The organism is Arthrobacter sp. E1SS-5, assembly GCF_057073715.1.
This window is the reverse complement of sequence record NZ_CP172703.1, coordinates 2,440,521-2,498,030: the sequence shown is the minus strand read 5'-3', so window position 1 is coordinate 2,498,030 and position 57,510 is coordinate 2,440,521. Positions and strand designations below refer to the sequence as shown.

48 protein-coding genes, 5 tRNA genes and 1 riboswitch (1 of these 54 cut by a window edge) are annotated in these 57,510 nt (G+C 66.0%); of the genes, 39 read left to right on the top strand and 14 right to left on the bottom strand.

Annotated elements, in window-relative coordinates; all coding sequences use genetic code 11:
* Positions 1–37: 37 nt before the first annotated feature.
* The 3 genes from ACIGJD_RS11590 to ACIGJD_RS11580 are packed head-to-tail and all read left to right on the top strand — an operon-like array spanning position 38 to position 3,257.
* Positions 38–1,207, top strand: coding sequence for a Gfo/Idh/MocA family protein (locus ACIGJD_RS11590; RefSeq protein WP_286397550.1), 1,170 nt, complete (start codon positions 38–40; stop codon positions 1,205–1,207).
* A complete protein-coding gene (locus ACIGJD_RS11585; protein ID WP_483686324.1) occupies positions 1,207–2,421 on the top strand; it encodes a dihydrodipicolinate synthase family protein in 1,215 nt (404 codons plus the stop codon). The genes ACIGJD_RS11590 and ACIGJD_RS11585 overlap by 1 nt, the downstream gene beginning before the upstream one ends.
* Positions 2,418–3,257: a sugar phosphate isomerase/epimerase family protein gene (locus ACIGJD_RS11580; protein ID WP_483686323.1), complete on the top strand. Its 840-nt coding sequence runs from the start codon at positions 2,418–2,420 to the stop codon at positions 3,255–3,257. The genes ACIGJD_RS11585 and ACIGJD_RS11580 overlap by 4 nt, the downstream gene beginning before the upstream one ends.
* A gap of 125 nt (positions 3,258–3,382) precedes the next feature.
* Here the strand turns inward: ACIGJD_RS11580 and xylB are convergent, their stop codons facing one another.
* Positions 3,383–4,819: a xylulokinase gene (gene xylB, locus ACIGJD_RS11575; RefSeq protein ID WP_483686322.1), complete on the bottom strand. Its 1,437-nt coding sequence runs from the start codon at positions 4,817–4,819 to the stop codon at positions 3,383–3,385.
* Positions 4,820–4,916: 97 nt separating this feature from the next.
* Complete coding sequence (gene xylA, locus ACIGJD_RS11570; RefSeq protein WP_483686321.1) at positions 4,917–6,104, bottom strand: xylose isomerase; 1,188 nt, start codon at positions 6,102–6,104, stop codon at positions 4,917–4,919.
* Positions 6,105–6,250: 146 nt separating this feature from the next.
* Between xylA and ACIGJD_RS11565 the strand changes: the two genes are divergently transcribed.
* The gene (locus ACIGJD_RS11565) at positions 6,251–7,474 is read left to right on the top strand and encodes an ROK family protein (protein WP_483686320.1); all 1,224 of its coding nucleotides are present in this window, start codon (positions 6,251–6,253) and stop codon (positions 7,472–7,474) included.
* A 55-nt stretch (positions 7,475–7,529) separates the two neighbouring features.
* Here the strand turns inward: ACIGJD_RS11565 and ACIGJD_RS11560 are convergent, their stop codons facing one another.
* Positions 7,530–8,813, bottom strand: a complete 1,284-nt coding sequence (locus tag ACIGJD_RS11560) for a hypothetical protein (RefSeq protein ID WP_483686319.1) — start codon at positions 8,811–8,813, stop codon at positions 7,530–7,532.
* 189 nt (positions 8,814–9,002) lie between these two features.
* Positions 9,003–9,075 (bottom strand) — tRNA-Arg (locus ACIGJD_RS11555).
* Between the two features lie 206 nt (positions 9,076–9,281).
* On the opposite strand from ACIGJD_RS11555, the gene ACIGJD_RS11550 reads away from it, so the two are divergent.
* From ACIGJD_RS11550 to ettA, 3 genes are all read left to right on the top strand, one after another.
* Entirely contained in the window at positions 9,282–9,836 is a 555-nt protein-coding gene (locus tag ACIGJD_RS11550; RefSeq protein ID WP_483686318.1) for a single-stranded DNA-binding protein, read from the top strand.
* 205 nt (positions 9,837–10,041) lie between these two features.
* Entirely contained in the window at positions 10,042–10,602 is a 561-nt protein-coding gene (locus ACIGJD_RS11545) for a DUF6993 domain-containing protein (protein ID WP_483686317.1), read from the top strand.
* 61 nt (positions 10,603–10,663) lie between these two features.
* Complete coding sequence (ettA, locus tag ACIGJD_RS11540) at positions 10,664–12,346, top strand: energy-dependent translational throttle protein EttA (protein ID WP_483686316.1); 1,683 nt, start codon at positions 10,664–10,666, stop codon at positions 12,344–12,346.
* Between the two features lie 140 nt (positions 12,347–12,486).
* Here the strand turns inward: ettA and ACIGJD_RS11535 are convergent, their stop codons facing one another.
* Complete coding sequence (locus ACIGJD_RS11535; RefSeq protein ID WP_483686315.1) at positions 12,487–13,407, bottom strand: acyl-CoA thioesterase; 921 nt, start codon at positions 13,405–13,407, stop codon at positions 12,487–12,489.
* Between the two features lie 64 nt (positions 13,408–13,471).
* Here ACIGJD_RS11535 and ACIGJD_RS11530 point away from each other — a divergent pair, with 64 nt between their 5' ends.
* Positions 13,472–14,134, top strand: coding sequence for a DUF8185 domain-containing protein (locus ACIGJD_RS11530; protein WP_483686314.1), 663 nt, complete (start codon positions 13,472–13,474; stop codon positions 14,132–14,134).
* A 39-nt stretch (positions 14,135–14,173) separates the two neighbouring features.
* Here ACIGJD_RS11530 and ACIGJD_RS11525 read toward each other — a convergent pair whose 3' ends face one another.
* The 4 genes from ACIGJD_RS11525 to pepN all read right to left on the bottom strand — a co-directional run bounded on the left by ACIGJD_RS11525 (position 14,174) and on the right by pepN (position 18,464).
* Complete coding sequence (locus tag ACIGJD_RS11525) at positions 14,174–14,641, bottom strand: globin (RefSeq protein WP_142133610.1); 468 nt, start codon at positions 14,639–14,641, stop codon at positions 14,174–14,176.
* Position 14,642: 1 nt separating this feature from the next.
* Positions 14,643–15,326: a mechanosensitive ion channel family protein gene (locus ACIGJD_RS11520; RefSeq protein WP_483686313.1), complete on the bottom strand. Its 684-nt coding sequence runs from the start codon at positions 15,324–15,326 to the stop codon at positions 14,643–14,645.
* Positions 15,327–15,420: 94 nt separating this feature from the next.
* Complete coding sequence (locus ACIGJD_RS11515) at positions 15,421–15,894, bottom strand: OsmC family protein (protein ID WP_483686312.1); 474 nt, start codon at positions 15,892–15,894, stop codon at positions 15,421–15,423.
* Entirely contained in the window at positions 15,891–18,464 is a 2,574-nt protein-coding gene (gene pepN / locus ACIGJD_RS11510; RefSeq protein ID WP_483686311.1) for an aminopeptidase N, read from the bottom strand. Before pepN ends, ACIGJD_RS11515 begins: the two co-directional genes overlap by 4 nt.
* Positions 18,465–18,637: 173 nt before the next feature.
* Here pepN and ACIGJD_RS11505 point away from each other — a divergent pair, with 173 nt between their 5' ends.
* From ACIGJD_RS11505 to ACIGJD_RS11495, 3 genes are all read left to right on the top strand, one after another.
* Positions 18,638–19,657, top strand: a complete 1,020-nt coding sequence (locus ACIGJD_RS11505; protein WP_483686310.1) for a hypothetical protein — start codon at positions 18,638–18,640, stop codon at positions 19,655–19,657.
* Positions 19,658–19,744: 87 nt separating this feature from the next.
* On the top strand, positions 19,745–20,239 hold the full coding sequence (locus ACIGJD_RS11500) for a ribose-5-phosphate isomerase (protein ID WP_286397517.1): 495 nt from the start codon (positions 19,745–19,747) through the stop codon (positions 20,237–20,239).
* Positions 20,239–21,198, top strand: coding sequence for an Fpg/Nei family DNA glycosylase (locus tag ACIGJD_RS11495; protein WP_483686309.1), 960 nt, complete (start codon positions 20,239–20,241; stop codon positions 21,196–21,198). The genes ACIGJD_RS11500 and ACIGJD_RS11495 overlap by 1 nt, the downstream gene beginning before the upstream one ends.
* Positions 21,199–21,246: 48 nt before the next feature.
* Here ACIGJD_RS11495 and ACIGJD_RS11490 read toward each other — a convergent pair.
* Positions 21,247–21,320 (bottom strand) — tRNA-Gly (locus ACIGJD_RS11490).
* A gap of 131 nt (positions 21,321–21,451) precedes the next feature.
* Between ACIGJD_RS11490 and ACIGJD_RS11485 the strand changes: the two genes are divergently transcribed.
* From ACIGJD_RS11485 to ACIGJD_RS11460, 6 genes are all read left to right on the top strand, one after another.
* Positions 21,452–21,526 (top strand) — tRNA-Pro (locus tag ACIGJD_RS11485).
* 76 nt (positions 21,527–21,602) lie between these two features.
* Entirely contained in the window at positions 21,603–22,994 is a 1,392-nt protein-coding gene (tig, locus tag ACIGJD_RS11480; protein WP_483686308.1) for a trigger factor, read from the top strand.
* A gap of 232 nt (positions 22,995–23,226) precedes the next feature.
* Entirely contained in the window at positions 23,227–23,850 is a 624-nt protein-coding gene (locus tag ACIGJD_RS11475) for an ATP-dependent Clp protease proteolytic subunit (RefSeq protein ID WP_286404440.1), read from the top strand.
* Positions 23,851–23,887: 37 nt separating this feature from the next.
* Positions 23,888–24,547 carry an ATP-dependent Clp protease proteolytic subunit gene (locus ACIGJD_RS11470; RefSeq protein WP_142133618.1) on the top strand — a complete coding sequence of 220 codons (660 nt, stop codon included), beginning with the start codon at positions 23,888–23,890 and terminating at the stop codon, positions 24,545–24,547.
* Between the two features lie 174 nt (positions 24,548–24,721).
* The gene (gene clpX / locus ACIGJD_RS11465) at positions 24,722–26,002 is read left to right on the top strand and encodes an ATP-dependent Clp protease ATP-binding subunit ClpX (RefSeq protein ID WP_142133619.1); all 1,281 of its coding nucleotides are present in this window, start codon (positions 24,722–24,724) and stop codon (positions 26,000–26,002) included.
* Positions 26,003–26,016: 14 nt separating this feature from the next.
* Positions 26,017–26,631 (top strand): mycothiol-dependent nitroreductase Rv2466c family protein, encoded by a 615-nt coding sequence (locus ACIGJD_RS11460; RefSeq protein ID WP_483686307.1) that lies wholly within the window; start codon positions 26,017–26,019, stop codon positions 26,629–26,631.
* Between the two features lie 340 nt (positions 26,632–26,971).
* Here ACIGJD_RS11460 and valS read toward each other — a convergent pair whose 3' ends face one another.
* A complete protein-coding gene (gene valS, locus ACIGJD_RS11455; RefSeq protein WP_483686306.1) occupies positions 26,972–29,593 on the bottom strand; it encodes a valine--tRNA ligase in 2,622 nt (873 codons plus the stop codon).
* An 81-nt stretch (positions 29,594–29,674) separates the two neighbouring features.
* Between valS and ACIGJD_RS11450 the strand changes: the two genes are divergently transcribed.
* The gene (locus ACIGJD_RS11450; protein WP_483686305.1) at positions 29,675–30,046 is read left to right on the top strand and encodes a DUF488 domain-containing protein; all 372 of its coding nucleotides are present in this window, start codon (positions 29,675–29,677) and stop codon (positions 30,044–30,046) included.
* 18 nt (positions 30,047–30,064) lie between these two features.
* The gene (locus ACIGJD_RS11445; RefSeq protein ID WP_483686304.1) at positions 30,065–30,823 is read left to right on the top strand and encodes an SDR family oxidoreductase; all 759 of its coding nucleotides are present in this window, start codon (positions 30,065–30,067) and stop codon (positions 30,821–30,823) included.
* A 15-nt stretch (positions 30,824–30,838) separates the two neighbouring features.
* On the opposite strand, the gene ACIGJD_RS11440 is transcribed toward ACIGJD_RS11445, so the two are convergent.
* Complete coding sequence (locus ACIGJD_RS11440; RefSeq protein ID WP_483686303.1) at positions 30,839–31,837, bottom strand: endonuclease/exonuclease/phosphatase family protein; 999 nt, start codon at positions 31,835–31,837, stop codon at positions 30,839–30,841.
* A gap of 431 nt (positions 31,838–32,268) precedes the next feature.
* On the opposite strand from ACIGJD_RS11440, the gene ileS reads away from it, so the two are divergent.
* The 4 genes from ileS (at position 32,269) to ndk (ending at position 37,897) form a co-directional block, all read left to right on the top strand.
* Positions 32,269–35,586, top strand: a complete 3,318-nt coding sequence (gene ileS, locus ACIGJD_RS11435) for an isoleucine--tRNA ligase (RefSeq protein ID WP_483686302.1) — start codon at positions 32,269–32,271, stop codon at positions 35,584–35,586.
* 3 nt (positions 35,587–35,589) lie between these two features.
* The gene (locus tag ACIGJD_RS11430) at positions 35,590–36,948 is read left to right on the top strand and encodes a bifunctional folylpolyglutamate synthase/dihydrofolate synthase (RefSeq protein WP_483686301.1); all 1,359 of its coding nucleotides are present in this window, start codon (positions 35,590–35,592) and stop codon (positions 36,946–36,948) included.
* 2 nt (positions 36,949–36,950) lie between these two features.
* The gene (locus ACIGJD_RS11425) at positions 36,951–37,415 is read left to right on the top strand and encodes a DUF4233 domain-containing protein (RefSeq protein WP_483686300.1); all 465 of its coding nucleotides are present in this window, start codon (positions 36,951–36,953) and stop codon (positions 37,413–37,415) included.
* Positions 37,416–37,480: 65 nt separating this feature from the next.
* On the top strand, positions 37,481–37,897 hold the full coding sequence (gene ndk / locus ACIGJD_RS11420) for a nucleoside-diphosphate kinase (protein WP_142133628.1): 417 nt from the start codon (positions 37,481–37,483) through the stop codon (positions 37,895–37,897).
* Positions 37,898–38,000: 103 nt separating this feature from the next.
* Here ndk and ACIGJD_RS11415 read toward each other — a convergent pair whose 3' ends face one another.
* A complete protein-coding gene (locus ACIGJD_RS11415; RefSeq protein WP_483686299.1) occupies positions 38,001–38,669 on the bottom strand; it encodes a vitamin K epoxide reductase family protein in 669 nt (222 codons plus the stop codon).
* 438 nt (positions 38,670–39,107) lie between these two features.
* On the opposite strand from ACIGJD_RS11415, the gene ACIGJD_RS11410 reads away from it, so the two are divergent.
* From ACIGJD_RS11410 to mctP, 15 genes are all read left to right on the top strand, one after another.
* Positions 39,108–42,491 carry an Rne/Rng family ribonuclease gene (locus ACIGJD_RS11410; RefSeq protein WP_483686298.1) on the top strand — a complete coding sequence of 1,128 codons (3,384 nt, stop codon included), beginning with the start codon at positions 39,108–39,110 and terminating at the stop codon, positions 42,489–42,491.
* A gap of 174 nt (positions 42,492–42,665) precedes the next feature.
* A riboswitch (TPP riboswitch) is annotated at positions 42,666–42,763 on the top strand.
* Between the two features lie 7 nt (positions 42,764–42,770).
* Positions 42,771–44,291 (top strand): bifunctional hydroxymethylpyrimidine kinase/phosphomethylpyrimidine kinase, encoded by a 1,521-nt coding sequence (gene thiD / locus ACIGJD_RS11405; RefSeq protein ID WP_483689482.1) that lies wholly within the window; start codon positions 42,771–42,773, stop codon positions 44,289–44,291.
* A 336-nt stretch (positions 44,292–44,627) separates the two neighbouring features.
* Positions 44,628–44,936, top strand: a complete 309-nt coding sequence (gene rplU / locus ACIGJD_RS11400) for a 50S ribosomal protein L21 (protein WP_141946370.1) — start codon at positions 44,628–44,630, stop codon at positions 44,934–44,936.
* Between the two features lie 62 nt (positions 44,937–44,998).
* Positions 44,999–45,262, top strand: coding sequence for a 50S ribosomal protein L27 (rpmA, locus tag ACIGJD_RS11395; protein ID WP_009372867.1), 264 nt, complete (start codon positions 44,999–45,001; stop codon positions 45,260–45,262).
* Between the two features lie 116 nt (positions 45,263–45,378).
* Positions 45,379–46,968 carry a GTPase ObgE gene (gene obgE, locus ACIGJD_RS11390; protein ID WP_483686297.1) on the top strand — a complete coding sequence of 530 codons (1,590 nt, stop codon included), beginning with the start codon at positions 45,379–45,381 and terminating at the stop codon, positions 46,966–46,968.
* On the top strand, positions 46,958–48,109 hold the full coding sequence (gene proB, locus ACIGJD_RS11385; RefSeq protein ID WP_483686296.1) for a glutamate 5-kinase: 1,152 nt from the start codon (positions 46,958–46,960) through the stop codon (positions 48,107–48,109). The genes obgE and proB overlap by 11 nt, the downstream gene beginning before the upstream one ends.
* A gap of 26 nt (positions 48,110–48,135) precedes the next feature.
* A complete protein-coding gene (locus tag ACIGJD_RS11380) occupies positions 48,136–49,500 on the top strand; it encodes a glutamate-5-semialdehyde dehydrogenase (RefSeq protein ID WP_483686295.1) in 1,365 nt (454 codons plus the stop codon).
* Between the two features lie 78 nt (positions 49,501–49,578).
* Entirely contained in the window at positions 49,579–49,818 is a 240-nt protein-coding gene (locus ACIGJD_RS11375; protein WP_286397491.1) for a hypothetical protein, read from the top strand.
* 55 nt (positions 49,819–49,873) lie between these two features.
* Entirely contained in the window at positions 49,874–50,488 is a 615-nt protein-coding gene (nadD, locus tag ACIGJD_RS11370; protein WP_483686294.1) for a nicotinate-nucleotide adenylyltransferase, read from the top strand.
* 7 nt (positions 50,489–50,495) lie between these two features.
* Entirely contained in the window at positions 50,496–51,749 is a 1,254-nt protein-coding gene (locus ACIGJD_RS11365; protein WP_483686293.1) for a hypothetical protein, read from the top strand.
* A 42-nt stretch (positions 51,750–51,791) separates the two neighbouring features.
* A complete protein-coding gene (rsfS, locus tag ACIGJD_RS11360) occupies positions 51,792–52,193 on the top strand; it encodes a ribosome silencing factor (RefSeq protein WP_142133637.1) in 402 nt (133 codons plus the stop codon).
* A gap of 113 nt (positions 52,194–52,306) precedes the next feature.
* A tRNA-Ala gene (locus ACIGJD_RS11355) sits at positions 52,307–52,379 on the top strand.
* 242 nt (positions 52,380–52,621) lie between these two features.
* Positions 52,622–52,694 (top strand) — tRNA-Ala (locus ACIGJD_RS11350).
* A 197-nt stretch (positions 52,695–52,891) separates the two neighbouring features.
* Positions 52,892–53,269 (top strand): DUF3311 domain-containing protein, encoded by a 378-nt coding sequence (locus ACIGJD_RS11345; RefSeq protein ID WP_483686292.1) that lies wholly within the window; start codon positions 52,892–52,894, stop codon positions 53,267–53,269.
* Positions 53,266–54,942, top strand: a complete 1,677-nt coding sequence (gene mctP, locus ACIGJD_RS11340) for a monocarboxylate uptake permease MctP (RefSeq protein ID WP_286397481.1) — start codon at positions 53,266–53,268, stop codon at positions 54,940–54,942. Before ACIGJD_RS11345 ends, mctP begins: the two co-directional genes overlap by 4 nt.
* Before the next feature lie 172 nt (positions 54,943–55,114).
* Here mctP and ACIGJD_RS11335 read toward each other — a convergent pair whose 3' ends face one another.
* Positions 55,115–56,500: a class I SAM-dependent methyltransferase gene (locus ACIGJD_RS11335; RefSeq protein WP_483686291.1), complete on the bottom strand. Its 1,386-nt coding sequence runs from the start codon at positions 56,498–56,500 to the stop codon at positions 55,115–55,117.
* Between the two features lie 61 nt (positions 56,501–56,561).
* Between ACIGJD_RS11335 and ACIGJD_RS11330 the strand changes: the two genes are divergently transcribed.
* Positions 56,562–57,510, top strand: partial view of an FAD-dependent oxidoreductase gene (locus ACIGJD_RS11330; protein ID WP_483686290.1) — the 5' portion only. It continues 134 nt past the right edge of the window; the window shows 949 of its 1,083 coding nt (coding positions 1–949); its start codon is at positions 56,562–56,564; its stop codon lies beyond the right edge, outside the window.

Sequence of the window (57,510 nt, the reverse complement as noted above, 5' to 3'; positions counted from 1 at the left end):
AACTTCAGTACTATTGCTCACTCACCGTGGAGGACACATGGGCTTCGAAACGAAAACGATCCGCATCGCCATGAACGGCATTACCGGCCGGATGGGTTACCGCCAGCACCTGCTGCGCTCCATCCTGCCCATCCGTGACGCCGGCGGCTTCACCCTCGAGGACGGTACCCGGGTCCAGGTGGAGCCGATCCTGGTGGGCCGCAATGAGGCCAAGATCCGGGAGCTGGCGGAAAAGCACAAGGTCTCTGAATGGACCACCGATCTGGACGCCGTGATCAACGACCCCACTGTCGACGTCGTTTTCGATGCCTCCATGACCAGCCTGCGCGCCGCCACCCTGAAGAAGGCAATGCTGGCGGGAAAGCACATCTTTACGGAGAAGCCCACGGCGGAAACGCTGGAAGAGGCCATCGAGCTGGCGCGGATCGGCAAGGAAGCCGGCGTCACCGCCGGCGTGGTCCATGACAAGCTCTACCTTCCCGGCCTGGTCAAGCTCCGCCGCCTGGTGGATGAGGGCTTCTTCGGCCGCATCCTCTCCATCCGTGGCGAGTTCGGCTACTGGGTCTTCGAAGGCGACATCCAGGCGGCCCAGCGCCCGTCCTGGAACTACCGCAAGGAAGACGGCGGCGGAATGACCACGGACATGTTCTGCCACTGGAACTATGTCCTTGAGGGCATCATCGGCAAGGTCAAGAGCGTCAACGCCAAAACGGCCACCCACATCCCCGCGCGCTGGGACGAAGCGGGCAAGGAATACAAAGCCACCGCGGACGACGCTTCCTACGGCATTTTCGAGCTCGAGACCCCGGGGGGCGACGAGGTCATCGGCCAGATCAACTCCTCCTGGGCAGTGCGCGTCTACCGTGACGAACTGGTGGAATTCCAGGTGGACGGCACGCTCGGCTCCGCAGTTGCCGGCCTGAACAAGTGCGTCGCCCAGCAGCGCGCGCACACTCCCAAGCCGGTCTGGAACCCCGACCTCCCCGTCACCGAGTCCTTCCGGGACCAGTGGCAGGAAGTTCCCGCCAACGCCGAGCTGGACAACGGCTTCAAGCTGCAGTGGGAAGAGTTCCTTCGCGATGTGGTGGCCGGCCGCGAACACCGCTTCGGCCTGCTGTCCGCCGCCCGCGGTGTCCAGTTGGCCGAGCTTGGCCTGCGCTCCAGCGACGAACGCCGCACCATCGACATCCCGGAGATCAGCCTCTAATGACTTCACTCATCCTTCCCTCCGAAGACGGCGGCACCAGGGAGTACCGCCTGCAGGGCGGCACTGCCTGGGCCCGGCCCACTGCACCCCTGACGGCGCGCCGTGCGTACGCCGCCGCCCACGTCATTCCCGAGGTCCTCGCCGACAACACCCCGGGCGCCCCCGCACGCCTCGACTGGGACGCCACCATGGCCTACCGGCATGAGTTGTGGTCCTACGGCTTGGGCGTTGCAGATGCCATGGATACCGCCCAGCGCGGCATGGGCCTGGACTGGGCCGCCACGCAGCAGCTCATCAAGCGCACGGGGGTGGAGGCTGCCTCGGTGGTGTCAGCCAACAGCCCGGCTACCGCCGGCAAGTCCGTGCGGGACCTCGTATCCTGCGGTGCCGGCACGGATCAGCTGGACATCGACGCCCTGCCCATTGGCGAGGCCGGGATCAAGGCAGTCCTCGAGGCCTACCGCGAACAGATCGCCGTCATCACCGAGGCCGGGCCCAAGGTCATCCTGATGGCGTCCCGTGCCCTGGCAAAGGTGGCCCGCGGTCCGGAGGATTACCTTCGCGTCTACTCCACGCTGCTGCAGGAAGTGGACCAACCGGTCATCCTGCACTGGCTGGGCACCATGTTCGACCCCGCCCTCGCCGGCTACTGGGGCTCCGACGACATTGCCACGGCCACCGAAACCTTCCTGGGCCTGATCCGGGACAACGCGGACAAAGTGGACGGCGTCAAGGTCTCGCTGCTCGACGCCGGCCACGAGGTGGCCCTGCGCGCTGCCCTGCCCGAGGGCGTTCGCCTTTACACCGGCGATGACTTCAACTACCCCGAGCTCATTGACGGCGACGGTACCCACCACTCGGATGCCCTGCTGGGGATCTTCGCCGCCATCTACCCGGCCGCCTCGGTGGCCCTGCAGAACTACGAGGCCGGAAACGCCGCCAAGGCACGCGAGATCCTGGACTCCACTCGCGAACTGGGCAAGCACATTTTCAGCGCCCCCACGTTCTACTACAAGACCGGCATCGCCTTCATGTCCTGGCTCAACGGCAAACAGCCCGGCTTCCAGATGGTGGGCGGACTGCACTCGGGTCGCTCGGTGTGCCACCTGTCCAGGACCTTTGAGCTGGCTGACAAGGCCGGCCTGCTGAGGGATCCGGCACTGGCAGCCTTCCGAATGTCCGACTACCTGCGGATCAACGGGGTGGGAGTATGAGCGACTTCTCCCGCCTCTCCATCAACAGCGCCACCACTAAGAAGTGGACGCTCGCCCAGGTTGTCGAGGGCTGTGTCAACGCGGGGATTCCGGCAATCGGGCCCTGGCGGGACCGCATCGAGGAAGCCGGACTGGATAAGGCTGCACGCCTCATCAAGGACGCCGGGCTCCGGGTTTCCTCCCTTTGCCGTGGCGGATTCCTTACCGCTGCCGACGCCGACGGACAGGCCGCCGCGCTCGCAGACAACCGTGCGGCCATCCTCGAGGCCGTGGCCCTGGACACCAGGGAGTTGTTCCTGGTGGTCGGCGGCCTGGCTCCGGGGGAGAAGGACATCGTGGCCGCCCGGCAGCGCGTGGCCGACCGGCTCGCTGACCTGGTGCCCTTCGCGCAGGAAAACGGCGTCCGCCTGGTGCTGGAGCCACTGCATCCGATGTACGCTGCGGACCGCGCACTCATCTCCACCCTGGGCCAGGCCCTGGACCTCGCGGCGCCGTTCGATGCCGCTACGGTAGGGGTCGCCGTCGATACCTTCCATGTGTGGTGGGACCCCGAACTGAAGTCCCAGATTGAGCGTGCCGGACGGGAGAACCGGATCGCCTCCTACCAGGTGTGCGACTTCAACATGCCCATCGCTGCCGATCCGCTGCTGTCCCGGGGGTACATGGGCGACGGCGTGGTGGACTTTGCCACCATCGGCGCCTGGGTGCGCGGGGCCGGGTACACCGGTGACATCGAGGTGGAAATTTTCAATCAGGAGATCTGGGACACGGACGGCAACGCTGTCCTGGCCACGGTCAAGGAGCGGTACGCGGAACTCGTCCTGCCGTACGCCTGACCTGATCCAAGACCGCGGGCTCCTGCTACGTCACGGCAGGAGCCTGCGCCCCACATGAAAGGACCCGGCCCGCGGTGGTTGTCCCACCGCCGGTCCGGGTCCTTTTGCCTGTGCGTTTCCCGGTGCTAGCCCTGGCTGCCGGCCGTGGCGTACAACGAGGCGAACCTGCGGTACCTCGCCAGCACGCCGGCGTCGTCCTTCCCCTGCGGAAGGTCGACGGCGTCTGCCGCCCACGTGGGAAACTGTCCGGTGAGTGCCGCGGCCGCCTGGCGCGCGGCACCGTCGGCAACGTACTCACCCGGCTGGGGGACGGTGACGGCTGTCCCCAGCAGGCTGGCGGCGACTTCCTGCACGGCAACCGACTGGGCACCCCCGCCGACCAGGAGGATCCGCTTTGGCTGCACGCCTTGCGCCTGCAGGGCCGCCAGGCCGTCGGCCAGGGAGCAGACCACGCCTTCGACGGCGGCGCGCGCCAGGTTGGCAGGGGTGTAGTTGGCCCGGATGATGCCATGCAGTGAACCGGTGGCATCCGGCAGGTTGGGCGTCCGCTCGCCGTCGAAGTAGGGGACCAGCGTGAGACCACCCGCGCCGGGACCAGCGGACAATGCCAGCTGGTTGAACTCCGCCAGGTCCATTCCCAGCAGGGCAGCCGTGGCATCGAAGATGCGGGTGGCGTTCAACGTGCATACCAGCGGCAGGTAGTGGCCGGCCGCATCCGCGAATCCTGCCACCAGCCCGGAAGGATCTGCCGCCGGGCTGTCAGACACTGCAAATACGGTGCCGGACGTGCCCAGCGACATCACCACGTCGCCCAGTGCGGCTCCCGCGCCGAGGGCTGCGGCCGCGTTGTCCCCGGCGCCGGCAGCCAGGAGAGTGCCTGTCGGCGTCTTTCCCGCCGTTTCCAGCGGCCCGAGGACCCGGGGAAGGGCCGGCACATGGCCCAGCGATGCGGCCAGGACGTCCGGAAGGTACGTGCCCTCGGCCGTCGAATAGTACCCCGTGCCTGAGGCATCCGAGCGGTCGGTGGCCAGGGCGGCCAGACCCTCTGCTCCGCTGCCGGGGCCATAGCCGGCGAGCCGCCAGGTCAGCCAGTCATGCGGGAGGCAGACCGCGGCCACCTTTGCGGCGTTTTCCGGCTCGTTGGCTGCCAGCCAGCGAAGCTTGGTCACCGTCAGGGATGCGACCGGAACGGTGCCGGTGGCATCGGCCCAGTACTGCGCTCCGGCGGCGGGATCGCCGCCGCCGGCACTCTCGATGAGTTCAGCGGCTGCGCCTGCGCTGCGGGTGTCATTCCACAGCAGCGCCGGACGGACCACCGCGCCATCGCTGTCCAGACAGACCATGCCGTGCTGCTGGCCCCCGATAGAGACTGCACTGACGTCATCGAGGCCGCCGGCGTCCGCCACGGCCTTTTGCAGGGCAGTCCACCAGTGGTCCGGGTGAACCTCGGTGCCCTCGGGGTGCGCGGCCCGGCCCTGGCGGACGAGCGCTCCGGTGTCCGCATCGCGGATGACTACTTTGCAGGACTGTGTGGAGCTGTCGACTCCGGCTACGAGCGGCATGGCTGTTCTTTTCTTTGTGCAGGAATGTCTTTGCGCAGGAATGGAAACGCTGCGGGGCCTGGATCATCTCCAAGGCCCCGCAGCGGGTATGGGTCGGCTAGTGCGCGCCCAGGAGGTGCTCGATGGCCAGCTGGTTGAGCCGGACGAACGCGAAGGAGCGCTCGGCCGCCTTGTCGGCGTCGAAGTCCTCAAACGCTGCGGCATCTGCGAGCAGGTCCGCGGTGCTTTCACCGGCGGCGAGGGTGGACTCGCCGAGTTCGAAGACGCCTGAGGTCTTGAGGGCTTCCTGTACCTGCGGGTCCGCACGGAAGGCCAGGGCACGTTCCTTGAGCAGGAGGTACATGGCCATGTTGGCCTTGGCGGATTCCCACACGCCGTCGTAGCCGTCGGTGCGGGAGGGCTTGTAGTCGAAGTGGCGGGGGCCGTCGTACGTGGGGCCGCCGTTCGGGAAGCCGTTCTCCAGCAGGTCGACGGTGAAGAAGGCGCTGGTAAGGTCGCCGTGGCCGAAGACCAGGTCCTGGTCGTACTTGATGCCGCGCTGGCCGTTGAGGTCGATGTGGAAGAGCTTGCCGGCCCACAGAGCCTGGGCGATGCCGTGGGTAAAGTTCAGCCCTGCCATCTGCTCGTGGCCGGTCTCCGGGTTCAGGCCCACGATGTCGCCGTGTTCCAGCTGGGCGATGAAGGCCAGGCCATGGCCCACGGTGGGCAGGAAGATGTCGCCGCGGGGTTCGTTCGGCTTGGGCTCCAGGGCGATGCGGAGGTTGTAGCCCTTTTCCTTGATGTAGCCGGCGGCGGTGTCCACGCCCTCCTTCATGCGGTCCAGGGCGGCCGCCAAATCCTTCGATCCGTCGTATTCGCTGCCTTCGCGGCCGCCCCACATGACAAATGTATCGGCGCCGAGTTCGGCGGCGAGGTCGATGTTGCGCAGGACCTTGGACAGGGCGAAGCGGCGGATCGAGCGGTCATTGGAGGTGAAGCCGCCGTCCTTGAACACGGGGTGGCTGAAGAGGTTGGTGGTGACCATCGGTACCTTCAGCCCGGTCTCAGCCAGGGCTGCCCGGAAGTTCTTCAGGATCAGCTCCCGTTCCGAGGCGGAGGCGTCAAACGGAACCAGGTCGTTGTCATGGAAGGTGATGCCGTACGCGCCCAGCTCGCTGAGCTTGTGCACTGCTTCAACCGGGTCGAGGGCCTTGCGGGTTGCGACGCCGAACGGGTCGGCGCCGGTCCAGCCGACGGTCCAGAGGCCAAACGTGAATTTGTCGGCAGGGGTGGGGGAGAGGGTCATGATTGCGTCCTTGCATCGAGGGCCCCGCGGGATTGCGAAGCATTAGTTCATTGCCTGAACTATATGAGCGGACGTAGGGTGGGGTCAATAGGTCCAGCTGCCACAGCCGGAAAATTTATCGGAGCCATAGACTGAGGAGCTTTGTGATGGTGATGCCGGCGCCTGCAGTGGCGGGACCGGGAGGCGCAGCCCCCGGAAGCGTGGGGGATGTCCGGCGCAGCAACCTAGCCCTGGTCCTGGGCGCGATTGCTGAATTCCCCCGCGGCACCTGTCCCAGCCGGGCGCAGATCGCGGGTGCCACAGGCTTGACCAAGGCGTCGGTATCCAGCCTGGTGCTGGACCTCCTGGACGCCGGAATCATCCGGGAAATAGGCCTGAACCCGCAGGGGCGCGGCCGGCCGGGTGTGGGACTGGAGCTCAACCCCGGCCGCGCCGTCATGGGGATGGAAATCAATGTGGACTACATCTCGGCGGCCGTGGTTGACCTGGCCGGGAATGTCCTGATCCGTGAGGTCAAGGAGCGCGATAACCGCAACAGCCCGGATGCCGCGGTGCTGGCGGCGCTGGCAGTCCTGGTTGCACGGGTACGGCGTGCGGCGGGCGAACGGGGGGTCGAGGTCCTCGGCGGAGGGCTGGCCGTTCCTGGACTCGTTGACCCTGCTGCGGCGCGGGTGCTTACCGCCCCAAACCTTGGCTGGGTCGATGTGGACCTTGACCTTGGTGCTTTGCTGCCCGAAGCCCCCCTGGGTGTGGCGCTCTTCAATGAGGCCAATGCCGCAGCCTTGGCGGAACTGAGGTACCGGCCGAATGGTGCCTCCGACTTCCTGTTTGTCTCCGGTGAAGTGGGTGTCGGTGGCGGGATCGTCATCGGGTCCGAACTGTTCACGGGTCCGCAAGGCCATGCCGGCGAAGTGGGGCACATCGTGGTGGAGCCGGACGGCAGCCGCTGTTCCTGCGGCGGTACCGGGTGCCTGGAAACTGTGGCCGGCCAGGACGCCATTTTCGCCGCGTCCGGCGTCGCCCCGGAGACTGCATCACGGTCCGCCAGCATGTCCGCGCTGCTGGGGGCGCTGGACGCCGGAGACCCTGAGGCGGTTGCCGCCGTTGAACGGGCGGGCCGCTGCCTGGGCATCGCGCTCGCCTCCACGGCACGGGTGGTCAATATTCAGTCGGTGGTCCTTGGCGGGCATTTCGCGGTCCTCGAGCCATGGCTGCGCGGTCCCTTGATCGAAAGCGTGCAGAAGTACGCGCCGGGCAAGTATGCGTCGGAACAGGTCACAGTCTCCGCGGTGGGCGAATCGGGAGCCCTGCTGGGTGCAGCCGGCAGCGTCATCCGGTCGCTGGTGGAGGCGCCGCACCGGCTGCAGTAGCGCTGACGGAAATAGCCGCGTTTTCAGCAGGTTGACCTGTTGATCTTCCCGCCAGTCATTTTTCGAGCGCCGGGCAGGGTATCTCGACGGAGCCGGTGAAGTAGTGCGGCGCAACAGCAGCGGTGAAAGCGGTCGCACCGCCGGAACTGCACTTCTCTGCCCCTGCGGCCACTTGTTCAGCCCAGGCGGGGCCCGAGTCCCTGGTCGTGAAGGGAGGGAAGTACATGGATGCGAGGAGCAGGCTAAAACCGACCAGGATCGCGGGTTGTGTCCAGAGTGCCCACCTCACCAACGCTGATGAAAGCACCGGCACTATGGCCAGGACAAACATGGTGGCTGCAACCGAATATCGGGTGAAAGCGAACTGTTCGATCCAATCGGCGTCGGTAAACCGGGCGTAATCGAGGAAGGGAGCGGGGTTCGCCGCGGCGCAGGCAATCCACACCAGGATGGACGCGGAGAGGAACATCATCGCCAGGCGGCGGTGCTGCCGCCGCCCGTATATGAAGACGGCAGCCGCGGCGACAGCTACGATCAGGAACGCCAAAATTATCGGTGCGGCGCCGAAATTGACGATCTGCTGTGTGAGTGCCCGTGCGTAACCATAGACCAGGGGGCCCGCGGTGTTTAGCGGCCACCCGTAGATAAGTGATGCGGGATCCAGCTGGTATTGCGTGTACGGAGCCCTGGGATAAGTAACCGTGGTGTACACCTGGGCACACAATCCCAGTGCAAGGCCTGCTTTCGCAGGCCACAGGCTGCGGTTGCGCCAGCGGTAGAAGAACAACGGCGTGAAGAGGACCGATATGATCTCCGTCGTTGCCGTGGCGAATGCTGCAGCGAACAGCAGGACTGCTTCAGCCCGCGTTCTTGCTGGTTTGATCAGGAGCCATGGGGCGAGCCAGAGTAAGTACCAGTGCAGATTCGCGAAGTTGCCAAGTGTTTCAATCGCTCCCACGTTGACGAATATGGGGATTGCTGCCCATGCTCCACGTATCCATACACTCGTCGTCAGGGAACTGGAGCAGTGGAAGGTCATCAGTGCTATGCAGGCGAGGGCTGCGCAGGCCAGGAAATTCATCGCGTACGCATAATCAGGTACAGGGAACGCACGCACCACGATCTCCGCGGCTATGCGGGGTATGAAATGCAAGTATCCGGCGTAGGGCTTGAATGGTGTCCACCGATCGTCAGGAGCCATAGCATCCGACAAGAAGACGGCCCCGTCCTCTGCCCAGAGGACGCCCTGCGCGTGCGCCGGGAGCCTCATCCATGACAGCAGGCTGACCAGTACCAGTGCGCCGATGTATGACAGCGCTCTTGCCACCCGCGTTTTCACTGGACCTGCCCTCATCCCATTCCCCCATGGAATGCCGGACTTAATCTAATGGACGGGATCTTCCGGCATCAAAACGAGGAGGCCGGATGAAGGACTTTCCTGCAGGAAGAGCAGACCATTGAGTGCTCCGAAGAGAACAAGAATGCGGTCCCGCCCAGCGCGTCGACTGGCCGGGACCGCATTTTCCGGTGCCCCAGGAGGGAATCGAACCCCCGACCGGCGGATTAGAAGGCCGCTGCTCTATCCCCTGAGCTACTGAGGCGTCGGCTTCCGGCCCTCGGGCCGGCGCCTCCAAAAGTTTACCTTGCCCGAGGTGCAGGTGGCGGCATCCTGCCGCCACCCCTCCTCCACATGTGGTCCGACGGCGGTTGTTGTCCACATATGAAAACCCGTGCCTGCCGCCCGGCGTTGTCCGGCGCGATGCTGGTCATGCCTGCTAAGGCGCCACCATCCAGACAGGACGTAGACATGAGCGAAACGATAATCACCATCCGTGGCTTCGTGGCCACGGAGATAACGAGTTCCACCACGCCAGGAGGAGTAGCAACCGCCTCCTTCCGGCTCGGGTCCACCGCCCGTCGTTTTGACCGGGCATCCAAGACCTGGGGTGACGGACCCACCAACTGGTTCACCGTCCAGGGCTACCGCAACCTTGCTGGAACCCTGGGGTGCAGCATCAGGAAGGGCCAGCCGGTCATCGTCGTGGGCAAGCTGAAGATCCACACCTGGGAAAAGGACGGCCGGGTATACCACTCCACCATCATCGACGCGGAGGCCGTGGGGCACGATCTCACCTTTGGGTCGGCAAACTTCATTCGTACCGCATCCAGGCCGGCACTCTCCCTGGTGGAGCAGCCGCCGGTTCCCGATGACGCCACCGGAATGGACCAGGTTCCGGATGATCTGGAGGACCACGAGGACGAACACCCCGAGGACCACGGCCAACCCGCCGTCGTCATCGAGGACAGTGACGGTACCCTCGCCTCGCTGGACCTGGAAACGGGGGAACTCGCCGAAGTCTAGGAAACACGCATCAGGTACAAGCGTCCCCCTTCAGTTCGGGCGGACGGACGGCGGCACCCCCCGGCCGCCCTCCGTCCGCCCGCCAAATGCCTGATGGCAGGCCGCCTGTTGCTGCGGATGGTTCCGGACGATGTTTCCCGCAGGCCCATCCCCGGTGCCGGTCGTACACGCCGGTGCCTGCCTGCTTCCATGGCAGAATGACACCATGCAACCCACCCCTTACCAGCGGCCGAACAAACGCGCCGGTGCAGCACTGGCATGCGCCGTCGTGGCCTGTGTCCTGTCAGGGTGTGTTGCCGGGCCTTCCGCAAGCCAACCGGCAATTGGGACCAATGGCGGGCAGACGTCATCGCAGGCCAAGGCAACCGGCGGTGCAACGCAGGAGCCGGCCCAGGCAGCTGGTTCGGCTCCGGGAAGCACCCGTCCCAGCGGAGAACCGCTGGCCGACACGTCCGGTGGGGCGCAAGCGGCTGCGGCGGCCACCGAGACGGTGAAACGCACTGTTACGGACACTCTGACCAAACTGGCAAGCGGAACCCCCAAGCCGGCCACAGCGCAGGTCAGCGAAGCCCTGACGGGTGCAGGTATCGCGCCTGGTGTTCTCCAGGTCTCGCAAAGCCGGACGCCCACCGGACTGGAAGCGGATGCCATCGAAGCGGCCGTGCTGCAGGGGAGGGATTGTGTCATCGGGCAGGTGCGTGAAGGCGCCGTAACCGTCACGGTCCTACCGGTGCTGGCCAGCGGCAAATGTTTCGTGGGGTCCTGATCGCCGAGGCCTGCCGGCTGCAAATGTGAGATCTGCCCGCCAACCCACTAGATTTGAGACCATGGCGGAATTTATCTACACAATGACCAAGGCCCGCAAGGCCGTTGGCGAAAAACTCATCCTTGATGACGTAAGCATGTCCTTCTTCCCGGGCGCCAAGATCGGTGTTGTGGGCCCCAACGGTGCCGGTAAGTCCACCATCCTGAAGATCATGGCCGGCCTGGACACGCCCTCCAACGGTGAGGCCAGGCTCAGCCCCGGCTACAGCGTGGGCATCCTGCTCCAGGAACCGCCCCTGAACGAGGAAAAGACCGTCCTGGGCAACGTCCAGGAAGGCGTGGGCGAGATCTACGGAAAGATCCAGCGCTTCAACGAGATTTCAGAGGAAATGGCCAGCCCCGACGCTGACTATGACACCCTCCTCGAAGAGATGGGCAAGCTGCAGGAAGCCATCGACGCCGCCGATGCGTGGGACCTCGACTCCCAGTTGGAACAGGCCATGGACGCGCTGCGCTGCCCGCCGGCCGACGCCGATGTCACCAACCTTTCCGGTGGTGAACGCCGCCGAGTGGCACTTTGCAAGCTGCTCCTGCAGAAGCCGGACCTGCTGCTCCTCGATGAGCCCACCAACCACCTGGACGCCGAGAGCGTGCTGTGGCTCGAACAGCACCTCTCCAGCTACCCCGGCGCCGTCCTTGCCGTGACCCACGACCGCTACTTCCTGGACCACGTGGCTGAATGGATTGCCGAAGTGGACCGCGGCCACCTGTACCCCTACGAAGGCAACTACTCCACCTACCTGGAGAAGAAGCGCGCCCGCCTGGAAATCCAAGGCAAGAAGGACGCCAAGCAGGCCAAGCGCCTTGCCGAGGAACTCGAGTGGGTCCGCTCCAACGCTAAGGGCCGCCAAACCAAGTCGAAGGCCCGTCTGGCCCGCTACGAGGAGATGGCTGCGGAGGCAGACCGCACCCGCAAGCTTGACTTCGAAGAGATCCAGATTCCGCCGGGACCCCGCCTGGGCGGCCTGGTCCTGGAGGCCAAAAACCTCCAGAAGGGCTTCGAGGACCGGGTCCTGATCGACGGGCTGTCCTTCACCTTGCCCCGCAACGGCATCGTGGGCGTCATTGGCCCCAACGGCGTGGGCAAGACCACCCTCTTCAAGACCATCGTCGGCCTGGAGCCGCTCGACGGCGGCGACCTGAAGATCGGTGATTCGGTCAAGATCTCCTACGCGGACCAGAGCCGCGGCGGCATCGACCCCAACAAAACCCTGTGGGAGGTCGTGTCCGACGGGCTCGACTTCATCCAGGTGGGCAACGTCGAGATGCCGTCCCGCGCCTACGTGGCCGCATTCGGCTTCAAGGGCCCGGACCAGCAGAAGAAGGCCGGTGTCCTCTCCGGCGGTGAACGGAACCGGCTGAACCTCGCGCTTACCCTGAAACAGGGCGGCAACCTGCTGCTGCTTGATGAGCCCACCAACGACCTCGACGTCGAAACCCTAAGCAGCCTGGAAAACGCGCTGCTCGAGTTCCCCGGCTGCGCCGTGGTGGTTTCGCACGATCGCTGGTTCCTGGACCGGGTGGCCACCCACATCCTGGCCTACGAGGGCGACGACGACAACCCCTCCAAGTGGTACTGGTTCGAGGGCAACTTCGAATCCTATGAGGAGAACAAGGTCCAGCGGCTGGGCCCCGACGCAGCCAAGCCGCACCGCGTCACCCACCGGCGCCTCACCCGCGACTAGTCCGCGGGTCCGGCAACGGATGACCAGCGCATAAGAGTAAGGCCGGCACCCGAAGTGAACTGTTCAAGTTGAACAGTTCACCCGGTGCCGGCCTTACCCATTCCCACGGGTAAAAGTGCCGCTGGAGCTGCCGGTAGGTTCTATGCGTCCTTTGGGACGGTGGGAACGCGGACCATGCCCTCCTGGGCAACCGAGGCGACGTGGTGGCCCTCACGGTCGAAAATCTTGCCGGTGGCCAGTCCGCGGGCGCCGTGGGCGCTGGGGGACTCCTGGACGTAAAGCAGCCACTCGTCCACCCGCGCCGGGCGGTGCCACCACATCGCGTGGTCCAGGCTGGCTACGTTCATCCCCGGGGTGGTCCAGTTCAGGCCGTGCCGCCGCAGGATGGATTCGAGAAGGGTGTAGTCGCTGGCGTAGGCCAGGGCGGCGCGGTGCAGGTTGGAGTCGTCCGGCATCGGGCCGAAGGTCTTCATCCACACGGCGTTGCGGGCATCGCGCGGCCCGGATGCGGAAACGTACAGCGGCGGGTCCACGTGCCGGATGTCAAAGGGGCGCTCGTACGCCCAATGCCTGGCCACGGGATGGTCGAACTTCCCCAGCAGGTCAGCTGTGCTGGGCAGTGACTCAGGGTCCGGGATTCCAGCCGGCATGGCGGAGGAGTGGTCGATGCCTTCATCTTCACCCTGAAAGGAGGCAATCATGGACAGGATGGGCACCCCGTCCTGGTAGGCGTGGACGCGCCTGGCGGAGAAGGACCGGCCGTCGCGCAGCCGCTGCACCCCGAAGGTGATGGGTTTGTTGGCGTCGCCGGGCCGCAGGAAGTAGCCGTGCATGGAGTGCACGAACCGCTCCGGATCCACCGTCCTTGTGGCCGCGACCAGCGACTGCGCCAGCACTTGCCCGCCGAACACCCTGTGGTGCGGCTGCCGCTGTGAGGGACCCAGGAAAATGTCCTCATCCGTTCGCGCGCCCTCGAGCTCACCAAGGTCCAGCAGTTCAATCAGCGATGAGGTGGGGTCTCCGCTTGGCGGCGCCAGCAGTCCGGCTTCGGCTTCAGTCATGGTCCGACTCTAGACGGCGCCCGGCGAACCGCTCAACCGGACTGCAGCCGGTAGTGTCTTAGGTGTGTCTGAACTTCTCACCTCGTCCTTCCGTTTCGCCGATCCCCGCGATCTGGCCGACCTGAGGACGTTTGCCACCCGGGCCAAGGCCATCGACGATGCAGGAGCCATCCGCCTGCAGGCCGCCGGCTCCGTCCTTGCCGCATATGTGTGCGCCCTGCGGCCCAGGCTCCTGGGCGAATCGACCCCCACCATCCTGGGCCTGCGCACAATGGCCTTGGCGGAACCGTCCGCGACAGATGTCACCGTTGCGCTGTCATCCGTCCTGGACCGGCTGGCGCGGGTAGGGGATCAGGACGCCGAACTGCCGGTTCCGCCCACCACCGTCACCGAGTCGTGGACCGGGGTAGGGGCGCCCCGGGGCGGGTGGGAGCTGCTGGGATCGCTCAGCGACGCCCGGCTCCGGGCTGCTGCGGAGTCAGGTATTGCCGAAGTTGCGAATATCGTGCCGGACAAGCCTGGCGCCCTCATCGTCAACAACGCACGGGCGTCCGTGTGGGGCAGGGAATTTGACGACGCCGGACTGCCCGCCGGCGCCGCATTCGCAGCCTTCGCGCTGGGCTTCCTTGGCGACGGAGACCAGAAGCTGTACCGCGCCGGCCGCTGGTTCCGGCTTAGCGGTCCCCGAGGCCACGTCCTGGCCCGGACCGGCAGCGGCCTGCTTTAGGCCCCTGCGGCCGTATCTGCTCCGGCGGATACCAGGAGCTCAGGATCCCGAAGGGCTGTTCACCATGGACAGGGCGGCCCGCTCCATGTAGTCCCACAGGGTGCCTTCGTAGAGCGGCGGCAATTCCAGGGCATCCACAGCGGTGCGCATGTGGAACAGCCACCGGTCCTTTGCCTCGGGAGTGACCTTGAAGGGCATGTGCCGCATCCGCAGGCGCGGGTGGCCGCGTTCCTCGCCGTAAGTAGTGGGGCCGCCCCAATACTGCTCCAGGAACATCAGGAACCGGCGCTTGGCAGGGGCCAGGTCCTCTTCCGGGTACATCGGACGCAGCAGCGGATCGGTGGCCACGCCGTCGTAGAAGACGTCGATCAGCTTCACGAAGGTGTCGTGGCCGCCCACGGCATCATAGAAGCTGTCGGTGTACTCCGGCTTGCTGAAGGGATCGTTCTGCATCAGCGGTGGCCGCTGCCCCTGGTCAGGGCGGCGCGGCTCGATGGGAAGCGACATGCTAGTCCCCGGCTTTCTGGTCTGTCTTCTTGGTCTCAACGTGCGCCGAGCCCTGGTCGGTGGTCCCGTCGTCGGATTCGTGCAGCGGGACGTAGCGCCCCTGCGACCGGTTGCCCACTCGCAGGATCTCGCCGTTGCGCAGGTACCAGATGGCGCCGTCGTCCGAGCGGACGCGGGTGATGCGCAGGCCCATGGACTCCACCACGCCCACCACTTCGCTGGTTTCGATCACGTCGCCGATCCCGTACTGGTCCTCAATGGTAATAAAGATGCCGGCCAGGAAGTCCCGGATCAGCTGCTGGGCGCCGAAGCCGATGGCAACACCCAGGATGCCCACGCTGGTGAGCAACGGGGTGATATTGATGTCCAGGTTCTGCAGCACGTACATGCCGGTGATGATCACCACCAGCACGCCCACCACACTGTTCAGGAGCGAACCGATCGTCTCCGCGCGCTGGACCCGCCGTTCGTGGTCCAGGGCACGGAAGGCCGGTGCCGCCCATCTGAAGGTGGGCTTCCTGAAGAAATTGCTTCCCGCCGCGACGCGCTTGGTGATGCGCGAGATGACGAAGGTGGCCGCCAGCCAAACGGCGACGCCGATGCCGAGGCTGATCACGATCCCCGGGATGCTTACGCCGCTTGGCTGGCTGGCGACAGGGGGGAGGAGGGACAACATGCTGACCATGGGTGGAAGTAGCTCCTTGGGGTATTGCTCTGTTCTCTTTCAACCCTAGCGCCGCAGCGTGGAGCAATGCGCATCCAGGCAGCCCGGTCCGGCTCTAGCCCGCCATGGTCTCCGGCCGGTGCTCCACCGGGAAGTTCACGCTCCGGGCGATGAAGCAGACCTGGTTGGCCTCGTGGTGCAGCGACGCGGCCAGTTCGGCCTGCGCGGCGTCGGCCACCGTCACGTGCGGATGCAGGACCACCCGCTCGAACTGGCCGCTGCCGTCCCGGTTCAGCCGCATCAGCCCGGTTGCCTCGTCCCGGTAGTCAGTGACCACCACGCCGTGCTTCACGGCCACATGCAGATAGGAGAGCATGTGGCACTGGGCCAGCGCGGCCAGGAGGAGCTGCTCCGGGTTGTACCGTTCCCGGTCCCCGTGGAACGTGGGGTCGGCGGAGCCCTTCAGGGGCGGCAGGCCCGGAATGAGCACGTCATGGTCGCGCGAGTAGCTCCGGTAGGACGAGGTGCCGTCTCCGCGGTTGCCGGTCCACTGGACTGCCAGGGAGTAGTGGTGTTCGCCGAGGCTCACTGCGGGCTGCCGTCCGTCACCACGTCGGCGGCGCGTGCTCTCAGGGCGCGCGCAACGCCGTCGCGGTTTTCCAGCATCATGCGGCGCAGTGCGGCGCTTTCGGCCGGCAGCGACGCCAAGAAGCCATCGGTCCGGTCGATGGTGGCCTGCGTGGTCAGCAGCGCCGGATAGAGGCCGACGACGATCTGCTGGGCAAGTGCGTGGGTGCGGGTTGCCACGATGCCCGGCACAGCCGCGAAGTACTTTTCGGAGTACGGCTCCAGGAGGGAGCGGTCCAGCACCCGCATGAAGCCGGTCACCGCCGATCCCTGCAGCGCGTTGGACAGTTCGCCCTTGACCACGATGGACTCCCAGGCCGCGGCCTTTGCCTCCGGGGTGGGGATGGCGGCCTTTGCCAGCGCCGCCGCATTCTGTCCGCTGGAGGTGTTGTCCCGCTGCAGTTCAGTGTCGATGCCGTCCTGGCCCATCCCGCCGCCGGCCACCAGCGAGGCCACCAGTTCCCACCGGAGGTCCTGGTCCAGGCTCAGTCCTTCCAAAGCCACCGACCCGTCCAGCAGGCCGGCCACGCGGTCCAGCTGTGACCCGCTGCGCGCCAGGAGGGCGAATGCCTTGACGAACTGCAGCTGTCCGTCGGAGCCTGCCGGAACCTCCGCAGCCAGATCCCACAGCCGGTCCGCGGCCGCCACCGTGGTTGCCTCGCGGTGTTCTTCGGCCACATAGAAATTCAGGGTGGTGGCCAGCTGTCGGAGCTGGACCAGGATCACGGACGAGTCGGTCTCCGCGGCCACGTTGGCCAGGATCAGCTCCACGTACTTCCGGGCCGGAGTCTCGCCGTCCCGGGCGGCGTCCCATGCCGAGTTCCATACCAGGGTCCTGGGCAGGCTTTCGGCGAAGTCCTTCAGGCGGGCGGTGGCGGTGGCCAGCGACTTGGGATCCAGCCGCACCTTGGCGTAGGCGAGGTCGTCGTCGTTGATGAGGATCAGGTCCGGCTGGGCAAGGCCGGCCAGTGCCGGCACCTCAGTACGTTCGCCGTCGACATCCAGCTCCTCGCGGTGCACCCGCTCCAGCTTGCCTGCGCCGTTCAGGTTGTAGAACCCTACGGCCAGGCGGTGCGGGCGGAGCGTGGGCCATTCGGGAACCGCCGACTGCTGGATGGCAAAGGACCTCAGCGTCCCGTCCGGGTCCACGTCCAGCTCGGGGGCCAGGGTGTTGACCCCGGCGGTCTCCAGCCACTGCCGGCCCCAGTCATCCAGGTCGCGTCCGCTGGCCTTCTCCAGTTCCACCAGCAGGTCGCTTAGTTCCGTGTTGTGCCAGGAGTGCTTGGCAAAGTACTCGCGGACACCGGCCATGAACTGTTCCGGCCCCACCCAGGCCACTAGCTGCCGGAGCACCGAGGCGCCCTTGGCGTAGGTGATGCCGTCGAAGTTGACCTCTACGTCCTGCAGGTCGTTGATCTCGGCGAAGATGGGGTGCGTGGTGGGGAGCTGGTCCTGCCGGTAGGCCCAGGACTTCTCCACGGATGCGAACGTGGTCCAGGCACTGGTGAAGGATGTGGCCTCGACGGCGGCGAGGTGGGACATGTATTCGGCGAAGGACTCGTTGAGCCACAGGTCGTTCCACCAGCGCATGGTCACCAGGTCGCCGAACCACATGTGCGCCAGTTCGTGGAGCACGGTGATGGCGCGGCGCTCGATCTGGGCCCCGGTGACCTTGCTGCGGAAAACGTAGCCTTCCAGGATGGTGACCGCCCCGGCGTTCTCCATGGCGCCGGCATTGAACTCCGGAACAAACAACTGGTCGTACTTCTCGAACGGGTACGGGCAGCCGAACTGCGCCTCGAAGAATTCGAAGCCCTGGCGGGTGAGTTCGAAGATGTTGTCCGCGTCCAGGTACTGCATCAGCGACTTACGGGCAAAGACCCCGAGCGGGACCACGCGGCCGTCGGAGCTGGTGACCTCGCTGCGGACGGACTGGTAAGGGCCGGCAATCAGGGCCGTGACGTAGGAGGACAGCCGGGGCGTCGGCGCGAACGTCCACACGGACCTGGCCGAGCCGTCTTCTGCCGGGGCGGCTTCCTCCGGCGAAGGTGTGGGGGAGTTGGAGATGACGTCCCAGTGCGAAGGCGCCGTGACGGTGAAGGCAAACGTGGCCTTCAGGTCCGGCTGCTCGAACACGCTGAACATCCGGCGGGAGTCGGGAACCTCAAACTGCGTGTACAGGTAGACCTCGTTGTCCACCGGGTCCACGAACCGGTGCAGGCCTTCGCCGGTGTTCATGTAGGGCATGTCGGCCACAATGGTCAGCTCGTTGTGCTCCGCCAGGTCCGGCAGCTGGATCCTCACGCCATCCGACACGGTTGCCGGGTCAAGGCTGCGGCCGTTCAGGGTCACGCCGTGCACTGTCCGGGTGACAGCGTCGATGAAACTGGACGATCCCGGTGCCGCCGTGAATTTCACGGTGGTGGTGCTGCCAAAGACCTCGCCGCCGCGGGTCAGGTCAAGGTTGACATCGTAGGACTCGACGGTGATCAGTTCGGCGCGCTCACGGGCTTCGGCGCGCGTCAGGTTCATGCCTGGCAAAGGAGGTCCTCCAGAGAAGTTGCGGCTGCCGGCCGGTGGTCCCGGTTCCGGCACTGTGATGCATTCTTCCATCCCTGCAGTCCTTGGCAAGTTGCGCAGGTCACAGCCGGTTCCCTGCCGGGCCGGACGGTTGGCGGGGCTGCCGCAGGGGTAGCGTTGAATACATGGGAAAGCTGCTGGATTCGGTGGACACCAAGGCGATGCGTTTTGCTGTCGGGTTCCCCGTTGTGCTGGCCGCCGCCTTTGTCTACTGCGCGTTCCTGCTGCGTCCGGACCTCCCGGATCCACTCGCCATCCAGTGGACTGACGACGGCGGTGCAGCCTTCGCGCCGTTCGGCGCCTATGTAGGGGTTGGTGCCGCAGGAATCGTCGTGGCAGGCTGGGCGGTCCTGCTGCAGGCGGTACCCCTTGGCAGGCCGGTCATGATGCGGCGCATCATGATGGGGGCGGGGCTGTTCCTCAGCCTGTTCGTCACCTCGGCCCTTGCCGCCGGGCTGATCGGCCAAACCGGGCTGGCCGACGCCCGGCAGTCGCATGTGGACATGACCGTCCTCGCCCTCGGCAGTGGTGCCGCTGTATCGCTCGGCGTTTCAATGGGCATGGTGTACAAGGCGGACCGGCAATGGTCGCCGGATGACGACCGGGCCCTGCAGGTTGCCATCGCCAGGGAACTGGATCCCGACCTTGCCAGGGACAGCATCCGGCTCTGGGTGCATGCCCGGAGTTCGGTCTTCGTAATGATCGCCATCGCCTCCCTGTTCCCGGCAGCACTGATTGCGGTGGTGGTGCCGTGGCTGGGGATCCTCCTGGTTGTCCTGGCTGTCATCGGGGCCGCGTTCCTCTTTGCCCGCATCAGGGCGGACCGGCGAGGGTTGAAGGTTCTGCTGGCCGGGGTGGTCCCGGTCATGGACGTGCCTGCCGGCGCCATTTCAGATGCCAGCGCCGCGGACGTCAAAGCGGCGGACTATGGCGGGTGGGGCTACCGCCACCACCGCGGAACCGCCGCCATGCTGGTCAGCAGCGGGCCCGCCGTCGTCGTCAGCAAGACCGACGGCCAGCGCGTCGCCGTCAGCGGCGGAAGCCAGGCTTCGGCCGCGCGGCTGGCCGAAGTCCTCACCCGGGTGGCCGCCAGGGCCCGTCGCGGCGGAAGCCCGCCACCTGCCGGCAGACGGCCGGAATCCTGAGGCGCGGCCCGTCCTAGTATCCTTATCGGTGTCGTTCCGGCCTCCACCGGCGCCCCGCCAGCCCCACGAAATGAACGGACTTAGCACGTGACCACTACCCCTGCCTTCCCGCGGGTCCACATCGCCACCGACCACGCAGGAATGGAGCTCAGCGCCCACCTGGTGTCCCACCTGACCGGGAAGGGATATGAGGTGGTGGACCACGGTCCCCAGGTCTACGACGCCCAGGACGACTACCCGTCCTTCTGCATCAACGCCGCCCTTGCCGTGGTGGCAGACCGGGAGGCCGGCATCCACGCCCTTGGCATCGTGCTGGGCGGCTCCGGCAACGGCGAACAGATCGCCGCCAACAAGGTCAGGGGCATCCGCGCCGCCCTCGCCTGGAACCTCTCCACTGCAACCCTGGCCCGCGAGCACAACGACGCCAACGTGGTGGCCCTGGGCGGCCGCCAGCACACGGTGGAAGAAGCCACCGAACTGGTCGAGGCATTCCTGGCCGAACCGTTCAGCAACGATGAGCGCCACATCCGCCGGATCGAAAAAATCGCCGTGTTCGAGGCAACCGGCGAGGTCATCGAGTAGTGCCTGAGGGCCATTCCGTCCGCAGGCTCGCCCGGCAGTTCGGTGACGTCTTCACCGGCGAAGCGTTGGCTGTTTCCAGTCCGCAGGGCCGGTTCAGTGGGGGAGCGGCGCTGCTGGACGGCCGCACCATGGTTGCCGCCGAGGCACACGGCAAGCACCTGTTCCTGCATTTCGACAACTCGCTGGTGCTGCATGTCCACCTGGGCCTGTACGGCGCCTGGAGTTTCGGAGGTGACAGCACCTTCAGCGGCGCCTCGAGCATCGGTGCCCCGCGGCGGGTAGGGGAGCAGGAGGCATTCGCTGACGGGGATAACGACGGCGGCGCACCGTACGCCGGACCGCCGGCACCCGTCGGGGCCGTGCGGGTCAGGCTCGCCGGAAGCCACGGCTGGGCGGACCTTCGCGGTGCCACCACCTGCGAAACCATCACCGCGGCGGAAGCGGACGCGGTACTGGCCCGGCTGGGGCCTGACCCGTTGCGGAACCTGCGCGGGGACGCCGGCAGGTTCGCTGCGAACCTTCGGTCGCGGAAGACCGCGCTGGCGGCGCTGCTCATGGACCAAAAGGTGATTGCCGGCGTCGGGAACGTCTACCGCGCCGAAGTCCTGTTCCGCCGCCGCCTGGACCCGTGGCTGCCCGGAAGCGCACTGGCGGACGGCGACGCCCGCAAGCTCTGGCGCGACATCGTGGCCGTCATGACCGACGGCGTGGCGGACGGGCGGATCATCACCACCCCGCCGAAATATTGGACGCTCGACGGCACCACGGCTGCGAAGGCAGCTGCGGCGGGCGTGCCCGTTCCGGCGAAGAGCGCCAGCTTTCCGCACCGTGACGACGTCCATTTCGTCTACAAGCGGCACGGACTGCCCTGCCGGGTTTGCCGCACCGTCGTGCTGACCGCTGAGCTCGCCGGACGGAACCTCTACTGGTGCCCGTTCTGCCAGCAGCCGCAGGAATAGAAAACAGGAACAGAAAAAGGCCCCTCAGGTGAGGGGCCTTTACCGTTCTGGAGGGGACGACGGGAATCGAACCCGCGTAATCAGTTTGGAAGACTGAGGCTTTACCATTAAGCTACGTCCCCGAAGGAAGATCCGTTTTTCGCGGAAACTCCGGGCTGGCTGTTCAAGCCGGATACAACTAAACCTAATCCATGGCCTACGTGTCAAATGTGCAATCGCGACGCGTATCACCGTAGACTTGCCTGTGCACTTACGGGGTGTAGCTCAGCTTGGCTAGAGCGCCTGCTTTGGGAGCAGGAAGTCGCAGGTTCAAATCCTGTCACCCCGACTCTGCGGCCAGGACCAGTCGGCCTGGACACAATGCGTTGCAGAAACCCATCCCACAACCCAGGAGTACTTAGACCGTGAAGAGCGCTGTCGAGAACCTCACCCCCACGCGGGTCAAGCTCAATGTTGAGGTCCCCTTTGAGGAACTGAAGCCCAGCATCGACTCGGCCTACAAGACTGTTGCCTCGCAGATCCAGGTGCCCGGGTTCCGCAAGGGCAAGGTTCCCGCCAAGCTCATCGACCAGCGCGTCGGCCGTGGCTACGTCCTGGAGACGGCCATCAACGAGGGCCTGAACGGCTGGTACCAGGCTGCCGTGCAGGAGTCCGGCATCCGCCCCCTGAGCCGTCCCGAGGTGGAAATCACCGAGGTGCCCGATCCCTCGGCAACCGACGGCGGCCTGAAGTTCGCCGCAGAGGTGGACGTCCGCCCCGAGATCGAACTCCCGGACTACGCCGGCATCGAGGTTCAGGTTGCTGCTGCGGAATCCTCCGAAGCCGACGTTGACAAGGCCCTTGACGAACTGCGCGGGCGCTTCGGCACCCTGAAGTCCGTTGACCGTCCCGCTGCCGACGGCGACTTCCTCACCATCGACATCACCGCCACCATCGACGGCGAAGAGGTCGACTCCGCTGCCGGCCTGTCCTACCAGGTTGGCGCCGGCACCATGCTCGAGGGCATGGACGAGGCCGTCACCGGGCTCAGCGCAGACGAGGACGCCATCTTCGACACCACCCTGGTGGGCGGCGACCACGCCGGCGAAGCAGCCCAGGTCAAGGTTGTGGTCAAGGCCGTCAAGGAGCGCGAACTGCCCGAGGCGAACGATGACTTCGCCCAGCTCGCCTCCGAGTTCGACACCCTCGCCGAGCTGCGTGAAGACCTTGCCAAGCAGGCTGCCGACTCCAAGGTCGTGGAGCAGGGCGTTGAAGCCCGCGACAAGGTCCTGGACAAGCTGGTGGAACTCGTCGAGGTCCCCGTTCCGGATTCCGTCGTCGAAGAGCAGCTCGAAGCACACTTCCAGGAGGGCAACGGCCACGGAGACGGCGAGCACGACACCGAGGAGCACCGCGAAGAGGTCCGCGCCAACACGGCCCGCGCCTTCCAGAACGAAATCATCCTCGACGCCATCGCGGAGAAGGAAGAAGTCAACGTCAGCCAGAACGAGCTGATCGACTACATCGTCACTACCGCCAGCCAGTACGGCATGGACCCCAACCAGTTCGCCCAGATCATCGATCAGAGCGGCCAGGTTCCCATGATGGTTTCCGAGGTCCGCCGCCGTAAGGCGCTGGCCGTCGTCCTGGGCCAGGCCACGGTGACCGACACCGAGGGCAAGGCAGTGGACCTGAGCGACTTCGTCCGCCCCGGCGGCGAGGAGGCTCCCGCAGCCGACGCTGACGCCACCGAAGCTGACGCCGCTGAGACCGAGGTTGTCGAAGCCGAGGACGCTGCCGCAGAGGCCAAGGCCTAGTCCTCACCGACCCGCAGCACGGCCCCTGGATCACTCCGATCCGGGGGCCGTTCGCGTTGAAGCTGTAACAACACACCGCCGATTCGACGATCGTGCGCCGTCAGCGAACAGCCGTCAGTGCGCGAACAAAACACCGGCGAAACCGGTTAGTGTCCAAGTAGTGATTTTCAGTGATGTCACCGTCACCAGTGAGAGGTAAGTAAACATGTCACAGCACTCAGAGGCCCCCCGGATGGCGACCGTCGATCCTGCAGCCCAGGACAACTACATTTACAACCGCCTTCTCAAGGAGCGGATCATCTGGCTGGGCTCGGAGGTGCGTGACGACAACGCCAACGCGATCTGCTCGCAGCTGCTCCTGCTCTCGGCCGAGAACCCGGAAAAGGACATCTACCTCTACATCAACTCGCCCGGCGGCTCCGTCACGGCAGGCATGGCTATCTACGACACCATGCAGTTCATCCCCAACGACGTCGTCACCGTCGCCACCGGCCTTGCCGCTTCCATGGGCCAGTTCCTGCTTTCCTCGGGCACCAAGGGCAAGCGCTACGCCACCCCCAACGCCCGCGTGCTGATGCACCAGCCTTCCGGCGGCATCGGCGGTACCGCGTCCGACATCAAAATCCAGGCCGAACTCATCCTGCACATGAAGAAGGTCATGGCGGAACTGACCGCTGAACAGACCGGCCAGACCGTGGAAACCATCCTCAAGGACAACGACCGCGACAAGTGGTTCACTGCCGCAGAGGCACTCGAATATGGTTTCTTCGACAAGATCGCCGCGCACGCCGGCTCCGTGTCCGGCGGCGGTGGAACATCCAACGGTTCCTCCGGCGAATCCGACTCCCAGAGCTAACCGGCATCCAGAACCCCTTCGATCAGGAGCAAACACAATGAACTACAACTTCGGGTGGTCAGCCGGCAATCTTCCGTCCAGCCGCTACGTACTGCCGCAGTTCGAGGAACGCACCCCTTACGGCTTCAAGCGCCAGGACCCATACACCAAGCTCTTCGAGGACCGCATCATCTTCCTCGGCGTACAGGTGGACGACGCTTCCGCTGACGACATCATGGCGCAGCTGCTGGTCCTCGAGTCCACGGACCCGGACCGCGACATCACCATCTACATCAACTCGCCCGGTGGATCGTTCACGGCCATGACGGCCATCTACGACACCATGCAGTACATCCGTCCCGAGATCCAGACCGTTTGCCTGGGCCAGGCCGCCAGCGCGGCTGCGGTCCTGCTGGCGGCCGGTACCCCCGGCAAGCGGCTTGCCCTGCCCAATGCCCGCGTCCTGATCCACCAGCCGGCACTGTCCGGCGGCCAGGGCGGCCAGGCCTCCGACCTGGAGATCCAGGCGGCAGAGGTCATGCGCATGCGCTCCTGGCTCGAGGACACCTTGGCGCAGCACTCCGGCCGCACGTCGGAGCAGGTCAACAACGACATCGAGCGCGACAAGATCCTCACCGCGGATGAGGCCCAGGCATACGGCCTCATCGACCAGGTGCTTGATTCACGCAAGATCAAGCCTCAGGCAATCACGAGGTAGTAGTACGGAAAGCCGGTGCGGCCCTGTTCATTTGGCCGCACCGGCCTTTTCTTTCCACCCTTGGGGCCGAATGTGACCTAGAGTGGATGGTGTCACAATCCGGTCCGCGCTGGTCCGGAAGATTTCAGCAACGGTGCAGGGCTGCCTGGCAGCGGGATACTAAGGGGTTCACATATGGCTCGGATTGGCGAGAGCACGGATCTGCTGAAGTGCTCTTTCTGTGGAAAGAGCCAGAAGCAGGTGCGCAAGCTCATTGCCGGGCCCGGTGTTTACATCTGCGATGAATGCATCGAGTTGTGCAACGAAATCATCGAAGAGGAGCTGGCCGAGGTGGCCGACCTGGGCAGCTTCGAATTGCCCAAGCCTCGTGAAATCTTCGACTTCCTCCAGGAATACGTCATCGGCCAGGAGCCTGCCAAGCGCTCCCTCGCCGTCGCGGTTTATAACCACTACAAGCGCATCCAGGCAGGTCATGCGCCAAAGTCCGGGAGCCTGGGGGAGGGCGGGCACCACGACGACGTCGAAATCGCCAAATCCAACATCCTCCTCATCGGCCCCACCGGCTGCGGTAAGACCTACCTCGCCCAAACCCTTGCCCGGCGCCTGAACGTTCCCTTCGCCGTAGCGGATGCCACCGCCCTCACCGAGGCCGGCTACGTGGGTGAGGATGTGGAGAACATCCTCCTCAAACTCATCCAGGCCGCGGACTACGACGTCAAGAAGGCCGAACAGGGCATCATCTACATCGACGAGATCGACAAGATTTCGCGCAAGAGCGAAAACCCCTCCATTACCCGTGACGTTTCCGGCGAGGGTGTGCAGCAGGCGCTCCTGAAGATCCTGGAGGGCACCGTGGCCTCCGTTCCGCCGCAGGGCGGACGCAAGCACCCGCACCAGGAATTCATCCAGATCGACACCACCAACGTCCTGTTCATCGTCGCCGGAGCCTTCGCAGGCCTGGAGGAAATCATCGGGTCCCGCTCCGGCCGCAAGGGCATCGGTTTTGGGGCACCTCTGAATGAGGCCAGCAAGAAGGTTGATTCCTACGGCGAGGTCATGCCGGAGGACCTGCTGAAATTCGGGCTGATCCCCGAATTCATCGGCAGGCTCCCCGTGATCACCACGGTGTCCAACCTGGACCGGGACGCCCTGATCCAGATCCTTTCCACGCCCAAGAACGCCTTGGTGAAGCAGTACCAGAAGATGTTCCAGATCGATGGCGTGGAACTGGTCTTTGATGACACCGCCCTGGAAGCCATCGCGGACCAGGCCCTGGAGCGCGGCACCGGTGCCCGCGGCCTGCGCGCCATTCTCGAAGAGGTCCTGCTTCCCGTGATGTTCGATCTTCCCAGCCGCGAGGACGTTGCCAGCGTAGTGATCACCGAAGACGTGGTCCTCCGGGGAGCCGAACCCACCATGATTCCGCACGTGGCCAAGCGCCGTAAGTCTGCCTGACCGAGAGGACCTTTGTGACTTCGCCTGCCAAGAACAAAGCCGATTTCTGGTTCGACCCCCTGTGCCCGTTCGCCTGGGTCACCTCCCGCTGGATCGGTGAGGTGGAAAGCGTCCGCGACATCGAGACCGAGTGGCACGTGATGAGCCTTGCCGTCCTGAATGAGGGACGCGACCTGGACCCCGGTTACCGCGAGTCCATGGACAACGCCTGGGGCATGGTCCGGGTGATCATCGCCGCCAGGGAAGAACACGGGCCGCTGTTCATCAAACCGCTCTATGATGCCATGGGCAGCCTGATCCACAACCAGGGGATGAAGGACCGGGCGGCGGTCATCACCAAGGCGCTTGCTGAGTGCGGCCTTCCGGCCTCGCTGGCCGATGCCGCCAACACCGACGCCTACGACCAGCAGCTGCGGGCCAGCCATGAGGAAGGCATTTCGCTCGTGGGCCAGGATGTCGGCACCCCTGTGGTGGCCTTCAATGGAACCGCCTTTTTTGGTCCCGTCCTGACCCGCGTTCCGCGGGGTGAGGAAGCCGGACGCATCTGGGACGCCACCACGACGATTGCGGCTTACCCGCACTTCTTCGAGCTGAAGCGCAGCCGCACCGAAAGCCCCGAATTCGACTGACCGGCGGCCGCCCGGCCACCAAAACCGGAAAGCCAAGGGCCCCGGGAAAACTACCGAAATGTAGTTTTCCCGGGGCCCTTGCACGTGGTCCTGGGCGGGAGAACAATTGTTCATACCACTTCGAAAGAAGGGGACGCAGGAGCCAAAGATTCAGTGATATGCAGTTTACGCAGCCATCGGCAAAGTCGCTGCAAGCTACCAGTGACGGGGTAGTAAGACCTGAAGATCAGCGGATCCTGCCAGACCATCAGATCACGTCACCGGATGGCCGAAACAGTCGAAGCCCCACCAACGGCAAAACGCTGATGGGGCTTCCCCTGTGTCCGGAAACGTCCGGGAATCAGGCCTTGGCAGGCTCGTCGCTCGGTGCAAGGGCAACGTCGGTCACTGCAAGGTCGCCGTCACCCACCGCCAAAGTGATCTCACGGGCGTTTGACGCCGCTTTCAGATCAGCCAGCCCGGCCTGCAGCTGTGCCGTCAGCGCCTCAGGGGCGGTGATGGTTGCGGACAGCACTTCGGTGCGCTGCTTGACCTTGGCCTCCGACTTGGCCTTGCGTACACCGCTGAGGGCCACGCCAACCGTTGCCAGCATGGTGGTGTCCCCGCCGGGGATCTCCAGCGCAGCCGGCCATTCGGCGAGGTGCACGGAGCCATTGCGCCACCAGCTCCACACTTCCTCCGTGGCGAACGGGAGGAACGGGGCGAAGAGCCGCAGCAGGGTGTCCAGGGTGGTGGCCAAGGCAGCCAGCACGGATGCCTGCTCAGCTTCGCCGGCGGCTCCGTAGGCGCGGTCCTTGATCAGCTCGACGTAATCGTCCGTGAACTGCCAGAAGAAGGACTCCGTGAGCTGCAGGGCGCGTGCGTAATCGTAGTTGTCGAACGCCTTGGTGGACTGTGCCACGACGTCGGCAAGCTGGGCCAGCAGTGCCCGGTCCAAGGGATTCGTCAGGACGCCGAGGTCTCCGGTGAGTACGGAGTTTTCTGTGGCGCCGAGGTTCAGCACGAACTTGGAGGCGTTCAGCAGCTTGATGGCCAGGCGGCGGCCGATCTTCATCTGCGCGATCTCATAAGCGGTGTCCGCACCCAGCCGAGCGGACGCAGCCCAGTAGCGCACAGCATCGGAGCCGTATTCGTTCAGGACATCGGTAGGGACTACCACGTTGCCCTTGGACTTGGACATCTTTTTACGGTCCGGGTCCAGAATCCAGCCGGAAATGGCCGCATGCTTCCAGGGCGCGCACTTCTGGAGCGCGTCGGCGCGGACCACGGAGGAGAACAGCCAGGTACGGATGATGTCGTGGCCCTGCGGGCGGAGATCGAACGGGAAGACCTTGGCGAACAGGTCCTCGTCCCGGCTCCAGCCGCCCACAATCTGCGGGGTCAGCGAAGACGTTGCCCACGTGTCCAGGACGTCGGCGTCGCCCGTGAAGCCGTTGGGCTGGTCGCGCTGTGACTCGTCGAAGCCCGGGGCGGCGTCGGCCGCGGGGTCCACGGGCAGCAGCTCGTCCGAGGGCAGGATGGGGTTGTCGTAGTCAGGGTTGCCCTGTGCATCGAGCGGGTACCAGACCGGGATGGGCACGCCGAAGAACCGCTGGCGGGAAACCAGCCAGTCACCGTTCAGGCCGGCGATCCAGTTCTCGTAGCGGGAGCGCATGAAGGACGGGTGGAAGTCGATTTCCTTGCCCCGGCCGATGAGGCGTTCGCGGCGGTCCTCGTCGCGGCCGCCGTTGCGGATGTACCACTGGCGGGAGGTAACCACTTCCAGGGGCTTGTCGCCCTTCTCGAAGAAGTTCACCGGGTGGGTGATCTTCTTCGGTTCGCCGTCCAGCAGGTCCGCTTCCTTGAGCAGTTCCACCACGGCTTCCTTGGCAGAGAAGGCAGTCTTGCCGGCGATGGCCGCGTAGGCCTGCTTACCGGCTTCGCTGGTGATCCAGTCCGGTGTTTCGGCGATGATGCGGCCGTCACGGCCCATGATGGGGCGCGTGGGAAGCTGCAGCTCACGCCACCAGGTGACGTCGGTCAGGTCGCCGAAGGTGCACACCATCGCAATGCCGGACCCCTTGTCCGCCTTGGCCAGCGGGTGGGCCTTGACCTCGAGCTCAACGCCGAAGAGCGGGGACTTTACCGTCTTGCCGAACAGCGGCTGGTACCGCTCGTCTTCGGGGTTTGCCACCAGGGCGGCGCAGGCAGCGAGCAGCTCCGGGCGGGTGGTTTCGATGAAGACCTTGTGGCCGTCTTCGGTGAAGAAGGGGTACCGGTAGTAGGCGCCGGGGACGTCGCGGTCCTCCAGCTCGGCCTGCGCTACGGCGGTGCGGAAGGTGACGTCCCACAATGTGGGCGCTTCGGCCATGTAGGCGTCGCCGGCGGCCAGGTTGGCCAGGAAGGCGCGCTGGGACACTGCCCGGGAGGTGTCATCGATAGTGCGGTAGGTCAGGTCCCAGTCCACGGAGAGGCCCAGGGTCTGGAACAGGTTTTCGAAGACTTTCTCGTCCTCGACAGCCAGTTCTTCGCACAGTTCGATGAAGTTCTGGCGTGACACAACGTCGAAGTCGCGCTGGTTCTTTGCGGGCTGGGCCGGCGGACGGTAATCGGCGTTGTAGGGGATGGCGGGATCGCAGCGGACGCCGTAGTAGTTCTGGACGCGGCGTTCGGTCGGCAGGCCGTTGTCGTCCCAGCCCATCGGGTAAAAGACGTTCTTGCCGGTCATGCGCATGTAGCGGGCCTGGACGTCCGTTTGGGTGAAGGAGAACATGTGCCCCACATGCAGGGATCCCGACGCGGTGGGCGGGGGAGTGTCGATCGAGTAGACCTGCTCCCGGGTGGTATCGGGGTTGAACTTGTAGGTTCCCTCGGCAAGCCAGCGCTGGGTGAGCGCACTTTCGAGGCCTTCGAGGGCCGGCTTGTCCGGAACGTTGATGGGGGCGGTGGTGGGCGTGTCTGTACCCTGCGTGTCTTCAGCCATTGGGCAATTCTTTCATGCCCGCTTGCATCCCACCCAACCCGGTGGACCCGCCTGCGTTCGGGCGCGGGTAGCATGCGCCATATGGGAGATATCCAAGGCACCTTCAGAGTGAAGCGCATCTATGAGCCGCCGGCGGACGACGACGGCTTCCGGGTGCTGGTGGACCGGCTCTGGCCCCGTGGGATGCCCAAGGAAGGTGCCGCCGTCGACCTTTGGCTCAAGGACGTGGCGCCCTCCACAGAGCTGCGCAAGGAGTTCAACCACCGCCCCGAGCGGTTCGCCGAATTCACCGACCACTACCGGCTGGAACTGGACTCCAACCCGGCAGTGGAGGCCCTGCTGGAGCTGGCCGCCGGCCACCCCCGGGTCACACTCCTTTACGCCGCCCGCAACACGGAGGAAAACAATGCCCGGGTCCTGCTTGAGTACCTCCAGGGACGTCCGGCCGGCTGATCCCGCTAGGGTGGTGCCATGACGAAGGACTTGCAGAAAAAGGCAGCACTGGTAACCGGCGCGAGCAGCGGAATCGGGGAGGCGGCAGTGCGTGCGCTGCGCGCCGACGGATGGACGGTCTTCGCCGTGGCACGCCGCGCCGAACGCCTGGCGGCCTTGGAAAGCGAAACCGGTGCCATCGCGATTCCGGCAGACATTGCAGAGGACGACGACGTGTCCCGGCTCCTCGCGCAGGTCACCGACGCAGGCGGCATCGACACGCTGGTCAACATCGCCGGCGGCGCCCGCGGCGCCGACAAGGTTGGCGATGCCAGCACAGCCGACTGGGAGTGGATGTACCGTGTCAACGTACTGGGGACCATGAAGCTCACCCGGGCCTTCCTGCCGATGCTGAGGGCCACCGGTGAAGGAACGGTGTTGAACCTGACCTCCACCGCGGGCCTGGACGCGTACGAGGGCGGCGGTGGCTACAACGCCGCCAAGTTCGGCCAGCACGCCCTGACCAACGCGCTGCGGTTGGAGGAAGCCGAGCACAACCTGCGTGTCATCGAGGTGGCACCGGGCCTGGTGCAGACCGAGGAGTTCGCCCTGAACCGCCTGGGAGACCCGCAGGCCGCCGGCAAGGTCTACCAGGGCGTGGAGAAGCCGTTGACGGCGGAGGATGTGGCCGACGTGGTCCGCTACGCCGTCAACGTCCCGCACCACGTCAACCTGGACCAGATCGTCATCCGGCCGGTGGCGCAGGCCGCCAACTACAAGCTCATCCGGAAGGGCTGAGCGGGGCAGACAAAGCTAGGGAACCTGGATATGCAGGGTTGCCACCACCGCCGCGTGGTCCGTGTCGGCAACCCGGTGGACGGAGTATCCCGAGCCCCTGATGTCCGGGCTGGTCACCAGGTGGTCGAGCGTAATTCCGGGCAGGCGGAAGCCGCGCATCGGCCAGGTGGGCACCAGCCTGCTTCCCAGCGAGCCGGCAACGTCCACCAGCGGCCGGCCAGCGCCCTGTCCGGCCAGCAGGGCCCGGAACTCCCGGTGGTCGAAGGTGGCGTTGAAGTCGCCCGCCAGCAGCAGGGGCCGGGAACCGTTGTCCGACCCGGCCACCGTGGCCAGGTCGCTGCGCCACTGATGGAGGCCGTTGCCTACCGGTGCCAGGGTATGGACGGCCACCACCTGCAGGCTCCCGGCGCCGATGTTAAGCCGGGCAACCGACATGGTGAACTGGGTGCCGGGGAGCACGCCGGCATCCTCAAGGTTGTACGAGGAGTAGATGGCAGTGCCGCCGGCGCCATCCCTGGCATGGGCGACCCGATGGGGAAGCAGCCCGTCCAGCCCTTCCGCCATAAGCCTTCGCGCCAATTGGGGTGTGTACTCCTCGATGGCCAGCAGTTGCACGCGTTCTTGACGGACCAGGGCCACGATTCCGGCGGCGTCCGCACCGCCCAACTCCGCGTTGATGCTCATGGCAACCAGGGATGCCCGGGCCCCGGCAGCCTCGGCAGCAGGTTCCCGGACGTCCAGCGGGAACAGCCAGAACAACTGGCAACCCAGCAAAGCCGCGGCCACCGCCTGCTGCCATCGCCTCCGTCCCAGGAAAGCAAGAAGCAGGGCCGCGGCAGCCGGCACCGCGAACCAGGGCGTAAACGCAACGAGCTGGACCGCCGGCAGGGGCCAATCGGCAGGGACGGCGCGGATGACTGACACCGCCCCTACCGGCAGGGCGACCGGAATGAACAGCCATCTGCAGGCCGTGGTTGCACGCCGACCCCACGCGGGGCGGCCGGAAGCTGCCATGAGGCGAGTCTAGGCAATGCGCGGGTCTGCGTCAGCCCCGGGAGGGCACACTGGTCGATTGGAGCGGTACTCATTCGGAAGGGCGGCATGGACCTGACCTGTGGGGCTCGTGCTGAATGGCACTGGAGCTGCCTCGATAGTAGACTCTGGAGTGGCTATGACCCGGCAATCACCGGTGAGCTTCCGGAAGAACCCGCGGCCGCTGCCTCCAAGGTACGCCGCGCCAGTAGAACCGGACGGGTAAGCCCGTCACAGCAGTAATGAGAGGCCGGGGCGGCAGGTGTTCCTTTGGGAACATGCGGCACCGGTAAGTGAGGTGGTACCGCGGTGGGCGTGACGTCTTAGGGACGGCACGGCAGCCGTCCTCGCATCCTGAACGGAACCTCCGGCCGCTGCCGGGAGTTCACCACGCTCAACCCAGGATGTCGAACATGACGTTTTACCCCAAGGCCTCAGCCTCCAGCACTTCCTCCAACAGCAGCGCCGGCGTTTCCGCCTCCGTGAAGTTCCCGGAGATCGAAGAGCGCATCCTGAAGTACTGGGACCAGGATGGCACCTTCCAGGCCAGCGTCGACCAGCGCAGCGCCGACGTTCCCGGCGGTGAGCCGGGCAGCAACGAGTTTGTGTTCTACGACGGCCCGCCCTTTGCCAACGGCCTGCCGCACTACGGCCACCTCCTGACCGGTTACGCCAAGGACCTGGTGGGTCGCTACCAGACCCAGCGCGGCAAGCGGGTGGAACGCCGGTTCGGCTGGGACACCCACGGCCTGCCCGCAGAGCTTGAGGCGATGAAGCAGCTGGGGATGACGGACAAGACCCAGATCGAAGCCATGGGCATCGACAAGTTCAATGACGCCTGCCGCGCATCGGTGATGAAGTATGCCGACGAATGGCGCAGCTACGTTACCCGCCAGGCCCGCTGGGTGGACTTCGACAACGACTACAAGACGCTCAACGTCGAGTACATGGAATCGGTCCTCTGGGCGTTCAAGCAGCTGCACGACAAGGGCCTGACGTACAACGGCTACCGCGTCCTTCCGTACTGCTGGAAGGACGAAACCCCGCTGTCCAACCACGAACTGCGCATGGACGACGACGTTTACAAGAACCGGCAGGACCAGACCGTCACGGTCACGTTCCCCATCCTGGCAGGGGAATCGGAGCTGTCGAAGGAGCTTGCCGGCGTGCAGGCGCTCGCCTGGACCACCACCCCCTGGACGCTGCCCACCAACGCCGCGCTCGCCGTCGGGCCTTCCATCACGTACGCCGTGCTGCCCGCCGGACCCAACGGCATCAAAGCCGCCTCTGCCGACGCCCCTGTCACGGGCAGCTTCCTGCTGGCCGCCGACCTGCTGGGCAGCTACGCCAAGGACCTGGGCTACGACAGCTTCGAAGCTGCGGAAGCCGCCGTCGTGTCCACCCACACCGGCGCTGAACTGGAGGGCCTGGAGTACCAGCGGCTCTGGGACGACTTCGCCGACAACGAGAAGTACGGCATGGAGAACGCCTGGCGCTTCGTGGTGGCCGACTACGTCACCACCACCGACGGCACGGGCATCGTGCACCAGGCACCCGCCTACGGTGAAGACGACCAGAAAGTCTGCGAGGAAGCAGGAATTCCCGTAGTCCTGTCCGTGGACGAGGGCGCAAAGTTCCTGCCCCTGTTCAAGCACGGTGCCCTCCACGACATCGTCGGCCTGCAGGTCTTCGAAGCCAACAAGCCCATCACCCAGGTGCTCCGGGCGCAGGGCCGGCTGGTGCGCCAGGCGAGCTACGAGCACAGCTACCCGCACTGCTGGCGCTGCCGCAACCCGCTGATCTACCGCGCTGTGTCCTCCTGGTACGTGGAGGTCACCAAGTTCAAGGACCGGATGTCGGAACTGAACCAGGAGATCAACTGGATCCCGGGCAACGTCAAGGACGGCCAGTTCGGCAAGTGGCTGGAGAACGCCCGCGACTGGTCCATCAGCCGCAACCGTTTTTGGGGCAGCCCCATCCCGGTATGGCAGTCCACTGATCCCGAGTACCCGCGCACCGACGTCTACGGCTCCCTTGCGGAGATCGAAGCGGACTTCGGCCGGCTCCCGCTGAACAAGGACGGCCAGGTGGACCTGCACCGGCCGTTCATCGACGAGCTCACCCGGCCCAACCCGGACGACCCCCGCACCCCCGAAGAGGGCCAGTCCGTCATGCGCCGCGTGGAGGACGTGCTGGATGTCTGGTTCGACTCCGGTTCCATGCCTTACGGCCAGGTGCACTACCCGTTCGAGAACGAGGCCTGGTTCAACACCCACAACCCCGCGGACTTCATCGTGGAGTACATCGGCCAGACCCGCGGCTGGTTCTACATGTTGCACATCCTGTCCACGGCGCTGTTCGACCGGCCGGCCTTCCGCAACGTCATCAGCCACGGCATTGTGCTGGGCTCGGACGGCCAGAAGATGTCCAAGAGCCTGCGCAACTACCCGGACGTCTCCGAGGTCCTGGACCGCGACGGCTCCGACGCCATGCGCTGGTTCCTGATGTCCAGCCCCATCCTCCGCGGCGGGAACCTGATCGTCACCGAACAGGGCATCCGCGACGGCGTCCGCCAGGTCATCCTGCCACTGTGGAACGTGTACAGCTTCTTCACCCTGTACACGAACGCCGCAAACGGTGGTTCCGGCTACGACGCGAAGCTGCGCTACGAGGGCTACCGGGACACCCTGGACCAGTACCTGCTGGCCAATACCGGCGACCTGGTGCGCACAATGACCGCCCAGCTGGACACTTACGACATCTCAGGGGCCTGCGACTCGCTGCGCAGCTACCTGGACATGCTCACCAACTGGTACGTCCGCCGCAGCCGGCAGCGGTTCTTCGACGAGGACCAGGATGCGTTCGACGCCCTGTTCACCGCGTTGGAGACGGTGACCCGCGCTGCAGCCTCCCTGCTGCCGCTGGTTTCCGAGGAGATCTGGCGCGGCCTGACCGGCGGCCGGTCCGTGCACCTCGCCGACTGGCCGGATGCGGACCTCTTCCCGGCGAACCCGTCCCTGGTGGAAGCCATGGACCGGGTGCAGCAGATCTGCTCCACCGGGTCTTCGCTCCGCAAGGCAGCCAACCTGCGCGTCCGCCTTCCGCTGCAGGAACTCACCGTGGTGGCACCCGGCGCGGACGCGCTGGAAGGCTTTGCCGCCGTCGTCGCCGATGAACTCAACCTGCGTTCCGTCCGCCTGCTGGACGCCGCCACGGCTTCCCCCGAGGAGTTTGGCATCCAGCAGAAACTGGTGGTCAACGCCCGTGCCGCCGGCCCGCGCCTGGGCAAGAACGTCCAGGTTGCCATCAAGGGCTCCAAGTCCGGTGACTGGTCAGTGGACGACAACGGCGTGGTGACCGCAGGCGGGCTGCAGTTGGAGCCCCAGGAGTACACGCTGGAGACGGTAGTGGCAGAGTCCGACGGCGGTTCGGCAGCTGTTGCGGTGCTGCCCGGCGGCGGGTTCGTGGTGCTGAACACGGAAGTCACCCCGGAACTGGAAGCCGAAGGGCTGGCGCGGGACATGGTCCGCGCTATCCAGCAGGCCCGGAAAGATGCCGGCCTCAACGTCAGCGACCGGATCCGGACCACGGTCACCGCCGCGCAGAACGTGGTGGATGCGCTGCTGGCCAACGTTGAACTGGTCAAGGGCGAGACGCTGACAGTGGACCTGGCCGCTGAACCGGCCGAGGTGTCCGAACCCGCCGTCGTGGTTGAAAAAGTGGAGGCCTAGGACATGACCGACGAATTTTCCGTGGAAAGCGTCTACGCCGAGCTGCTGGGACGGGCGCCGGAAAACAAGATGGAGCCCCGGCTGGCGCCGCTGTACCGCGCCATGGACGTGCTCGGGGAACCGAACAAGGCGTACCCGATCATCCACGTGACCGGCACCAACGGCAAGACCTCCACATCCCGGATGATCGAATCCGTGCTCCGCGCCCAGGGCCTGAGTACCGGCCGCTACACCAGCCCGCACCTGTCCAAGGTCACCGAACGGATCAGCATCGACGGCCACCCCGTATCCGACGAGACGTTCGTCCGGATCTGGGACGAAATCAGGCCCTACCTGCAGATCGTGGACGCCGAACTCGAAGCCGAAGGGCAGCCCCGGCTGACCTACTTCGAGTGCCTCACCATCCTGGGCTTCGCCATCTTCGCCGACCAGCCGGTCAATGTGGCCATCATCGAGGTAGGCCTGGGCGGCATCACCGATGCCACCAACGTGGGCGACGGCCAGGTCTCCGTGGTGACCCCCATCTCGCTGGACCACACGGACCTGCTGGGGGATACGACGGCGGACATCGCCTACGAAAAGGCCGGCATCATCAAGCCCGGCGGCTACCTCATCAGCGCGGCCCAGCCCCTGGACGCAGCGCAGGTTCTGCTGGAGAAGGCCAAGGAAGTGGGCGTGCCGTTCCGCTTCGAGGGCGTGGAGTTCGGTGTCGAGTCACGGACAGTTGCCGTTGGCGGGCAGATGGTCACCATCCAGGGCATCGCCGGCCGCTACCCGGACCTGCTGGTGCCGCTGCACGGTGCGCACCAGGCACAGAACGCGGCGGTTGCAGTCGCGGCGCTGGAGGCGTTCTTCGGCGGCGAGAAGGAACTGCCCTTCGACGTCCTGCAGGAAGGCTTCGCCGCCGTGACGTCACCCGGACGGCTTGAGGTGGTTCGCACGGCGCCCACCATCATCGTTGATGCCGCCCACAACCCCGACGGCATCAAGGCCTCCGCGGCCGCGCTCCAGGAAGCATTCACCTTCACCAAGCTGGTTCCCGTCGTCGGCGTGCTCAAGGAGAAGGACGCCGAAGAGATCCTGCGGGAGCTCAAAGAATCCCTGGGCGAGGTGGCGGAGGAATACTGCTTCACCCAGTCCAACTCGCCCCGCGCCGTCCCCGCCGCGGAACTGGCCGAGCTCGCGATCGACCTGGGGTTCGGTGAGGACAACGTGCATGTAGCCGAGAAGCTGGACGACGCCCTGGAATGGGCAGTGGAACGCGCCGAAGCCAACGAGGACCTCTCCGGCGGCGTGCTGGTCACAGGGTCCATCACGCTCGTGGCCGAAGCACGGATCCTGCTCGGAAAAACGGAGGCGTGACCATGGCCAGATTGACTAAAGCCCAGCGCGAATGGCGCCCCGGCATGCCGAAGAAGCGCCGCTCCACCAAGGTCATGTTCGCCTCCACGGTGCTGCTGCTGGAAGCCTTCGTCATGTTTTTCGCCACCCTGGTGGTGTTTGGCCTGCGCCGGGGCGAGTTTCCGCCGGCGGTGATCCTGGGGGTGGGCATTGCCCTCAGCGTGGTGATGATCGCCGCCTGCGCCGTCCTCAACAAGCCCTGGGGCATCGGTTTGGGGTGGATCCTGCAGCTCGTCCTGGTCCTCACGGGTATTTTCGAGCCGGCCATGTTCCTGGTGGGAGCCCTCTTCGCCGTTGCGTGGTGGTACGGGATCCGCACCGGCATCCGGCTGGACCGCGAAGCCGCGCAGCGCGCACGCGAGCAGGCGGAATGGGAAGCCGCCCACCCGGACCAGGCCTCCGGCCCGCCCCAGCCCCAAACTCCGTAGGCCCGTCCCCGTAAGCCTGTCCCCGTAGACTTGACCCGAAACCCCACCAACGCATTGGAGCAGTTGTGACTACAGAGCGCACCCTCGTCCTGATCAAGCCCGACGGCGTCGCCCGTAACCTGACCGGCGCCATCCTGGCCCGCATCGAAGCCAAGGGCTACAGCCTGGTTGAGCTGAAAAAGGTTGACGCCACCCGTGAACTGCTGGAGCAGCACTACGAGGAGCACGTGGGCAAGCCGTTCTACGAGCCGCTGGTGGAGTTCATGCTCAGCGGGCCCGTGGTGGCGGCGATCTTCGAAGGCCACCGCGTCATCGAAGGCTTCCGCTCGCTGGCCGGCACCACGGACCCCACGACGGCGGCCCCCGGCACCATCCGCGGCGACTTCGGCCGGGACTGGGGCCTGAAAGTGCAGCAGAACCTGGTGCACGGCTCCGACTCAACCGATTCCGCTGAGCGCGAGATCAAGATCTGGTTCAACTAACCGGAGACCCCGCGGACCCAGAAACCGCGAACTGACAGATGAGGCCAATGTTCTTGATGAACATTGGCCTTATCTGTCATCTGGCGGGGGAGCGGAAGGGGGTTTAGAAGCCGGAGGTCCCCACGAAGACCTGGATGAACGCGAAGAAAATGGTGGCGATGACCGCTACGTACAGCAGGGCGGTGATGATCCAGCCGGAATCACCCAGGACACGGGCTGCGCCTGCAGGCATGGGGATGACGCCGGCGCTGATGTTCCTGATGGTGGTCCACACGAAGAGCGGAATCATGGCCGCCCAGACGATCATGCAGAAAGGGCACAGGATGTGGATTGAGTAGAGGGCCTGGGACCACAGCCACACCACGAACGCAAAACCAAGCGTGACGCCTGCCTGCAGTCCCAGCCAGTACCAGCGGGCGAAGGTGGCTCCCGAAAGCAAGGCCATGCCCACGGTGGTGGTGATGGCGAAGGCCACGATGCCGATGAACATGTTGGGGAAGCCGAACACCGAACTCTGCCAGGTCTGCATCACCTGGCCGCACGAGATCCAAGGGTTCACATCGCATACCGTGGCGTGGTTGGGGTCCTTGAGTACCTCAAGCTTTTCCAGGACCAGGGTTCCGGACGCCAGCCAGCCCACGATGCCCGTGATGACCAGCAGCCAGCCGAAAGGCCGGTTCCGGGCCATCCGCGGAACGGCGGTAGCCGCAGTTGCGTGGGAATCGGCGGCGCGATTCTCTTCACGGGCGCTGACGGGGGAGATGCTGGGCATGGGTATTGCGTCCTTTTCGTCCGGTGCTCCTGTGCCTGATTGTAACGCCGGCGGCTGAAGCCATTACACAGAAACCGGAACAGCAGCTCCCGCCTCCGCGGCGATCCAGCCCGGGTATGAGAGAATGAACGTGGCTGGAAGCCGATCCACATTCGGACTCCGGTCCGGTGGTTTGTTCCCAAGACCGCCAATGATGAGCAGGGCAGGCTTCGGATTCTTCCGGCACACCCGCAACTCCATTGGGCGGCACCTGGTTGTGGCACGCAGAACAACGGGTTTTCAGAACATCCACCGGCTCCTACGGGCTGCCGCACCCCAACGACGGTGCGAACCTGGGAGTATCCACTTGACTTCTGTCAACGCCTGCGGGTTTTGACAATATGTGCCCCAATGGGTGCCGGATGTGGCGGTACGTCAGGGGCAGGAGTGTTGCCACATATGGACAATGATCAGGAACTGGCCGTTAACGAAGAAGCAGCGGCGGAGGCCGCGGCACCCAAGAAGGCTCCACGCGCCCGGCGCAAAGCGGCCCCGAAGGCAACGGACGAAGTGACGGAGGCCGTGGCAGCGGCTCCGGAAGAAGCGGTTTCCGTCCAGGCTGAAGCCACGCAGTCCGACGACGCGGAAAAGACACCCAAGGCTCCGGCCCGACGCACCCGTGCCCGGAAGAAGGTGGAGGTTGCGGAGCCGCTGCCCGCCTTCGCGGCGGAGCCCACCCCTGCCGACGAGCGTGTCGCCGCTGAAGCTGCCGCGGTCGCACCCGCGGAGGAACCAACGGCGGACGTCGAAAGCAAGCCGGTGCGCCGCCGTCGGGTAGCCACCCGCAAGGTTTCCTCTCCCGCCAGCGCCGAGCCCGCCCCTGCCGCCACTGAAGCCGTGGCTGAGGGATCAGCAGCAGCGGATGCCGCCGCGCAGGAACCGGTCCAGGAAGCCGCATCCGCACAGGAACCTGCCGTGGAGCAGGCAGAGCAGCCGGAGCAGGAGCACACCGTCGAGCCCGCCGTCGCGCAGACCGGGGAAAAAGCCGAAGAACCGCAGCAGGCGGCCCCCGCTGCAGCAAAGACCGAAGAGCCTGCCGCCGCCAGCCCCTTCGCCTCCCTGTTCCTGGAACCCGCTTCCCCCACCTCGGTGCTCTTCCAGGCGCCGGACCTCAGCACCGTGGTCCGTCCCGCTGCCCCCGCTGCCGAGGAGCCTGAGGAGGAAGAAACCGAAGATACGGACGATTCCTCCAGCCGCCGCCGGCGCCGCAGCCGGGGCCGCAGGGGCCGCAGCCGGATCGGGGACAGGGCTGAAGAGGACAACCAGGACGGCAGCGCCGAAGCCGACGCCGAGGACGAGGCCGACGAGGATACGGCCGGGCAGCTTGAGGAGGGTGTCACCTCCCGCCGCCGGCGCCGCCGCCGCCGCGGTGACCAGGACCTGGAACTGACCGGCGGCAGCGAGGACGACCCGCCCAACACGGTGACCCGGGTCCGCGCCCCGCGGACCGTGAGCGAGGCGCCCGCCAGCAACCGCGTCACCAGCGTCAAAGGCTCCACGCGACTGGAGGCGAAAAAACAGCGCCGCCGCGAATCCCGCGACACGGGCCGCCGCCGCACCGTCATCACCGAGGCCGAGTTCCTGGCCCGCCGCGAGTCCGTTGACCGGCAGATGATCGTGCGCCAGCGCGACGACAGGATCCAGATCGCGGTCTTGGAAGACGGCGTGCTGGCCGAGCACTTCGTATCCAAGACCCAGCAGGACTCGCTGATCGGCAACGTGTACCTGGGCAAGGTCCAGAATGTCCTGCCGTCCATGGAAGCGGCGTTCGTTGACATCGGGCGCGGCCGCAACGCGGTGCTGTACGCCGGCGAGGTCAACTGGGAAGCCGTGAACCTCGAGGGCAAGCAGCGCCGCATCGAGAACGCGCTGAAGTCCGGCGATACCGTCCTGGTACAGGTCACCAAGGACCCCGTGGGCCACAAGGGCGCCCGCCTCACCAGCCAGATCTCGCTGCCCGGACGCTACTTGGTGTACGTACCCGGCGGATCCATGACCGGCATCTCCCGCAAGCTGCCCGACGTCGAACGGAACCGCCTCAAGCGCATCCTCAAGGACCGCCTGCCCGAGCACGCCGGCGTGATTGTCCGTACGGCCGCCGAGGGCGCTTCCGAGGAAGAGCTCACGCACGACATCAACCGGCTGCGGGCCCAGTGGGAAGGCATTGAAAGCCAGTCGGCCTCCACTAAGATCCTTGCGCCCGAACTGCTCTACGGCGAGCCGGACCTGACCATCAAGGTGGTCCGCGACGTCTTCAACGAGGACTTCTCCAAGCTCATCGTCTCCGGTGAGGAGGCGTGGGACACCATCGAGGCCTACGTTACCTACGTGGCCCCGGACCTGGTGGGCCGCCTCGAAAAGTGGACCAAAGACCAGGACATCTTCTCCGCCTGGCGCATTGACGAGCAGATCCACAAGGCCCTCGAACGGAAGGTCTTCCTGCCCTCCGGCGGCTCCCTGGTGATCGACCGCACCGAGGCCATGACCGTGGTGGACGTCAACACCGGCAAGTTCACCGGCAGCGGCGGCAACCTCGAGGAAACCGTCACCAAGAACAACCTCGAAGCTGCCGAGGAAGTGGTGCGCCAGCTCCGGCTGCGCGACATCGGCGGCATCATCGTGATCGACTTCATCGACATGGTGCTCGAATCCAACCGCGACCTGGTGCTGCGCCGCCTGGTGGAATGCCTGGGCCGCGACCGCACCAAGCACCAAGTGGCTGAAGTGACCTCCCTCGGCCTGGTCCAGATGACCCGCAAGCGCATGGGTACCGGGTTGCTGGAAGTCTTTGGTGAACAGTGCGAGGCCTGCGCCGGCCGCGGCATGGTGACCCACGACGATCCCGTGGAGCACCGCCGCGCCAACGTCGTTGCCGCCGAGCACCACCATGTCCAGCGCAGCGACAACCGGCCCGAAGCCCGGCCGGAAGCCCACCGCACCGAAGGCCAGCGGACCGACAACAACCAGCCCGGCGCACGTTCGGAGCGCAAGCGGCGGCGCGGACGCGGCGGCCAGCAGACCGAAGCCGCGCCAGTCCCTGCCGTCCAGGTCCACACCGTCCACCCGGAGCCCACGGACGCCGAGCGGCACGCCAAGGCGGAAGCCACCCGCCTCGCCCTGGCAAACATCGCCGCTGCTGCCCACGCCGCGCACCTGCACGACGATGAGGTGGCGGCAACCCGCCAGGTGCCGGCCGCTCCGCCTGCGCCCGCTCCGGCAGAGGAAAAGCACGACGCCGACACCCCCACGCGTCCCGCAGCTGTCCTGACGTTCGGCGGCGAGGAAGTCCCGCTTCCGTTCGTGGAGCACGCGGAGGAACAGCAGCCCAAGCCGGCCCTCACCCTAGACCGGCTCGCTGAAGCATTCGCCCACCTCGGCCAGCCGGCGTCGTCCATGGAGGATGCTCCGGCCAAGGCTGCCGAGGCGCCGAAGGCAGCGGAACAGCCGGCAACGGAACAGCCCGCGCCGGAACGGGAAGCCGGAACCGGGGGAGCGGAAGCCCGCCCCGCAGTGGAAGCTCCAGCCGAAAAGGACTATTCGGACCACACGCTGGAACAGTCCCGGCAGCGTAGGCCGCGGCGCCACCGCGGCGCCAGCCGTGCCCAAGGTGCCGCCAACGAGACCGCTGTCCAGCACCACGAGAACGTCCAGGCCACTGCCGGGGGCCATTCGCACGCGGCCAAGGCCCCGGAAACGGACAAGGCACAGGCCACCGCGGAACCGGGCAAGGCGGCGGAGGAACCCATCATCCTCGGCGTCGGCGTTCCGGCCTCGGAGCTGTAAAGGCTGAGGCCGGCAGCAGCGTAGGAACATCCAGGAGTCCCCGTTCAGTGGACGGCTCCCCCGTGAATTACAGGGGGAAACGTCCGCAGGGCGGGGATTCCTGCGTACGGCAGCCGTTCACCTTTGCGCAGGTGCTGTCACCTTTCCTGCGGACGGGCCCCAGCAGCTAGGCTGGAAACCGACACGGGGTGCCGCGCAGAAGGCCGGCTGAGATCCAGACCCGTTGAACCTGTCCGGCTAGTACCGGCGAAGGGATGTCTCTTGTCTTCCACCCTTTCCATGCCCCTGCCCACTGCATCCGATGCATCCGCCGCCTTGCCCGCAGGCCGTGACGTTCCGCGCGTCCTCTCCATTGCGGGCTCGGACCCGTCAGGCGGGGCAGGCATCCAGGCAGATCTGAAAAGCATCGCTGCCCACGGGGGCTATGGCATGGCCGTCATCACCGCCCTCACGGCCCAGAACACGCAGGGCGTGCAGGCCGTGCATGTTCCGCCGGCCGCCTTCCTGGCCCAGCAGCTGGATGCGGTCAGTGACGACATCAGTATCGACGCCGTCAAGATCGGCATGCTGGGTGACAGGGAAGTGATCCGAACTGTGCGAGGGTGGCTCGAAAAGGTGCGTCCCGCCGTCGTGGTCCTTGACCCGGTGATGGTTGCCACCAGCGGTGACCGGCTGCTGCAGGCGTCGGCGGAAGCCGCGCTGCGGGAACTGCTGCCCCTCGCCCATCTCATCACCCCCAACTTGCCCGAACTGGCCATGCTGGTGGAAGCGGATCCCGCGGAGAGCGGGGACGAGGCACTGGCCCAGGGCCGGCGCCTGGCCGATGCCACCGGGGCTACCGTGCTGGTCAAGGGCGGGCACCTTGCAGGGGAGCACTGCCCGGACGCGCTGGTCAACACCGCGGGCCTGCTGGGGCAGGACGTAGTGGAAGTCCCGGGCAACCGGATCGCCACCCGCAACAGCCACGGCACCGGCTGCTCCCTTTCCTCGGCCATGGCAACGGTGCAGGCCCGCCTGGGCGACTGGGAAGCATCACTGCGGACGGTCAAGCCCTGGCTGGCCGGCGCTCTCGAGAACTCGGGCCTGCTGGAGGTGGGCCAGGGAAACGGACCGGTGCACCACTTCCACCACCTGCGGCCGGCACTGCAGGAAGGCGGCTTCGCGGCCCGGCTGTGGGTGGAAGCCCAGCAGGACCTCGACGACATCTATGCGCTGGACTTCATCCGCGGCCTGGCCGCCGGAGACCTGCCCGAGAAGGACTTTGCCTACTACCTGGCCCAGGACGCCCTGTACCTCAACGGGTACTCCCGTGTGCTGGCCCGCACCAGCGCCCTGGCCCCCTCGGAGGCCGAACAGTTGTTCTGGGCAGGATCGGCCCAGCATTGCCTTGAGGTGGAAACGGAACTCCACCGCTCCTGGCTCAGCACCCGGCCCGCCCAGAGCGGCCTCGGCCCCGTCACTAAGGCCTACGTGGACCACCTCACCGCAGCTTCGGCGTCGGGCTCTTATGCCGTCCTTGCTGCCGCCGTCCTGCCCTGCTTCTGGCTCTATGCCGAGGTGGGGGAGAAGCTGCACGAGCAGTTCATTGCCTCCGGTGAGCCGGACGGGCATGCCTACGCTGCCTGGCTCCGCACCTATGCCGACGAGGCCTTCGCCGAAGCCACCCGCCGGGCTGTTTCCATCGTGGATGAAGCGGGGCGGAAAGCCTCCGACCATGAAAGGGCAGCGATGGTCACCGCGTTCAAGCAGTCCTGCCGCCTGGAAGTGGAATTCTTCGACGCGCCGAGACTGCATTCCTGACGGCTGCCGGCGGCGCCGCCGCTATGATGGGGGAGCATGGTTGCGGTGCTGCCCGCCGGGTTTGTGGTTACTACCACAGCCGGGCCGCCGGAACCAGCCTCATTTGCGGCCGTGGACGGATTTAGCGTATTCTGGATCCTCGGTGCTTACGCCAACACTTGGGTTATGACCCTGGAGCAATTCGCTGTGCATAACAAGCGGACTTTTCCACCGGGACGGCTCACGGATTTCCCCGGGAAATCCACGGCGTTGAGGCACAGCGGGAACCCAGCCAATTTCTGAGCCGGGTGCCGCACGCAAATTTTGTAATAAACGTCGAGAGAAGTGAGTTCCCAAGTGGTGTACGCGATTGTCCGCGCAGGCGGCCGCCAAGAGAAGGTTTCCGTTGGAGACTTCGTTACCCTGAACCGCGTCGCCGGTGGAGCCGGCAGCACCATCGAGCTGCCCGCACTGCTCCTGGTTGACGGTGACAAGGTCACCTCCGCCGCCGCTGACCTGGCCAAGGTAACTGTTACGGCTGAAATCCTCCAGGACCTGCGTGGTCCTAAGATTGTCATCCAGAAGTACAAGAACAAGACCGGCTACAAGAAGCGCCAGGGTCACCGCCAGGAACTGACCAAGGTCAAGATCACCGGCATCAAGTAACCACCGGTTACTGTTCAGGTTTTCCAACAGATTCCCCAGAATTTCAAAGGCAGGCATTTCAGATGGCACATAAAAAGGGCGCGAGCTCCACTCGCAACGGCCGCGATTCCAACGCTCAGTACCTCGGCGTCAAGCGCTTCGGCGGCCAGGTGGTTTCCGCAGGCGAGATCATCGTCCGCCAGCGTGGCACCCACTTCCACCCGGGCGCCGGCGTTGGCCGTGGCGGTGACGACACCCTGTTCGCACTGACCCCGGGCGCCGTCGAATTCGGCACCCGCCGCGGTCGTCGCGTGGTCAACATCGTTGCTGCTGCAGCTGCAGAGTAACAACCAGTTCTGAAGCGGTGGAGCGGGCCTGTGGGTCCGCTCCACTGTTCTTTTAACCGCATTACAATCGATGTGGCGTTCCGGACGCCAGGTAAACAGCATTTGAGGAGATCCACGTGGCCAGCTTTGTAGACCGGGTAGTCCTGCACGTATCCGGCGGATCGGGCGGCCACGGATGCGTCTCCGTCCACCGCGAGAAGTTCAAGCCGCTGGGTGGGCCCGACGGCGGCAACGGCGGCAACGGCGGTGACGTGATCCTTCGCGTCGATCACCAGACCACCACACTCCTCGACTACCACCACGCACCCCACCGGCACGCCAGCAACGGCGGCCCCGGCATGGGTGACTGGCGCGGAGGCAAGAACGGCGAGACCCTGGTGCTGCCCGTTCCGGACGGCACGGTGGTCAAGACCAAGGACGGCACCCTGCTCGCCGACCTCGTTGGTGAGGGTGCCGAGTACGTAGCGGCCGCCGGAGGCTTGGGCGGGCTCGGCAACGCCGCCCTCTCATCGCAAAAGCGCCGCGCCCCCGGCTTCGCGCTGCTGGGCCTCGAGGGTGACTCCCGCGACATCGTGCTGGAACTGAAGTCCATCGCGGATATCGCACTGGTGGGCTTCCCGTCCGCGGGCAAGTCCAGCCTCATCGCAGCGATGTCCGCCGCCCGCCCCAAGATCGCCGACTACCCGTTCACCACCCTGGTTCCCAACCTGGGCGTGGTGCAGGCAGGCGATGTCCGCTTCACCATTGCCGATGTTCCCGGCCTCATCGAAGGAGCCAGCGAGGGACGCGGGCTGGGGCACAACTTCCTGCGCCACGTTGAGCGCTGCGCTGCCTTGGTGCACGTGCTGGACTGCGGCACCCTGGAATCGGACCGGGACCCTCTCTCCGACCTCGCCATCATCGAGGGTGAGCTGGAAAAGTACGCCGTCGACATGAGCTATGCCGGCCAGGACGGCGAGGTGGTCCCCCTGAACCACCGCCCCCGCCTGGTTGCCCTCAACAAGGTGGACCTGCCGGACGGCAAGGACATGGCAGAGTTTGTGCGCCCGGAACTCGAATCGCGCGGTTACCGCGTCTTCGAAGTCTCTGCTACCAGCCACGAGGGACTGCGCCAGCTCGGCTTCGCCATGGCCGAGATTGTCCAGGCCGCGCGGGACGCCGTAGCCGCCGCCCCGCCCAAGGTCCAGCCCACCGTGCTGCGGCCGCGCGCCGTCAATGAAGCAGGGTTCAAGATCCGCCGCGAGGAGAAGAACCTGGAGCCGCTGTTCCGCGTCCTGGGTGAAAAGCCCGAGCGCTGGGTCAAGCAGACCGACTTCACCAACGAGGAAGCCATTGGCTACCTCGCAGACCGCCTGGCCAAGCTCGGCGTGGAGACCGAGCTGTTCAAGCAGGGCGCCAAGCCGGGGGACACCGTGGTCATCGGCGGGGACGACGGCGTCGTCTTCGACTGGGAGCCCACCATGATGGCAGGGGCCGAACTGCTTGCCTCGCCACGTGGCACCGATCCCCGGTTCGCCGATATCGGCGACCGCCCCACCCGCAGCCAGAAGCGCGAGGAGCAGCTGGAACGCCGGGAGGCCAAGGCTGCTGCCCGCGCCGAGCTTGAGGCGGAACGGAAAGCCGGGATCTGGACCGAATCCGTCAGTGGCCGCCGCGCCGCCCAGCCCCTCAAGGAAAGCGGACTGGACGCCGACGATGACCTCTAGGAGCTTGACCGCGGAACCGGCCGGGCACGCCGCGGATCGGAGTGCGCTGGCAGGTGCCCGGCGAATCGTGGTGAAGGTGGGCTCATCCTCGCTGACCAGCATCAAGGGCGGCATTTCTGAAGAGTCGCTCACCGCCCTGGCGGATGCGCTTGCGGCCAAGCGCAACGCCGGCGCCGAGATCATCCTGGTGTCCTCCGGCGCCATCGCCGCCGGACTGGCTCCGCTGGGACTGGCAAAGCGGCCCCGCGACCTCGCCACCCAGCAGGCCGCTGCCAGCGTGGGCCAGGGCCTGCTGATGGCCCGCTACACGCAGGCCTTCGGCGCGCACGGCGTCACCGTCAGCCAGGTCCTGCTCACGGCCGAGGACCTGATGCGGCGCAGCCAGCACACCAATGCCCTGCGCGCCATGGACCGGCTGCTGAACCTCGGCGTGGTCCCCGTGGTCAACGAAAACGATACCGTTGCCACCCACGAAATCCGCTTCGGCGACAACGACAGGCTTGCCGCCCTGGTGGCCCACCTGGTGCGGGCCGACGCACTCGTGCTGCTGTCCGACGTCGACTCCCTCTATGACGGTCCGCCCGCCCAGGGTGCCAAGCGCATCCCCCTGGTCACCGGCGCGCACGACCTTGAGGGCGTGTCCATCGGCAAGGCGGGCAAGGCCGGCGTGGGCACCGGCGGCATGATGACCAAGGTAGAAGCTGCCAGCATGGCCGCCGGCTCCGGCATCCACGCCCTGGTGACTTCCACACCCAACGCCGCCGCGGCCCTGAACGGCGAGGACGTGGGCACCTGGTTCTCCGTCAACGGTGCGCGCAAACCGGTCCGCCTCCTGTGGTTGGCCCACGTCGCCTCTGTGCAGGGCCGCCTGGTCCTGGACGATGGAGCTGTCCGCGCCGTGCTGCACCACCACACCTCCCTGCTGCCGGCGGGCATTTCCGCCATCCACGGAGACTTTGAGCCGGGCGACGCCGTGGAACTGGCGGGCGCTGACGGCACCGTTGTTGCCCGTGGACTGGTCAACTACTCATCCCAGGAGCTGCCCCACATGCTGGGAAGGTCCACCAGGGAACTTGGTGAGGAGCTGGGCAGCGGCTACGACCGCGAAGTTGTTCATGTTGATGACCTGGTGCTGTTGTGAGCTGCAGGCTCGCCTAAACTTGGAGCATGACTGAAGCCCTGATCCATACTGCTGAAAATTCCGGAACCATTGCTGCGCAGGCGCAGCCGGGTCCGTCGGCAGGGCAGGCATCAGCAGTGGACGCTCTTTCCCCCGCGGATGTGGAAGCTGCGGTCCACGCCATTGCCGACCGCTCCCGCCACGCAGCCCGCAGGATGTCCACCGCCAACCGCGCCTGGAAAGACCGCGGCCTCCGCGCCGTGGGTGCCGCGCTGCAGGAGAACGTCCAGGCCATCCTCGCCGCCAATGCCATGGATGTGCAGCGGGGCAAGGACAACGGCACCTCCAAGGCCCTCCTGGACCGGCTTACCCTCACCGAAGCCCGGGTTGCCGGCCTGGTGTCGGCCCTTGAGAACCTCGCCAATCTCCCCGACCCCGTAGGCAACGTGGTCCGCGGCCAGACCCTGCCCAACGGCCTGCGCCTCCGCCAGGTCAACGTGCCCATGGGCGTGGTGGCAGCGATCTACGAGGCACGTCCCAACGTCACCGTTGACATCGCGGGGCTGGCCCTCAAGAGCGGCAACGCCGTCATCCTGCGCGGCGGCAGTGCAGCGGAAGCCACCAACCAGGTCCTGGTGCGCGTGCTCCGGGAGGCCCTCGAATCAGTTGGCCTTCCCGCCGACGCCGTGCAGACCGTGGACCAGTTCGGCCGCGCCGGTGCCAACGTCCTGATGAAGGCGCGCGGCCGGGTGGACGTGCTGATTCCCCGCGGCGGCCGGGACCTGATCCAGACCGTCGTGACCAATTCCGCCGTGCCCGTCATCGAGACAGGGGAGGGCAACGTCCACATCTTTATCGACGAGTCCGCTGACGAAAATATGGCCGTGGAGATCCTGCTCAACGCCAAGACCCAGCGGCCCAGCGTCTGCAACACCGTGGAGACGTTGCTGGTCCACTCAGGTTCAAAGGTGCTGCCCGCCGTCGCCACCGCCCTCCGCAACGCAGGCGTCCGCCTCCACGTGGACGACCGCATCAAGGCAGCGCTGCCCGGCGTCGAGACCGAAGCGGCGACAGACGCGGACTGGGGGACCGAGTACATGGACCTCGACCTGGCAGTGGGCATGGTGGACAGCCTGGATGAAGCCGTCCAGCACATCCGGACCTGGTCCACGGGACACACCGAGGCGATCCTCACCAACCACCTTGCCAACGCGGAACGATTCATTGCGGAGGTGGATTCGGCGGCGGTAATCGTCAACGCTTCCACCCGCTTTACCGACGGCGGCGAGCTGGGCCTTGGTGCCGAGGTGGGCATTTCCACCCAGAAGCTGCACGCCCGCGGTCCGATGGGGCTGACCGAGCTCACCACCACGAAGTGGATCGTCCAGGGTGAAGGCCAGGTCCGCGGGTAGCAACGCGGTAACATAGACCAGAACCCGTAAGGCAGTGGAAGGTTCCGCTGCCTTTAAATCCTTGAACAAGGGGAGAAAATGCTGCTCCAGCAGATTGCCATGTCCGTCGCCGCCGCCGGTGAATCAGGCCATGAGGAGCCTGCGCCTCTGTGGGCTGAGCCGTGGGTCTTCGGTGTATCCATGTTCGCCATCCTGGTGGTCCTGATGTTCATCGCCTGGTCCTACAACAACCTGGGCAACCGGCACGCTGCCACCGACGAGCACGCCGATCCGCACCGGCAGCACCCCAACAAGCACGATCGCGGGCAGGGTCACTAAGATTTCCCACAACCTGCACCGCAATGGTGCCCGGGGGAGGCTGCGGCTGGGCGTGATGGGCGGGACGTTCGATCCCATCCACCACGGCCACCTTGTTGCGGCCAGCGAGGTCGCGGCGGAATTCGACCTTGACGAGGTTGTCTTCGTCCCCACCGGGCAGCCATGGCAAAAGTCCCACAAACAGGTCAGCGAGCCTGAGCACCGCTACCTGATGACCGTCATCGCCACGGCGTCCAATCCGCGGTTCACCGTCAGCCGCGTCGATGTGGACCGTCCCGGTCCCACCTACACCATCGACACCCTGCGCGACCTGCGGGCACAACGCCCGGACGCGGATCTGTTCTTCATCACCGGGGCGGACGCCCTGGCGCAGATCCTGTCATGGAAGGACATCGACGAACTCTGGTCGCTGGCGCACTTCGTGGGAGTCACGCGGCCCGGACACGTCCTGGATGGCATGGGCCGTGAAGACGTCAGCCTCCTGGAAGTTCCGGCGATGGCCATCTCGTCAACCGATTGCCGTGCCCGCGTGGCGGCGAACAATCCGGTCTGGTACCTGGTCCCGGACGGGGTGGTTCAGTACATCGCCAAGTACGGCCTGTATTCCGACGCGCCCGCAGGCGCGGAGGAACAAACTTCCGAACCACGCGAACCAGCCAGTACTGAATGAGTTCTCAATGAGTCAGGAACAGCCACCAATCCGCAGCCGCCGGGAACTCCGGAAGGCCAGGGAAGCCCAACAGGCCACCCCGCCTTCCACGGAGCAACGCCCGCCTGCCGCCGACCGGCCGGCTGACCGCGCGCCTGCACCGGCAGCGCGCCCCCAAACAGCCCCGGACCAGACGCCCTCCCAGCGTTCGTCCCAAATCCGGGCCCGGGACCGCGCCACGCTGCGCGCCATCAAGGAGCTCGAGGAAAAGGAAGGGCAGCTTTCCGCCGGGGGGCCACCCACGCGGCGCCAGCTGCGTTTGCAGCAACTGAAAGAGCAGGCACTGACGGCGGCCAACCCCGTTGTCCAGGCTGCCGCTCCAGCTCCCGCCGCGCCGCCTTCCCAGCCTTCCCGCGGCCCTGGAAAGGGCGGCGGGCCTGGGAATAAGCCCGAGGGCCAGAAACCGGACAGCCCCACCCAGGCTCCCGGAAGCGCCCCGGAAGGCATGACTGTCGAACAGGCACTGGAAGCGCGGGAACTCATCGCCGCACAGGCGCGAAACCAGATTGCCAAGATGGAGCACATTGCCTCCATGGATCCCGAAGCCGTGGATCCGGAGATCCTGGCCGAGCAGATCGCCCTCGCAGAACGTGCCGCCGTGCTGAACCGCCGGGCCATGGCCCGGCAGAAGCTTGCCGAGCAGGCGGGGACCCCTGCCGTCCAGGGCAGGACTGCCGCTCCCACGGACAAGCCCAACCCGTCCACAGCCAACAAACCCGGCCCGTCCACCGCCAACAACCTGGCGATGGTCACTCCGCTCGAGTTTGTCCAGGTGCCCGGCGTCGAACGTCCGGTGATGAAGCCGCCGGCAACCTCCCATGTTCCCGTAACCACCAGGCCCGGTACGAAGGTTTCCCCGGGGACAAAGGTGCCGCCTGGCGGGAAGCGTAAACCTGCCGCCCGGCCCAAGGCGCCTGCGGCTGACCCGGCCACCGGCCGTTCCCAGGTCATTGCCCGGGCGGAGGCTGCCGCGAAGGCAGCAGGCCGTCCCAAACCGGTGACGCGTCCGGCGGGCCAGCCGGACAATCAGTCGGAAGACCTCTTTGAGGACCTTCCCCGCGTTCCCGCCAGCTCGGCTTACGGCCTCGATCCACTGGACGCCGCCACCGCCGGCCTGACCAGGGCCCGGCGGAACCGGATCCTCCAGTTCTGCATTCTCGCGTTCGGGATCCTGGCCCTCGTTGCCGGCATCATCCTGATCGTCAGCGGCATGTCCCGCTGACCTGCCTGCCGGCACCAGCACTTAACACAATCAAGGAGTCCCGTGACTGCAACAGAATCATCCATCGCCATTGCCCGTACGGCCGCCAAGGCCGCCGCGGACAAGATCGCCCAGGACATCGTCGCCATGGATGTGAGCGAACGCCTGGCCCTGGCTGACGTTTTCCTGATCGCGTCGGCGCCCAGCGAACGCCAGGTCAACGCCATTGTCGACGGCATCGAGGAAGAACTGGCCAAGCAGGACCTGCGTCCGGTGCGCCGCGAGGGCCGTTCCGGCGGACGGTGGGTCCTGCTGGACTACGCCGACGTCGTCATCCACGTCCAGCACGAGGAAGACCGCGTGTTCTATGCCCTGGAGCGCCTCTGGAAGGACTGCCCCGTGGTGGACCTGCAGCTCGGCGACGATGCGTCCGCCAAAGCTGGTGCAGCAACCGAGAGCGAGTAGGCCGCCCCGGCCGGCGAATATTCCCGATTTGGAATTTTCGGAATTGCTGTTCTAAGATATTTGAGTTGCTTCGGGGAGACCCGGAAAAAAGTTTCTCGGAACGGCAACAATCCGGGGCTGTGGCGCAGCTGGTAGCGCACCTGCATGGCATGCAGGGGGTCAGGGGTTCGAGTCCCCTCAGCTCCACCGGTAAGTCCGCTGGAACCTATGGTTCCAGCGGACTTTTTTGTTTCCCGTCCCTCCCTGCTGGCGTGGACTGCACCGCCGCCCGGACTTCACACCCCCGCGTTTCCCGGTGATTTGTCCAGTGGCAGGTGCGTGGGGAAGGCCCGGTTTCAGGCTGTTGAGGGCCGATTGGCGTCCAGCGGAAAAGTGCATTACTCTGGTCAGGTTGCTCCGGGGAATTCGACCGGAAGGGACAAAAGTACGGGGCTGTGGCGCAGCTGGTAGCGCACCTGCATGGCATGCAGGGGGTCAGGGGTTCGAGTCCCCTCAGCTCCACCGATACATGGAAGAAAGGGAACCATCACCTGGTGATGGTTCCCTTTCTTGTTGCCAGCGGCAACTGTTCGTGGACTGAAACTCTTCCGGCGCAGGTCAAAGCGCGGTACAACTGTGGTTGAGGGCACATCGTTCCGCCTCCGGACTGCTTTCCTCCAAAGCGGCGGCCGCGGGACGGGCTGACGAGGAGGTCACAGATGTCCCACGCAGATGGTTCCGGCTACAGCCCGAACGGTGAAACTGTTCCCGAAGGATCGCGCCTGACGCGCGACACTGCCATCCGCGGGCCGGCCAGGCCCGCCCCCTATATCGGCGCCGGCATACTGTTGGCCGCCGCCATCCTGTTCCCCCTGATGCCCCAGCTTTACGCCTTTGATGCGCCGCGGCTTGGCGGCATGCCGTTCTTCTACTGGTACCAGCTCCTGTGGGTGCCCATTTCGGCCATTCTTACCGGCAGCGCCTATTGGCTGGTGACCAAGGAGGACCGACGACGGCGGGCGGAGGCCCGTGCCGGCGGCGCACCCCAGGAAGGGGCAGCCTCTGCCGGGGCCGGCATGGAAGGGGAGCGGCCATGACCGGCCGGCAGGTCAACTGGACGGCGCTTGTTATCGTCGTGCTGCTCTTTGTCGTCGTCGCCGTAATGGGCTTCCTGGCCGCCAGGTGGCGCCGCAGCACGGAAGTGGAAGGATTGCACAGCCTGGATGAGTGGGGTCTGGGCGGCCGCGGATTCGGTACCTGGATCACCTGGTTCCTGTTGGGCGGGGACCTGTACACCGCGTACACGTTCGTGGCGGTGCCGGCGGCCATGTGGGCCACTGGCGCGGTGAGCGGCTTCTTCGCCGTCCCCTACACAATCGTTCTGTACCCCATCATCTTCATCATCATGAGCCGGCTGTGGTCGGTCTCCCACCGCCACGGCTACGTGACCTCCGCAGACTTTGTCGGCGGACGCTACGGCAGCCGCTGGCTCTCCCTTGCCGTCGCCATCACAGGCATTGTTGCCACCATGCCCTACATCGCCCTGCAACTGGTGGGCATCAAGGCCGTGCTCACGGTTCTTGGCCTGGGCAGCTCCGGCAACGTGCTCTTGACTGACCTGCCGCTGATCCTGGCCTTCGTGGTCCTTGCCGCCTACACCTACACGTCGGGCCTGCGCGCCCCGGCGATGATCGCCGTCGTCAAGGACCTGCTGATCTACCTTGCCGTGATCGTTGCCGTGATCTACCTGCCCATCAAGTTCGGCGGGTGGGACACGATCTTTGGCTCCGCCCAGTCGAAGCTGGGCACAGTGAACCAAGCCACGGGCAAGCCGGCCGGCGTCTTCATCCCGGGAGGGGCCAACTACTCCGCGTACTGGTCGCTGGCACTGGGCTCGGCCATGGCGCTGTTCATGTATCCGCATTCGGTGACCGCGGTACTCGCCTCGAAGGCCCGCAATACCATCCGGCGCAATGCGGCCATCCTGCCGCTGTACTCGCTGATGCTGGGGTTCCTTGCACTGCTGGGCTTCGTCGCCATCCAGGCTGGCACCAAGCCCATAGACTTGGACGGCTCCGTCAACCCGCAGCTGGTGGTTCCGCAATTGTTCCTTGACCACTTCCCGGCCTGGTTCGCCGGCATCGCGCTGGCCGCCATCGCCATCGGCGCCCTGGTGCCGGCAGCCATTATGTCCATCGCGGCCGCCAACATGTTCACGCGCAACATCTACCGGGACTTCATCCGGCCTGACGTTGATGCCAGGACTGAGGCGAAAGTGTCCAAGATCGTCTCGCTGGTGGTGAAGGTGGGCGCCCTGGTCTTCGTCATCGCCATGGACCAGTCCGCAGCCATCAACATGCAGCTGCTGGGCGGCATCTGGATCCTGCAGACCTTCCCGGCGGTGGTGGCAGGCCTCTACACCCGGTGGTTCGACCGCTGGGCGCTGCTGATCGGCTGGGCGGTTGGCATTATCTTCGGCACCGTGTCCGCCTACAACGTGGTCAATCCGGTCACCAAGGCACACTTCGGCGGCTCGGTGGCCCCCATCCCCGGGACTGACTTCAGCGTCTACATCGCGGTGTCAGCCTTCGCGCTGAACCTGGTGGTCGCCGTCGTCCTGACCGTGGTGCTGCGGGCACTGAAGGTCCGGACAGGCGAGGATCTCACCCGGCCCACCGACTATGCGGCGGATGAAACGGACCCGAAGGTGGTACAGATCGAGAAGACCCAGCATTTCACCCAGCCGGGCGGCCCTTCACCGGTCGCCTGACGGCGCAGGTGCCCGGCCTGCCGGCCACAGGTGCCCCGCAGCATCGATCGGGGGCAGCGCCGGGGTAGACCGCCCTCCTGCCGGGTTACGTCCCGGCAGGAGGGCGCTTGCATGGGTCCGCTGCGTCCGGGGCGCCAGCTGCCCGTGATTGCAGCGCTGCAATGCACCTGCGTCACAGCCAGCCATCCCGCCGCAGCGGCGGTTCTTCCCCGCCCGGCCGCCGGACCAGGACCTGGTTGACGCCGGTCAACCCGTTTTCGAATCCCAGTGCGCTGGCAGCCATGTACAGCCGCCACACCCGCGCGCGCCCTTCGCCGGCCAGCCGGACGGCCGCGTCCCAGTTCCGCTCCAGCCGGCTGACCCATGCCCGGAGTGTCAGGGCGTAGTGGCGCCTCAGGGCCTCCACGTCGAGCACTTCGAACCGGGCGGCTTCCAAGGCGGACACCATCTCGCCGAGGCTGATCATTTCGCCGTCCGGGAAGACGTACCGGGGGATGAACGAGTCCGGATCCGGGCTGGTGGGCCCGGCGTTCCAAGAGATGGCGTGGTTCAGCAGCCGGCCGCCTGGGCGCAGCAGCGCGAAAAGCGCCGCGGCGTAGGCAGGGGTCTGGGCCCGTCCCACGTGCTCCGACATTCCGATGGAACTGATGGCGTCGAACGGCCCGTCCTGCACGTCCCGGTAATCCTGCACCCGGATCTCCACCTTGTCTGTCAGACCGGCTTCTGCCGCTCGCTTGCGCGCCAGGACCGCCTGCTCCGCCGAAAGCGTCACGCCCACCACTGTGACGCCGTACCGGGCTGCAGCGTGGATGGCGAAGCTGCCCCACCCGCAGCCCACATCCAAGACCCGCATTCCGGGGTGGAGGCCCAGCTTCCGGCACACCAGGTCCAACTTGGCTTCCTGCGCGGCATCCAGGCCACCGTCCACGGCGCCGTCGATCCCGCCAGCGTCCACGCCCGGGCCCGCGTCCACTCTGTTACCTGCCGGCCGTGCGGCTCCGTCGGCGGGCCACACGGCGCATGAATAAACCATGGACGGACCCAGCACCAGGGCGTAAAAGTCGTTGCCGACGTCGTAATGGTGCGAGATGGCGGCCGCATCACGCCCCTTGGAGTGCATCCTGCCTTTCCTGGCGACGCGAGCCTCCTCGGGCGGCGGCGCCGGGTTGGGGCCGACAGCCCCGAGCCGGACCGCGGTGCGCAGGAGCAGCCAGAGTTCACCCGCGGAGAGCGGCCTGAACGGACCGGGCTCGGCGAACTTGCCGGCCGAACTCAACGCCGTGAACGCGGCGAAGATGTCGCCCGGGCTGTCGATCTCGCCGGCCACATACGCCCGGCTCAGGCCCAGTTGCCCGGGCGACCAAAGCATCCGCCGCAGGGCCTTCCGGGACTTGAACTCCAGGACCGGCGCGCCGGCGGGGCCCGCCTCCGAGCCGTCCCACGCCCGCAGCCGGAGGGGTATCTGCCCGGTGTCCAGCACCACCCCCAGGGCCTTTTCCAACCGGGCGGCGTGCCCCCTGGTTCCGGTTCCGCTTGGTACTGCTGCTCCAGTGTCCATGCGCCCACCCTAAGGCCGCGCTGGCCCCCGCGACTATCACAGGCGCGACTATCATGGGGGAGTGATTCCTGCCCCAACCGATGTGGTGGTCATCGGTGCGGGCCAGGCCGGCCTCTCGGCCGCCTACCACCTCCAGCGCCGGGGACTCGACTATGCCGTGCTCGACGCCGAGGAAGGTCCGGGCGGTGCGTGGCGGCACCGCTGGAAGAGCCTGCGCATGGCCACCGTCAACGGGATCAGCGACCTGCCCGGCATCCCCAAGCCGGAGGTGGACCCCGCCGAACCCAGCTCCGAATTCCTGACCCGCTACTTTGGCAACTATGAAGCGGAGCTGGGCCTCTCCGTCCGCCGGCCCGTCAAGGTCCGCGCTGTCAGCCGGGAAGACGACAATCCGGCCGGGCGGTTGCGGATCGAAACATCCGACGGCGACTGGACGGCCAAGGCGGTCATCAACGCCACCGGTACGTGGACCCGCCCCTTCTGGCCCATCTATCCCGGCCGGAACTCGTTCCGCGGCCGCCAGCTGCACGTCGCGGACTACGTCTCCGCTGACGAGTTTCGCGGCCGGCACGTCATCGTCGTAGGCGGGGGTATTTCCGCCGTAGGCCTGCTCGAGGAAATATCCCGCGTCACCACCACCAGCTGGTTCACCCGCCGGGAACCGGTGTGGCGGGACGCGCCGTTCGATGCCAAGGCCGGCCACGACGCCGTGGCGCTGGTAGAGGAACGGGTCCGCCGTGGGCTTCCTCCACAGAGCGTGGTTTCCGTGACGGGACTGATCTGGACGCCTGCATTGCGCGCCGCCAAAGAACGCGGCGCACTCAACCGGCAGCCGATGTTCACCTCCATCGAGCCCGACGGGGTCCGCCGGGCGGACGGGAGCCTCCTGAAAGCCGACGTCATCCTCTGGGCTACCGGCTTCCGGGCCGAACTGGAACATCTCGCGCCGCTTCACCTGCGGGGGCCCGGCGGCGGGATCGCCATGGAGGGCACCCAAGTGGCAGCCGAGC

What these genes read in the sequence shown, in the direction of transcription:
- ettA (WP_483686316.1), top strand. Translation starts at nt 10,664, where the DNA reads ATGGCGGAATTTATCTACACAATGACCAAGGCCCGCAAGGCCGTTGGC.
- rpmA (WP_009372867.1), top strand. Translation starts at nt 44,999, where the DNA reads ATGGCACATAAAAAGGGCGCGAGCTCCACTCGCAACGGCCGCGATTCC.
- proB (WP_483686296.1), top strand. Translation starts at nt 46,958, where the DNA reads ATGACCTCTAGGAGCTTGACCGCGGAACCGGCCGGGCACGCCGCGGAT.
- ileS (WP_483686302.1), top strand. Translation starts at nt 32,269, where the DNA reads ATGACGTTTTACCCCAAGGCCTCAGCCTCCAGCACTTCCTCCAACAGC.
- ACIGJD_RS11520 (WP_483686313.1), bottom strand. Translation starts at nt 15,326, where the DNA reads ATGGTCAGCATGTTGTCCCTCCTCCCCCCTGTCGCCAGCCAGCCAAGC.
- ACIGJD_RS11525 (WP_142133610.1), bottom strand. Translation starts at nt 14,641, where the DNA reads ATGTCGCTTCCCATCGAGCCGCGCCGCCCTGACCAGGGGCAGCGGCCA.
- nadD (WP_483686294.1), top strand. Translation starts at nt 49,874, where the DNA reads ATGGGCGGGACGTTCGATCCCATCCACCACGGCCACCTTGTTGCGGCC.
- ACIGJD_RS11425 (WP_483686300.1), top strand. Translation starts at nt 36,951, where the DNA reads ATGGCCAGATTGACTAAAGCCCAGCGCGAATGGCGCCCCGGCATGCCG.
- ACIGJD_RS11450 (WP_483686305.1), top strand. Translation starts at nt 29,675, where the DNA reads ATGGGAGATATCCAAGGCACCTTCAGAGTGAAGCGCATCTATGAGCCG.
- xylA (WP_483686321.1), bottom strand. Translation starts at nt 6,104, where the DNA reads ATGACCCTCTCCCCCACCCCTGCCGACAAATTCACGTTTGGCCTCTGG.
- ACIGJD_RS11590 (WP_286397550.1), top strand. Translation starts at nt 38, where the DNA reads ATGGGCTTCGAAACGAAAACGATCCGCATCGCCATGAACGGCATTACC.
- ACIGJD_RS11585 (WP_483686324.1), top strand. Translation starts at nt 1,207, where the DNA reads ATGACTTCACTCATCCTTCCCTCCGAAGACGGCGGCACCAGGGAGTAC.
- ACIGJD_RS11365 (WP_483686293.1), top strand. Translation starts at nt 50,496, where the DNA reads ATGAGTCAGGAACAGCCACCAATCCGCAGCCGCCGGGAACTCCGGAAG.
- ACIGJD_RS11475 (WP_286404440.1), top strand. Translation starts at nt 23,227, where the DNA reads ATGGCGACCGTCGATCCTGCAGCCCAGGACAACTACATTTACAACCGC.
- ACIGJD_RS11470 (WP_142133618.1), top strand. Translation starts at nt 23,888, where the DNA reads ATGAACTACAACTTCGGGTGGTCAGCCGGCAATCTTCCGTCCAGCCGC.
- ACIGJD_RS11545 (WP_483686317.1), top strand. Translation starts at nt 10,042, where the DNA reads ATGCAACCCACCCCTTACCAGCGGCCGAACAAACGCGCCGGTGCAGCA.
- valS (WP_483686306.1), bottom strand. Translation starts at nt 29,593, where the DNA reads ATGGCTGAAGACACGCAGGGTACAGACACGCCCACCACCGCCCCCATC.
- clpX (WP_142133619.1), top strand. Translation starts at nt 24,722, where the DNA reads ATGGCTCGGATTGGCGAGAGCACGGATCTGCTGAAGTGCTCTTTCTGT.
- ACIGJD_RS11535 (WP_483686315.1), bottom strand. Translation starts at nt 13,407, where the DNA reads ATGACTGAAGCCGAAGCCGGACTGCTGGCGCCGCCAAGCGGAGACCCC.
- thiD (WP_483689482.1), top strand. Translation starts at nt 42,771, where the DNA reads ATGCCCCTGCCCACTGCATCCGATGCATCCGCCGCCTTGCCCGCAGGC.
- ACIGJD_RS11440 (WP_483686303.1), bottom strand. Translation starts at nt 31,837, where the DNA reads ATGGCAGCTTCCGGCCGCCCCGCGTGGGGTCGGCGTGCAACCACGGCC.
- ACIGJD_RS11335 (WP_483686291.1), bottom strand. Translation starts at nt 56,500, where the DNA reads ATGGACACTGGAGCAGCAGTACCAAGCGGAACCGGAACCAGGGGGCAC.
- ACIGJD_RS11580 (WP_483686323.1), top strand. Translation starts at nt 2,418, where the DNA reads ATGAGCGACTTCTCCCGCCTCTCCATCAACAGCGCCACCACTAAGAAG.
- ACIGJD_RS11430 (WP_483686301.1), top strand. Translation starts at nt 35,590, where the DNA reads ATGACCGACGAATTTTCCGTGGAAAGCGTCTACGCCGAGCTGCTGGGA.
- ACIGJD_RS11565 (WP_483686320.1), top strand. Translation starts at nt 6,251, where the DNA reads ATGGTGATGCCGGCGCCTGCAGTGGCGGGACCGGGAGGCGCAGCCCCC.
- mctP (WP_286397481.1), top strand. Translation starts at nt 53,266, where the DNA reads ATGACCGGCCGGCAGGTCAACTGGACGGCGCTTGTTATCGTCGTGCTG.
- ACIGJD_RS11505 (WP_483686310.1), top strand. Translation starts at nt 18,638, where the DNA reads ATGGGAAAGCTGCTGGATTCGGTGGACACCAAGGCGATGCGTTTTGCT.
- ACIGJD_RS11380 (WP_483686295.1), top strand. Translation starts at nt 48,136, where the DNA reads ATGACTGAAGCCCTGATCCATACTGCTGAAAATTCCGGAACCATTGCT.
- ACIGJD_RS11345 (WP_483686292.1), top strand. Translation starts at nt 52,892, where the DNA reads ATGTCCCACGCAGATGGTTCCGGCTACAGCCCGAACGGTGAAACTGTT.
- ACIGJD_RS11375 (WP_286397491.1), top strand. Translation starts at nt 49,579, where the DNA reads ATGCTGCTCCAGCAGATTGCCATGTCCGTCGCCGCCGCCGGTGAATCA.
- ACIGJD_RS11410 (WP_483686298.1), top strand. Translation starts at nt 39,108, where the DNA reads ATGGACAATGATCAGGAACTGGCCGTTAACGAAGAAGCAGCGGCGGAG.
- pepN (WP_483686311.1), bottom strand. Translation starts at nt 18,464, where the DNA reads ATGAACCTGACGCGCGCCGAAGCCCGTGAGCGCGCCGAACTGATCACC.
- ACIGJD_RS11445 (WP_483686304.1), top strand. Translation starts at nt 30,065, where the DNA reads ATGACGAAGGACTTGCAGAAAAAGGCAGCACTGGTAACCGGCGCGAGC.
- xylB (WP_483686322.1), bottom strand. Translation starts at nt 4,819, where the DNA reads ATGCCGCTCGTAGCCGGAGTCGACAGCTCCACACAGTCCTGCAAAGTA.
- ACIGJD_RS11415 (WP_483686299.1), bottom strand. Translation starts at nt 38,669, where the DNA reads ATGCCCAGCATCTCCCCCGTCAGCGCCCGTGAAGAGAATCGCGCCGCC.
- ACIGJD_RS11550 (WP_483686318.1), top strand. Translation starts at nt 9,282, where the DNA reads ATGAGCGAAACGATAATCACCATCCGTGGCTTCGTGGCCACGGAGATA.